This is a genomic window from Bacillus sp. PAMC28571 (assembly GCF_014250435.1).
GTDB lineage: Bacteria > Bacillota > Bacilli > Bacillales > Bacillaceae > Bacillus > Bacillus safensis.
Map to the genome: position 1 here is coordinate 2,873,447 of NZ_CP060191.1, position 57,671 is coordinate 2,931,117.

The 57,671-nt window shown below is 41.8% G+C and carries 56 protein-coding genes and 1 tRNA gene (2 of these 57 running past the window's edge); 18 read left to right on the top strand and 39 right to left on the bottom strand.

All coding sequences use genetic code 11. The features are described 5' to 3' along the window. Positions 1–938, bottom strand: partial view of a macrolide family glycosyltransferase gene (locus H7F25_RS14620; RefSeq protein WP_185853862.1) — the 5' portion only. It extends 232 nt beyond the left edge of the window; the window shows 938 of its 1,170 coding nt (coding positions 1–938); it begins with the start codon at positions 936–938; its stop codon lies beyond the left edge, outside the window. A 228-nt stretch (positions 939–1,166) separates the two neighbouring features. On the opposite strand from H7F25_RS14620, the gene H7F25_RS14625 reads away from it, so the two are divergent. Beyond that, entirely contained in the window at positions 1,167–1,349 is a 183-nt protein-coding gene (locus H7F25_RS14625; protein ID WP_185853863.1) for a hypothetical protein, read from the top strand. 206 nt (positions 1,350–1,555) lie between these two features. Here H7F25_RS14625 and H7F25_RS14630 read toward each other — a convergent pair. After that, positions 1,556–1,631 (bottom strand) — tRNA-Arg (locus tag H7F25_RS14630). 253 nt (positions 1,632–1,884) lie between these two features. Here H7F25_RS14630 and clpP point away from each other — a divergent pair. Next, positions 1,885–2,481 (top strand): ATP-dependent Clp endopeptidase proteolytic subunit ClpP, encoded by a 597-nt coding sequence (gene clpP / locus H7F25_RS14635; protein WP_024427684.1) that lies wholly within the window; start codon positions 1,885–1,887, stop codon positions 2,479–2,481. 60 nt (positions 2,482–2,541) lie between these two features. On the opposite strand, the gene H7F25_RS14640 is transcribed toward clpP, so the two are convergent. Next, positions 2,542–3,120 carry an LOG family protein gene (locus H7F25_RS14640; RefSeq protein ID WP_041107909.1) on the bottom strand — a complete coding sequence of 193 codons (579 nt, stop codon included), beginning with the start codon at positions 3,118–3,120 and terminating at the stop codon, positions 2,542–2,544. 137 nt (positions 3,121–3,257) lie between these two features. Between H7F25_RS14640 and H7F25_RS14645 the strand changes: the two genes are divergently transcribed. Continuing rightward, complete coding sequence (locus tag H7F25_RS14645; RefSeq protein ID WP_044333970.1) at positions 3,258–3,599, top strand: MazG nucleotide pyrophosphohydrolase domain-containing protein; 342 nt, start codon at positions 3,258–3,260, stop codon at positions 3,597–3,599. Positions 3,600–3,626: 27 nt separating this feature from the next. Here H7F25_RS14645 and H7F25_RS14650 read toward each other — a convergent pair whose 3' ends face one another. Both H7F25_RS14650 and H7F25_RS14655 read right to left on the bottom strand, forming a co-directional pair. Further along, on the bottom strand, positions 3,627–5,249 hold the full coding sequence (locus H7F25_RS14650; RefSeq protein ID WP_185853864.1) for a SulP family inorganic anion transporter: 1,623 nt from the start codon (positions 5,247–5,249) through the stop codon (positions 3,627–3,629). Between the two features lie 37 nt (positions 5,250–5,286). Further along, entirely contained in the window at positions 5,287–5,868 is a 582-nt protein-coding gene (locus H7F25_RS14655; RefSeq protein ID WP_185853865.1) for a beta-class carbonic anhydrase, read from the bottom strand. 553 nt (positions 5,869–6,421) lie between these two features. On the opposite strand from H7F25_RS14655, the gene H7F25_RS14660 reads away from it, so the two are divergent. Together H7F25_RS14660 and H7F25_RS14665 are read left to right on the top strand one after the other, a co-directional pair. Further along, the gene (locus tag H7F25_RS14660; protein WP_073207521.1) at positions 6,422–7,399 is read left to right on the top strand and encodes a 2-hydroxyacid dehydrogenase; all 978 of its coding nucleotides are present in this window, start codon (positions 6,422–6,424) and stop codon (positions 7,397–7,399) included. 177 nt (positions 7,400–7,576) lie between these two features. Further along, entirely contained in the window at positions 7,577–8,065 is a 489-nt protein-coding gene (locus H7F25_RS14665; protein WP_044334262.1) for a ribonuclease, read from the top strand. Positions 8,066–8,118: 53 nt separating this feature from the next. On the opposite strand, the gene H7F25_RS14670 is transcribed toward H7F25_RS14665, so the two are convergent. The 17 genes from H7F25_RS14670 to H7F25_RS14750 all read right to left on the bottom strand — a co-directional run bounded on the left by H7F25_RS14670 (position 8,119) and on the right by H7F25_RS14750 (position 23,820). Continuing rightward, positions 8,119–8,862 carry an arylamine N-acetyltransferase family protein gene (locus H7F25_RS14670; protein ID WP_185853866.1) on the bottom strand — a complete coding sequence of 248 codons (744 nt, stop codon included), beginning with the start codon at positions 8,860–8,862 and terminating at the stop codon, positions 8,119–8,121. A 38-nt stretch (positions 8,863–8,900) separates the two neighbouring features. Continuing rightward, complete coding sequence (locus H7F25_RS14675; RefSeq protein ID WP_024423549.1) at positions 8,901–9,158, bottom strand: HPr family phosphocarrier protein; 258 nt, start codon at positions 9,156–9,158, stop codon at positions 8,901–8,903. Between the two features lie 26 nt (positions 9,159–9,184). Continuing rightward, positions 9,185–10,135 carry a DNA-binding protein WhiA gene (whiA, locus tag H7F25_RS14680; RefSeq protein ID WP_003213321.1) on the bottom strand — a complete coding sequence of 317 codons (951 nt, stop codon included), beginning with the start codon at positions 10,133–10,135 and terminating at the stop codon, positions 9,185–9,187. Between the two features lie 17 nt (positions 10,136–10,152). Continuing rightward, entirely contained in the window at positions 10,153–11,112 is a 960-nt protein-coding gene (gene yvcK, locus H7F25_RS14685; protein WP_024423551.1) for a gluconeogenesis factor YvcK family protein, read from the bottom strand. After that, a complete protein-coding gene (rapZ, locus tag H7F25_RS14690) occupies positions 11,113–12,000 on the bottom strand; it encodes an RNase adapter RapZ (RefSeq protein ID WP_024423552.1) in 888 nt (295 codons plus the stop codon). It abuts the gene before it with no gap. Positions 12,001–12,039: 39 nt separating this feature from the next. After that, positions 12,040–12,504 carry an 8-oxo-dGTP diphosphatase gene (locus tag H7F25_RS14695; RefSeq protein ID WP_024423553.1) on the bottom strand — a complete coding sequence of 155 codons (465 nt, stop codon included), beginning with the start codon at positions 12,502–12,504 and terminating at the stop codon, positions 12,040–12,042. Between the two features lie 356 nt (positions 12,505–12,860). Further along, positions 12,861–13,811, bottom strand: coding sequence for a thioredoxin-disulfide reductase (gene trxB, locus H7F25_RS14700; RefSeq protein WP_145925736.1), 951 nt, complete (start codon positions 13,809–13,811; stop codon positions 12,861–12,863). A gap of 234 nt (positions 13,812–14,045) precedes the next feature. Next, positions 14,046–15,434, bottom strand: a complete 1,389-nt coding sequence (locus H7F25_RS14705; protein ID WP_172880215.1) for a C40 family peptidase — start codon at positions 15,432–15,434, stop codon at positions 14,046–14,048. Between the two features lie 364 nt (positions 15,435–15,798). After that, positions 15,799–17,256 (bottom strand): tetratricopeptide repeat protein, encoded by a 1,458-nt coding sequence (locus H7F25_RS14710; RefSeq protein WP_151039865.1) that lies wholly within the window; start codon positions 17,254–17,256, stop codon positions 15,799–15,801. A gap of 131 nt (positions 17,257–17,387) precedes the next feature. Next, positions 17,388–18,017: a bifunctional phosphoribosyl-AMP cyclohydrolase/phosphoribosyl-ATP diphosphatase HisIE gene (gene hisIE, locus H7F25_RS14715; protein ID WP_024423556.1), complete on the bottom strand. Its 630-nt coding sequence runs from the start codon at positions 18,015–18,017 to the stop codon at positions 17,388–17,390. After that, positions 18,014–18,772, bottom strand: a complete 759-nt coding sequence (hisF, locus tag H7F25_RS14720; RefSeq protein ID WP_034281034.1) for an imidazole glycerol phosphate synthase subunit HisF — start codon at positions 18,770–18,772, stop codon at positions 18,014–18,016. Before hisF ends, hisIE begins: the two co-directional genes overlap by 4 nt. Beyond that, complete coding sequence (hisA, locus tag H7F25_RS14725; protein ID WP_044334255.1) at positions 18,769–19,506, bottom strand: 1-(5-phosphoribosyl)-5-[(5-phosphoribosylamino)methylideneamino]imidazole-4-carboxamide isomerase; 738 nt, start codon at positions 19,504–19,506, stop codon at positions 18,769–18,771. The genes hisF and hisA overlap by 4 nt, the downstream gene beginning before the upstream one ends. Next, entirely contained in the window at positions 19,503–20,141 is a 639-nt protein-coding gene (hisH, locus tag H7F25_RS14730; protein WP_185853867.1) for an imidazole glycerol phosphate synthase subunit HisH, read from the bottom strand. The genes hisA and hisH overlap by 4 nt, the downstream gene beginning before the upstream one ends. Next, the gene (gene hisB, locus H7F25_RS14735) at positions 20,141–20,725 is read right to left on the bottom strand and encodes an imidazoleglycerol-phosphate dehydratase HisB (RefSeq protein WP_088001131.1); all 585 of its coding nucleotides are present in this window, start codon (positions 20,723–20,725) and stop codon (positions 20,141–20,143) included. Before hisB ends, hisH begins: the two co-directional genes overlap by 1 nt. After that, complete coding sequence (gene hisD, locus H7F25_RS14740; protein ID WP_185853868.1) at positions 20,725–22,011, bottom strand: histidinol dehydrogenase; 1,287 nt, start codon at positions 22,009–22,011, stop codon at positions 20,725–20,727. The genes hisB and hisD overlap by 1 nt, the downstream gene beginning before the upstream one ends. Next, complete coding sequence (hisG, locus tag H7F25_RS14745; protein ID WP_095409635.1) at positions 22,008–22,652, bottom strand: ATP phosphoribosyltransferase; 645 nt, start codon at positions 22,650–22,652, stop codon at positions 22,008–22,010. Before hisG ends, hisD begins: the two co-directional genes overlap by 4 nt. Continuing rightward, positions 22,645–23,820 (bottom strand): ATP phosphoribosyltransferase regulatory subunit, encoded by a 1,176-nt coding sequence (locus H7F25_RS14750; protein WP_103131657.1) that lies wholly within the window; start codon positions 23,818–23,820, stop codon positions 22,645–22,647. Before H7F25_RS14750 ends, hisG begins: the two co-directional genes overlap by 8 nt. 234 nt (positions 23,821–24,054) lie before the next feature. Between H7F25_RS14750 and H7F25_RS14755 the strand changes: the two genes are divergently transcribed. After that, the gene (locus tag H7F25_RS14755; protein ID WP_185853869.1) at positions 24,055–24,843 is read left to right on the top strand and encodes a C39 family peptidase; all 789 of its coding nucleotides are present in this window, start codon (positions 24,055–24,057) and stop codon (positions 24,841–24,843) included. 40 nt (positions 24,844–24,883) lie between these two features. Here H7F25_RS14755 and H7F25_RS14760 read toward each other — a convergent pair whose 3' ends face one another. The 8 genes from H7F25_RS14760 to hprK all read right to left on the bottom strand — a co-directional run bounded on the left by H7F25_RS14760 (position 24,884) and on the right by hprK (position 30,686). Further along, positions 24,884–25,513 carry a DsbA family protein gene (locus H7F25_RS14760; protein WP_185853870.1) on the bottom strand — a complete coding sequence of 210 codons (630 nt, stop codon included), beginning with the start codon at positions 25,511–25,513 and terminating at the stop codon, positions 24,884–24,886. A gap of 45 nt (positions 25,514–25,558) precedes the next feature. Then, entirely contained in the window at positions 25,559–26,200 is a 642-nt protein-coding gene (locus H7F25_RS14765; RefSeq protein ID WP_061110127.1) for an NAD(P)-dependent oxidoreductase, read from the bottom strand. 87 nt (positions 26,201–26,287) lie between these two features. Beyond that, the gene (locus H7F25_RS14770) at positions 26,288–26,716 is read right to left on the bottom strand and encodes an Rrf2 family transcriptional regulator (protein WP_024423567.1); all 429 of its coding nucleotides are present in this window, start codon (positions 26,714–26,716) and stop codon (positions 26,288–26,290) included. A 69-nt stretch (positions 26,717–26,785) separates the two neighbouring features. Next, positions 26,786–27,304, bottom strand: coding sequence for an acyltransferase (locus tag H7F25_RS14775; RefSeq protein WP_185853871.1), 519 nt, complete (start codon positions 27,302–27,304; stop codon positions 26,786–26,788). A 1-nt stretch (position 27,305) separates the two neighbouring features. Further along, positions 27,306–27,956, bottom strand: a complete 651-nt coding sequence (ppaX, locus tag H7F25_RS14780; protein ID WP_024423569.1) for a pyrophosphatase PpaX — start codon at positions 27,954–27,956, stop codon at positions 27,306–27,308. After that, entirely contained in the window at positions 27,953–28,897 is a 945-nt protein-coding gene (locus H7F25_RS14785) for a nucleoside recognition domain-containing protein (RefSeq protein WP_056765706.1), read from the bottom strand. The genes ppaX and H7F25_RS14785 overlap by 4 nt, the downstream gene beginning before the upstream one ends. Before the next feature lie 20 nt (positions 28,898–28,917). Further along, entirely contained in the window at positions 28,918–29,742 is an 825-nt protein-coding gene (gene lgt / locus H7F25_RS14790; protein WP_103131662.1) for a prolipoprotein diacylglyceryl transferase, read from the bottom strand. Positions 29,743–29,753: 11 nt separating this feature from the next. Further along, positions 29,754–30,686, bottom strand: a complete 933-nt coding sequence (gene hprK, locus H7F25_RS14795) for an HPr(Ser) kinase/phosphatase (RefSeq protein ID WP_024423572.1) — start codon at positions 30,684–30,686, stop codon at positions 29,754–29,756. A gap of 177 nt (positions 30,687–30,863) precedes the next feature. Between hprK and nagA the strand changes: the two genes are divergently transcribed. The 3 genes from nagA to H7F25_RS14810 are packed head-to-tail and all read left to right on the top strand — an operon-like array spanning position 30,864 to position 33,522. Then, positions 30,864–32,072, top strand: a complete 1,209-nt coding sequence (gene nagA, locus H7F25_RS14800) for an N-acetylglucosamine-6-phosphate deacetylase (protein WP_185853872.1) — start codon at positions 30,864–30,866, stop codon at positions 32,070–32,072. Further along, positions 32,053–32,778, top strand: a complete 726-nt coding sequence (gene nagB, locus H7F25_RS14805) for a glucosamine-6-phosphate deaminase (RefSeq protein ID WP_024423574.1) — start codon at positions 32,053–32,055, stop codon at positions 32,776–32,778. The genes nagA and nagB overlap by 20 nt, the downstream gene beginning before the upstream one ends. An 18-nt stretch (positions 32,779–32,796) precedes the next feature. Then, a complete protein-coding gene (locus tag H7F25_RS14810) occupies positions 32,797–33,522 on the top strand; it encodes a GntR family transcriptional regulator (protein WP_044334239.1) in 726 nt (241 codons plus the stop codon). Between the two features lie 30 nt (positions 33,523–33,552). On the opposite strand, the gene H7F25_RS14815 is transcribed toward H7F25_RS14810, so the two are convergent. The 5 genes from H7F25_RS14815 to H7F25_RS14835 form a co-directional block, all read right to left on the bottom strand. Next, a complete protein-coding gene (locus H7F25_RS14815; RefSeq protein ID WP_185853873.1) occupies positions 33,553–37,407 on the bottom strand; it encodes a metallophosphoesterase in 3,855 nt (1,284 codons plus the stop codon). Positions 37,408–37,501: 94 nt separating this feature from the next. Further along, a complete protein-coding gene (locus tag H7F25_RS14820) occupies positions 37,502–37,888 on the bottom strand; it encodes a phage holin family protein (RefSeq protein WP_024423577.1) in 387 nt (128 codons plus the stop codon). Beyond that, a complete protein-coding gene (locus H7F25_RS14825) occupies positions 37,889–38,083 on the bottom strand; it encodes a PspC domain-containing protein (RefSeq protein ID WP_024423578.1) in 195 nt (64 codons plus the stop codon). Between the two features lie 6 nt (positions 38,084–38,089). Further along, positions 38,090–39,181, bottom strand: coding sequence for a DUF4097 family beta strand repeat-containing protein (locus H7F25_RS14830; RefSeq protein WP_024423579.1), 1,092 nt, complete (start codon positions 39,179–39,181; stop codon positions 38,090–38,092). Between the two features lie 11 nt (positions 39,182–39,192). Then, positions 39,193–39,528, bottom strand: a complete 336-nt coding sequence (locus H7F25_RS14835) for a hypothetical protein (RefSeq protein WP_024423580.1) — start codon at positions 39,526–39,528, stop codon at positions 39,193–39,195. Between the two features lie 197 nt (positions 39,529–39,725). On the opposite strand from H7F25_RS14835, the gene H7F25_RS14840 reads away from it, so the two are divergent. Beyond that, positions 39,726–39,956: a hypothetical protein gene (locus H7F25_RS14840; RefSeq protein WP_024423581.1), complete on the top strand. Its 231-nt coding sequence runs from the start codon at positions 39,726–39,728 to the stop codon at positions 39,954–39,956. A 231-nt stretch (positions 39,957–40,187) separates the two neighbouring features. On the opposite strand, the gene uvrA is transcribed toward H7F25_RS14840, so the two are convergent. The 3 genes from uvrA to H7F25_RS14855 form a co-directional block, all read right to left on the bottom strand. Beyond that, on the bottom strand, positions 40,188–43,064 hold the full coding sequence (uvrA, locus tag H7F25_RS14845) for an excinuclease ABC subunit UvrA (RefSeq protein ID WP_025093988.1): 2,877 nt from the start codon (positions 43,062–43,064) through the stop codon (positions 40,188–40,190). A 7-nt stretch (positions 43,065–43,071) separates the two neighbouring features. Continuing rightward, positions 43,072–45,057 (bottom strand): excinuclease ABC subunit UvrB, encoded by a 1,986-nt coding sequence (gene uvrB, locus H7F25_RS14850; RefSeq protein WP_185853874.1) that lies wholly within the window; start codon positions 45,055–45,057, stop codon positions 43,072–43,074. 293 nt (positions 45,058–45,350) lie between these two features. Next, positions 45,351–45,596: a CsbA family protein gene (locus H7F25_RS14855; RefSeq protein ID WP_024426229.1), complete on the bottom strand. Its 246-nt coding sequence runs from the start codon at positions 45,594–45,596 to the stop codon at positions 45,351–45,353. A 281-nt stretch (positions 45,597–45,877) separates the two neighbouring features. Here H7F25_RS14855 and H7F25_RS14860 point away from each other — a divergent pair, with 281 nt between their 5' ends. The 8 genes from H7F25_RS14860 (at position 45,878) to H7F25_RS14895 (ending at position 57,134) form a co-directional block, all read left to right on the top strand. Beyond that, a complete protein-coding gene (locus H7F25_RS14860; RefSeq protein WP_185853875.1) occupies positions 45,878–48,409 on the top strand; it encodes a PEP/pyruvate-binding domain-containing protein in 2,532 nt (843 codons plus the stop codon). A gap of 90 nt (positions 48,410–48,499) precedes the next feature. Beyond that, positions 48,500–49,072, top strand: coding sequence for a TetR/AcrR family transcriptional regulator (locus H7F25_RS14865; protein ID WP_151039854.1), 573 nt, complete (start codon positions 48,500–48,502; stop codon positions 49,070–49,072). A 40-nt stretch (positions 49,073–49,112) separates the two neighbouring features. Further along, positions 49,113–50,447 (top strand): MFS transporter, encoded by a 1,335-nt coding sequence (locus H7F25_RS14870; RefSeq protein ID WP_151039853.1) that lies wholly within the window; start codon positions 49,113–49,115, stop codon positions 50,445–50,447. Positions 50,448–50,719: 272 nt separating this feature from the next. Then, on the top strand, positions 50,720–51,703 hold the full coding sequence (locus H7F25_RS14875; protein WP_185853876.1) for a YncE family protein: 984 nt from the start codon (positions 50,720–50,722) through the stop codon (positions 51,701–51,703). Next, on the top strand, positions 51,700–52,386 hold the full coding sequence (locus H7F25_RS14880; protein WP_024423590.1) for a response regulator transcription factor: 687 nt from the start codon (positions 51,700–51,702) through the stop codon (positions 52,384–52,386). Before H7F25_RS14875 ends, H7F25_RS14880 begins: the two co-directional genes overlap by 4 nt. Continuing rightward, positions 52,383–53,798, top strand: coding sequence for a sensor histidine kinase (locus H7F25_RS14885; protein WP_185853877.1), 1,416 nt, complete (start codon positions 52,383–52,385; stop codon positions 53,796–53,798). The genes H7F25_RS14880 and H7F25_RS14885 overlap by 4 nt, the downstream gene beginning before the upstream one ends. A 206-nt stretch (positions 53,799–54,004) precedes the next feature. Continuing rightward, positions 54,005–56,119 carry an ArnT family glycosyltransferase gene (locus H7F25_RS14890; protein ID WP_185853878.1) on the top strand — a complete coding sequence of 705 codons (2,115 nt, stop codon included), beginning with the start codon at positions 54,005–54,007 and terminating at the stop codon, positions 56,117–56,119. Between the two features lie 31 nt (positions 56,120–56,150). After that, on the top strand, positions 56,151–57,134 hold the full coding sequence (locus tag H7F25_RS14895; protein ID WP_185853879.1) for a glycosyltransferase family 2 protein: 984 nt from the start codon (positions 56,151–56,153) through the stop codon (positions 57,132–57,134). 54 nt (positions 57,135–57,188) lie between these two features. Here H7F25_RS14895 and H7F25_RS14900 read toward each other — a convergent pair whose 3' ends face one another. Then, positions 57,189–57,671, bottom strand: partial view of an amino acid permease gene (locus H7F25_RS14900; RefSeq protein WP_024423593.1) — the final stretch only. The gene runs 867 nt beyond the window's last position; the window shows 483 of its 1,350 coding nt (coding positions 868–1,350); its start codon lies off the right edge, out of view; the stop codon is at positions 57,189–57,191.

The following is a 57,671-nucleotide window of genomic DNA, read 5'->3' on the forward strand; positions in this document are numbered from 1 at the left end:
TTGTCGACTGGAATGACGACCATCGGAACGTGATAATGAATCCCTTCATTGACACTATTCATGCCGCCGTGCGTTATAAACACATCTGTCAGTTCGAGCACTTCAAGCTGCGGTACATAAGGCTCGATGAGAAAATGAGCAGGTGCCTTTTTTAAGAGAGATCGATCCACTTTTTCACCTGTTGCGATAATCACTTTTCCGTCAAAGTCTTCGAAAGCATCTATACACATATTAAAAAATGCTTCTGTATCCCCAAGAACGGTGCCCATGGAAATAAAAACGACTTTTTCTTGCTCAAGTGCTTCCAGCGGGAAATCATGCTGGTCGGCTCTTTTTAGAAAGCTCGGTCCAATGAAAACAAACGAATCGTTTAATGAATCAACAGAAGGCTGGAAATATTCACTTGTATAGACGATATTCAGTTCTCCACGGTTTTTCATAAATTGCATCAAACGTGTTGGCTGAACGCCAAAACGCTCTTGTATTTTTTCTAACAGATGATCGGCTTTCTCATCCTTTCTGTATAGCGGTGTATCAAAATGCGCCTCTTGCAGCACAAAAGATGGGTTGGACCCAATGCTCGGAATGTGCAAGTAATCTCGAACAAGCTCCCCTGCCCCAAACATATCAAAGTAAACCAAATCAAATGAATGCTTCTCGGAAAGTGTTTCCACCACCTCTAAAATATCATATGATGTTTGCAGCATGGCATGAAAGAACGGCTGCATAGAATCTAAATCTCCTTCTTCCACATGTAATGTCCGAATATAGTCTGGATGTATATGTACGTGAGCGCCTAAGCGTTTAATTCGTTCCTCATAATGTACAGTTGTGACCGCATGCACTTCATCGCCTCGATCCGCCCATGCTTTAATCATTCCTAACATAGGGTTCACATGTCCTTCAGCTGGAAACGTAATCAATAAAATCTTCGCCACAAGAAATCCCTCCTCATTGTCAATTCTCTTCCATGTTAATCATATACAGCGAACTGGCTCAACAAATACGCCTGAAAAGGGAAGAAATGAGTCTTACGTCCAGTATTTCATGGAGGGACATGAACATAACGCCTTCTCACGAGCAAACATCCAATATAACCCTTTATTATTTATTCTTGTATAATTAGTCATAATATTATTTTCAGCTTCATATTGGAGGGATATTTTATGAAAGTCTTGGAGAAATACAGTTATTTAATTATCATTCTTTGTCTAGCGGCAATGATCGTGACAAACTTCACTGTGAATGACAATACATTAAAAAATACTGTATCCGTGATTGGATTTGTCATTGTTCTTCTTACAATTATACCTGCGGCTATTTACAGGAAAGGCCAGAAAGGCAGGTAACTCCTTTATAGCAATAACCCCCACTCTTATGTTAAGAGTGGGGGTTATTTTATTATATTCGGATAGATGTTGCTGTGTTGCAACCAGATCATTTTTTCACTTCCCTCACCCTAATGAACGATAAACCCGAATGAACACAAAAAAACCTCTCTCCATATGAAGAGGGGTTCATGAAAGACCTTTATCATCGTAAGCAAGGTCAAGTACGCGCTCGGAGGGATTCGAACCCCCGGCAGACGTGGTACCGGAAACCACCGCTCTATCCAACTGAGCTACGAGCGCACGATATGTTTTTTGAACGTCAGCATATCAAATTATAAGGGAAATGCTGCAAGAAAGCAATGATTAATCATTCGTCATGATGATGTATTTTCTTACTTTGTATTCATACACTAATATGATGGTTTGAAGTGAAATGATTTTGGGGAAAATGGATAGGGGTATTTGAATTTAGGTCAGCGTTTTGTTTGACCTTTATTGACCAAAAATGTATCATTGAATTACATACTTACCTAAAAGGTGAAGGAGGAACATTATGAATTTAATACCTACAGTCATTGAGCAAACAAATCGTGGGGAAAGAGCTTACGACATTTATTCTCGTCTTTTAAAAGACCGTATTATCATGCTTGGTTCTGCGATCGATGACAATGTTGCCAACTCCATCGTGTCACAGCTGCTTTTCTTAGAAGCTGAAGATCCAGAAAAAGATATTTCTATCTACATTAACAGCCCTGGCGGTTCAATCACAGCTGGTATGGCCATTTATGATACGATGCAATTTATTAAACCAAAGGTATCAACTATTTGTATTGGTATGGCTGCATCTATGGGTGCGTTCCTGCTTGCTGCTGGTGAAAAAGGTAAGCGTTATGCTCTTCCAAACAGTGAAGTCATGATTCACCAACCACTCGGCGGTGCCCAAGGTCAAGCAACAGAAATTGAAATTGCGGCAAAACGAATCCTTTCTTTACGCGATAAACTGAACCAAGTACTTGCTGAACGTACTGGTCAGCCAATTGAAGTCATTGAGCGCGATACAGATCGTGACAACTTCAAAACAGCGGAAGAAGCACTTCAATACGGACTCATTGACAAAGTCTTGACCCGTAATACAGAAGACCAAAAATAATGATCACAACACAAACCGTCTGTTCCTTGAACAGACGGTTTTTTGTGATTGACATATACTTTAAGACAGCTCCGTCCATTTCTGCTGAAGAGACGGTGTTTGATAAGAAGCCATCTGCGTGATTAATTCCTCCGGTTCACTCGAAGCATGTAACAATTGAAGGTGTGATTCATTCGAAAAACCTTCCTGTACACTGAATTTCACCATGTCTATGAGTGGATTGAAGTAGTCATTTACTTGATACAATCCAATTGGCTTTTGATGGATGCCGATTTGTGCCCAGCACAGCACCTCAAATAATTCTTCATATGTACCAAAGCCGCCTGGCATCGCAATAAACCCATCGGCCAGCTCGCTCATTTTTGCTTTTCGTTCATGCATGCCTGTTACCTCAATTAGCTCTGTCAGCTCTTGATGCACGACTTCTCCTCTAAAAAGCCCCTTAGGCATGACCCCGATCACTTGCCCGCCATGTCTCATGACCTCATCGGCAATCGCGCCCATTAACCCAATACGCGATCCGCCGTAAACAAGACGAATGCCCTGCTTCGCCATATAAGCACCCAGCTCTACAGCCTTTTGTTTATAGACATCATTTACACCTGGATTCGAACCAGCAAACACACAAATCGTTTTCATCAAAACAGCCCCATCTCTCTCTATGATTTCTTCACCCACTCATTCTACTATAATGATTTGTAAAGAAACAGCCGTTTCTTCTATATATAGTGTAAAATCAAAAGAGTGAACACCATATAAGGAGCTGTATAGAGAGAATGCAAACAACTGAGATGGAGAAGTGGATCAAGTATTTTTATCAAACGAGAAATTGGACAGAATACGGACCGTTTATCCGGTTAGGCTTCTTAATGGAAGAAACGGGAGAACTCGCTCGCGCTGTTAGAGCAATAGAAATCGGACGAGACCGGCCTGATGAGCAGAGACAGGAATCATCTGAGCTGAAGAAAGAACTCATTGAAGAAATGGGAGATGTTTTAGCAAATCTCCTCATTTTAGCGGATCAATATGATGTCACAGTAGAAGAGATCTTCAGCGCTCATCAACAAAAACTCACAAAGCGTTTTTCTGGAGAAAAAGAGCCAGTAAAAAACACGTGACCAAGCTGTCACGTGTTTTTTTACGCCTTAAAGATGCTGTGGTGAGATGTCATCCGTTCGTTCAAAGAAATGCTGTTTTCCAATATGATGGAATAGACCTGTTCGATGCAAAAGCTCCTTAGGCTGTGATTGAAGTCCAACGATCATCAGCTTTCCATTATGATGCTTTAACCGATTGGAGATATTCATTAGAACCGCTTCTGCCGATGTGTCCATATAATTGACTTTATTCATAAGCAGAATGAGCGTTTTCGGTTTTGTTTGAACATGATCCAATATCGAATTTTCTAATGAATCTGTTGTTCCGAAAAAGAGCGGCCCTTCAATGGAATACATACTGATCCCTTTCTCCTCTGTCTGTTTTTCTAAAGCAGCTGCTGTTTCCATTTGAGGAACGGCGACATTTGTATGAATATTGGTCGTCTGGCTCATTTTTTTGATAAAGGCGATAAACGCTAAAATGAGACCAGCAGTGACGCCAATAATCAAATCACCGATCACTGTGAGCAGGAAGGTCACGACCAGTACAAGCGAATCAGCATTTTTCACTTTCAAAATATTGACAAACTCTTTTCTCTCACTCATATTCCAAGCAACAAACATTAAAATCGGTGCCATTGCAGCAAGTGGAATCATCGACGCATACGGCGCAAATACCATTAAGATCAGCAAGACGACAACGCCATGCACCACACCAGAAATCGGACTTGCCCCGCCATTTTTTATGTTCGTTGCCGTTCGGGCAATAGCTCCCGTCGCTGGAATTCCTCCGAAAAGCGGTCCCGCCATATTGGCAATTCCTTGCCCCACAAGCTCTTTATTGCTGTCATGCTTAGAGCCTTTCATATTATCAGCGACCATTGCGGATAAAATCGATTCCACGCCGCCTAAAAGCGCAATGACAATTGCTGGAGGCAGGAGGTATATCATTTTTTCAATCGTCAATTCAGGAAAAGCGAAGGTTGGCAGCTGACGAGGGATTTCACCATATGCAGAGCCAATCGTTTCAACTTGTCCTTGAAAAAAGAGAACGGCTAGAAACGTAGAAGCCAATAAACCTAATAGAGCACCAGGTATTTTGGGAATGTATTTTTGTGCCGCCAAAATCACGATGAGCCCGATGACGGCTGTGACAATGGCGAGACTGTTTGTGGTACCAAGATGGACCACGATTTCTCTCATATTGAGGAAAAAGCTTTCATGTTTTTCAACACCCTTTAATCCGAGGAAGTTGGCAATCTGTCCTGAAAAAATAATGACAGCAATGCCAGCAGTAAAACCGATGATAACCGGACGAGGAATAAATTTCATGAGCTTTCCTAGTTTGAATATTCCGAATAATACAAGCATACAGCCTGCCATAAAACCGGCAATGAGCAAGTTTTCAATACCGTACTGGCTGACGATCCCGAATAAAATTGGAACAAACGCCCCGGTCGGCCCGCCGATCTGATACTTTGAACCACCAAACAATGAAATCAAAATGCCGGCAACGATGACTGTGTATAATCCATATTCTGGTCCGACACCAGATGCAATGGCAAATGCCATGCCTAAAGGAATTGCCACAACGCCCACGACAAGCCCAGCGATTAAATCGCGTCTAAACTTTGATGAATTGTACCCTTCAAATCTTCCATAAAAACGCATGGTATGTGTTGGCCTCCTTCAAGTATGTGTAGATGATTTAGGTATACTGTGGGTCAATTTGTTTGTCTTTTACTACGATATCCAGCTTTCCTGTCGCTGGGTGAATCACCAGTCCATGAATTGCCACATCACTTGGCATCAGTGGATGCTCTTTCACTAATTTCACACTTTGGGCCACGCTTTCTTCAACTGAATCAAAGCCTGTCAGCCAGCCCTTTAAATCAACTCCTGAGTTTTTCACAATGCTTAAGCATTTCTCTTCGATTCCGCGTGCTTTCGCCTTTTCAAGTAAAGGGTCCGCCGCAAGACCTGCCATTCCGCATTCATGATGCCCTACAATGCATACTTCCTCTGCCTTTAGCTCATAGATAGCTAGCAGGATACTCCGCATCACACTGCCGAACGGATGTGTCACGATGGCGCCTGCATTCTTAATGATTTTTGCATCCCCATTGCGCAGACCCATAGATTGCGGCAATAATTCCAAAAGACGGGTATCCATGCACGTTAAAATAACCAGTTTTTTCTCAGGAAATTTACCCGCTTTGTAAGGCTCATAATGTCTCTCATTCACAAACTCTGAATTGTGCTGAAGAATCTGTTCTAATTTTGACTCCATTTTGCCATCTCCCATCTTTTTTTAAGTAACGTAAGCTCGTGTCTGTCCTCCTTTTCTTTCTTGTGTTCTCAAGAATAGAGAAGAAAAATGATAGAAAAAAAAGAAAAAAATGAGAAAACGATGAGAAGAAATATCATCATTTTCTCTATTTTACGCTGCATCCCAACGGCTTCGCGGGTTTGTTTTCAATCTATTGTTCTCATCACACCAAAAGACAATAAAATGGTTTAGTAGAAAATGATCATCCCGTTTAATACATTTCAAATATAATAAATTTTCTATCAAAAAGTCTCGATCTATTTTCCAGTTTGTCAGATAATCTCTCGTAAATTTTTGCAATTTCACATGTCTCATCTACTATCAGTTTATTTTTATATAGATGAAAAATGCATCAGATGGCATAAGAATCTACTTTTTCACTAAGAAAATGTCTTTCTTTACCGTTATTTCAGTATATTAAATATTGAGCTGCTAACATTCAAACGTGTTCTGCCGAAATCGTTGCTTTATAATAAAAGGAGTAAGATGACCATGTGAAAGGAGCGAATTGACTGTGACACCACACATTTTTGTCGCCAAACCCTTACCTGCCTCTTTTGAGGAAATGCTAAAGGAACATTGTACATACGAGGTTTGGCAATCCAAAGACCCTATTCCAAGAGACATGTTGTTTGAGAAGCTGCAGCACGCTGATGGTCTTTTAACGTCTGGAACGAAAATCGATCAAGAGCTGTTAGATCACGCACCAAAACTCAAGGTGGTGAGCAATAACTCTGTCGGCTATGACAATTTTGATATAGAAGCGATGAGGCAAAGAGGCGTGATTGGTACGCATACTCCTTATACGCTCGATCATACCGTGGCTGACCTTGCCTTTTCGCTCATTCTCTCCTCTGCGCGAAGAATCGCCGAGCTTGACCGTTTTATCCGTGAAGGAAAATGGACAAAATTCGTACAGGAAGAAGAGATCTTTGGCATCGACGTACATCACCAAACGCTCGGTATTATTGGTATGGGACGTATCGGAGAACAAGTGGCCAAACGGGCAGCACATGGTTTTGATATGAACGTTCTTTATCATAACCGAAGCCGGAATGAAAAGGCTGAATCGGCGTATGGCGCTGTCTATTGTGCACTTGATGATCTTTTAAAACAAGCTGATATCATCGTGTTGATTACACCGCTGACCGAGGAAACATATCATATGATTGGGGAACGAGAATTGAAGTTAATGAAGCAAACGGCTTTATTTGTAAACATTTCCCGCGGGAAAACAGTGGATGAAAAAAGCCTCATTCAAGCACTTCAGAAAGGATGGATCAAAGGTGCTGGTCTTGATGTGTATGAGCAGGAACCGCTTCAAGAGGATCATCCTTTCAAAGAGATGAACAATGTCACCCTAGCTCCTCACATCGGTTCCGCTACTGAAACAACAAGGGATCTCATGCTGAAACGAGCCATTCATAATGTGATTCATGGAATAGATGGGAAGGCGCCTGTTGATGTTGTGAAGGAGCTTGCTTCATCTTGAACAGCAAAGACGCAGAAACTGCGTCTTTTTATTTATTTCTTTAGGAGACATCAGGAGAAAAGACTCATTTTAGCAAAGATCCTGATTCTTTACATTTCCTTCATGTTCGGGTGCTATAATATGAGCTAGACAAGCATCAAGAGGACGGCATCCGATTTCCTTAATAGGAGGATGAAGATGAAAAGATTGAGTTCGGTTTTTACTATGTTCGCTCTGATCGCTACTATTCTGTTTTCTGGATTTGTCCCGCAGCAAGCTCATGCAGAAACACCTCTTACACCAACAGCCACAACTGAAACTGCTTCTATTCAGCTCACGCCAGATGTGCGCACCCTTGCCGTCATTAATACGTTTGATGGTGTAGCAGATTATTTAATTCGCTACAAACGACTGCCTGATAACTACATTACGAAATCACAAGCAAGTGCTCTCGGATGGGTGGCATCTAAGGGAAATCTAGCCGAGGTGGCGCCAGGTAAAAGCATTGGTGGAGATATTTTCTCAAACCGGGAGGGACGTCTTCCTTCAGCAAGCGGCCGAACATGGCGTGAGGCAGACATCAACTACGTTTCAGGCTTCCGCAATGCAGACCGTCTTGTGTATTCAAGCGACTGGCTCATTTACAAAACAACAGACCATTATGCGACTTTCACACGTATTCGATAATCAATAAAAAAGACAGCCCTATTTGATCTGGGGCTGTCTTTTCATATGGTGGTTTACGGTATAAGCTTTTTTACGTAATCCTCAAAAGGAATCGGAAGCGGCTTTTTCGACACTTCTTCGTGTTCATGTGTGGTGACATGATCCTCAGTAACGATCACACGTCCTGTTGGCGTGAGCTTTGACGCAAGCGGTCTTTTGTTAAATGGAGAGAATTCATTTTCATAAATCTCGTGTCTCATTTGGGCTAATACAGACTCGTCCACCTCGTTCAATGTGAAAGCATAGCCTGTTTCAGCGCCATCTCCCTTATCTAATTGGAGCAGATGTGTCCCTTTTTCGGTTTCCTCAGCTTTGACGCGAAACCGCATTGACGCTCCTTTCACCCAATCTCCTGTAAAAGGCACAGGCTGAAGAGGTAAATTCACACCAAATCCCGCATCAATGAGGAAGCGTTCACTGTGATGCTTCAACATGATGGCTACGTGCGTGCCATCAATTGCCCACGTATCCGCTTCTTTGTTATACACTGTGCCTTGAAGAAGCTGTACAGAGAGCCCTGCCTCTTTTAACACATAGTATAAGAGAGGATTGAGATCGTAACAAAGACCTCCTCGGTTTTCTTCAAGTAGATGCTGCTTCAACCCTTCTTGATTTAAAGCGTAGGATTGTTTGTTCAAAACAGATCTATTTTCGAATGGAAAGGTATAGGCCATTTTTTTTAATAATACAGGCAAGTCTTTAAAGGTGATGGACTGGCCTTCATATCCGATCTTCTGTAAAAAAGCTGATTGAATCATGACATTCCCTCCTAAAAAAACTGAGCCTTTGAAGAGACTCAGTTTTCTTGATTGATAAAATCTGTTAACGCCTCAATGGCTTCTTGTTCATCCGCACCATCTGCAATCAGTGTGACAGTAACCCCAGAGCTGATCGCAAGACTCATGAGACCCATAATGCTTTTCGCATTGACTTTTTTCCCATCTTTCTCTAGAAAAATATCAGCACCAAAGCGATTGGCTTCTTGTACGAACAAAGCAGCTGGACGTGCCTGCAAGCCTGTTTTCAGCTGGATGGTGACCGTTTTTTCCACCATATGATCTGCCTCCCTTTTTCATTCTCCTATTTGAGTGTTACAGCTTGTCCGTTTCGTAATTGTTCTGCGATTTGATCTAGCTTTCTTAAGCGATGGTTAATCCCTGACTTGCTGATCTTGCCGCTTTCCACCATTTCTCCAAGTTCCTTCAGCGTGACCTCTTGATAGTCGACTCGCAGTTTGGCAATTTCACGAAGCTTATCCGGCAGGGCATCAAGTCCAATTTTTTCATCAATGAATTGGATGTTCTCGACCTGACGCAGTGATGCACCAATCGTTTTATTCAAGTTTGCTGTTTCACAATTGACGAGCCGGTTGACGGAGTTCCTCATATCTCGGACGATTCTCACATCTTCAAACCGGAGCAGTGAGTTATGAGCGCCCACAACACTTAGGAATTCCGTGATTTTTTCTGCTTCCTTCATGTACGTAATGTACCCTTTTTTGCGCTCAAGTGTTTTACTATTGAGATGAAATTGATTCATCAGCTCACAAAGAGCATCATTATGTTCTTTATATAGTGAAAAAATCTCAAGGTGATAGGAGGACGTTTCTGGGTTATTCACAGAACCGCCTGCTAAAAAAGCACCTCTCATATAGGAGCGCTTGCAGCATCTTTTCTTCACAAGCTCTTCTGAAATATTGCGCTCAAATACAAATTGCTCACCTAATATTTTCAAATCCTCTAAAATGGTTTTCGCTCGTTCTACCAGTCTGACAATATACACGTTATTCTTTTTCAATCTCATTTTTTTACGGACGAGCAGTTCGACTGTCACATCGTATTTCTTTTTGAGCAGCGTATAAATCCGTCTTGCAATGGCTGCGTTCTCTGTCTGTATATCTAAAATCAATTTTCGATTAGAGAAAGATAATGAACCGTTCATACGGATGAGGGCAGAAAGCTCTGCTTTTGTGCAGCAGTCCTTCACGTCCAGATTAGTCAGCTCTTTTTTTGTTTCGGATGCAAATGACATCCTTGCCACCCCCATTCCTATTTTTTCTGCTGCAGCAGATCGACAAGCAGCGAGGCTACTTTCAGCGTGTCATGACGAATGACATGCTGGTCATATGTAATGATTTCTCCTGGAATCACTTCTAGTCCCATTGCTTTCAGTGCATCTGTGTCGAATTGGACAGGCTGTGCCTGTTCTTCTGCATATTTTGCTTTGATTTCTTCTGGAATTTCTTTATTGTTCACAAAAATCGTATCGATAAATGGACGATCCATATGATCATTTAATGCCTGCACATGATCAGCTGCACTGTAGGAAAGCGTTTCCCCCGGCTGCGTCATGACATTGCATATATACACTTTTTTCGCCTTAGAGCGAATCACTTCTTCTCCAATATGCGGGACAAGCAAGTTTGGCAAAATACTCGTATACAGGCTGCCAGGCCCAATGACGATTAAATCCGCCTCACGAATGACTTGAATGGATTCTGGCAGTGGTTCAATCGTATCGGGTGTGAGGAAAACTCGTTTAATTCGCTCACCATAGGTGGGAATTTTCGATTCTCCTGTCACCATTTGCCCATTTTCTAATTCCGCATGAAGAACAACACTTGAATTTGCTGCTGGCAATACTTTTCCTCTCACATTTAAAACCTTGCTCATTTCAGTGACGGCATGAAAAAAATCACCGGTTATATTTGTCATGGCCGCAAGAATGAGGTTGCCGAGTGAGTGGCCTGTTAAGTCATTCCCTTTGTTAAAACGGTGCTGAAATAAATCTTCTACAAGCGGTTCAACATCAGAGAGAGCCGCAAGGACATTTCGAATATCACCTGGAGGGGGAATATTCAAATCATGCCGCAGTCTGCCTGAGCTGCCTCCGTCATCAGCAACCGTTACTATAGCGGTAATGTCCACCGGCTTCGTTTTAAGCCCTCTGAGCAAAACAGATAAGCCAGTGCCGCCGCCAAGAATGACCACCTTTGGTAGTGTCGTCATCTATTTTCTGCTTCTCTTTTCAATGTCCCGGTGAGTGACATGTGTATAGTAATCGTTTTTAAAATACTCCGATAAATAGTTGGCCAGTGTCACAGATCGATGCTGTCCGCCTGTACAGCCGATGGCAATCACAAGCTGGCTTTTTCCTTCTCGTTTATAGGACGGAAGCATAAAGCTGAGGAGATCGATTAATTTCTCTGTGAATTTTTGTGTTTCAGTCCATTTCATCACATAGGAGCGCACTTCTTCATCGTTTCCAGTCTGTGGACGCATGCTCTCAATATAGTAAGGATTCGGCAGGAATCTCACGTCAAAGACAAGATCAGCATCAATCGGCAGACCGTATTTAAAGCCAAAGGACATCACGTTTACTGTAAACACCTGCCCCTGATTCGTGGCAAAGTGCGTGACAATTTTTTCTCGCAGCTGTTTTGGTTTTAAATCCGATGTATCAAAAATCATTTGAGACCGGCCTTTTAACTCCTCTAACAGCTCGCGCTCCATTGCAATTCCTTCAAGCGGCAAACCTGTTGTCGCAAGGGGATGCGAACGTCTCGTTTCTTTGTATCTTGAGACAAGTACCTTATCATTTGCATCTAAAAATAGAATCCTTGGCGTGATCCAGTCAAGATCACTCATTTCATCTAACGCGGCAATTAAGCTGTCAAAAAATTCGCGTCCGCGCAAATCCATCACAAGAGCGACCTTGCTCATCTTGGAATTCGATTCCTTCATGAGCTCTAAGAACTTCGGTAAAAGTGATGGCGGCAGGTTATCAACACAAAAGTAGCCTAAATCTTCAAAGCTTTGAATGGCGACGGTTTTCCCCGCACCTGACATTCCTGTAATAATCACAAGCTGAATATCTTCTTGTTTGTGTGTATTCATGCCTGCTTCCTCTCCTTCTTTATGAAAACGGTTCATGTATTATTCTCCCTGAGGATCTAACCGATAAGCAATCAGCTCAAAATCGGGTGTATACGTAAAAGTGCCGTGCAGAAGTCCTTTTCCTTTAAGCATGAAATCAAGAATATGGGAATCTCCTGGGGCCATCGGCAAATGAGGCACATCCTTTACGTCATGCCACTTTAAAATGCCTTCCTCTGACTCTGTTACGTTTTTTCCGGTAAATGAATCTGCCATAAAGGTGAACATCATCCACTCTTGAACGATTTGATCGCCTTCTTTTATGATAAAGGTAAAAACACCTTTTAGCTGCGGATTTAAAATATAAATACCTGTTTCTTCTCTATATTCTCGAACGACTGAATCCTTGACCGATTCTCCGCTTTCCATCTTGCCGCCCGGCGCTACCCACCAGCCCCGTCTTGGCTTTTGCAGCAAGAGAACTTGATCTTCGTGATGCAGCACACAATTGGTTACTCGTTGCATCAGCTGTCACCTACTCTTTTATGTCTTTAACTTATTATACAGGTTCAACCTGACTCCCACAATGAACATGCCCGTTCTTCCCCGAAAACAGACCGGTTTTCGTTTGAATCGTGTAACGGGCCATTTCTCTACTCTTTATTTTACAGCATCTAACGGTTCTCCATGCGTCATTTGTGAACATCTCGTGAATTTCTGATTTTAGGCAAAAAAAAGACACGGATTCACATCCGTGCCAAACATGTATTCCTTATAAAAGGGGGTCAATTACTAGCTTTATCATAACGGAAAATTATTTCACCCGTGTTACATTCCAGTTAAAAGCCCATGACGCTATATTAAGGATTTACGACAGCCTTTTATTTCGTTGCTTTGAGTTTTTCAGCAAGCTCTTCTACATAATGCTGTGCGCTTTGTGCTGCAATACTTCCGTCACCTGTTGCTGTCACAATTTGACGAAGTGTTTTTTCTCGAATGTCACCAGCGGCGAAAATACCTTCCACTCTCGTTTCCATTCTTTCGTTTGTCTCGATGTAGCCTTCTTTATTTGTAATGCCGAGATTTTCAAATGGTTTAGACAGTGGCAGCATGCCGATATAGATAAAGGCGCCGTCTGTTTTAAAGACTTCTTCTTCACCAGTCACCGTATCAACCAATGTCACACTGCCGACTTTCCCGTTTTCTTCATTGATCTGTTTGACGGTTTTGTTCCACTTGAAGTCAATTTTTTCATTATCAAAGGCGCGCGCTTGTAAAATGCTTTGTGCACGAAGTTTATCGCGTCTATGGATAATCGTTACTTTAGAAGCGAAGCGTGTGAGATACACACCCTCTTCTACCGCAGAATCACCGCCGCCGATGACGACAAGCTCTTTGTTTTTAAAGAAAGCCCCGTCACATACTGCACAATATGATACGCCGCGGCCGCCAAGTTCTTTTTCACCTGGTGCACCGATTTTTTTGTATTCAGCCCCTGCCGCGATAATGACAGAGCGTCCTTTGTATTCTTTTGAGCCGGCTTTGACGATTTTATATTCTTCACCGTTCACGATTTCTTTAATATCGCCATATGCATACTCTGCACCGAATTTCTTCGCATGCTCAAACATTTTATTTGAAAGTTCCGGCCCTAAAATACTTTCAAAGCCAGGATAGTTCTCGACATCTTCCGTATTCGCCATTTGTCCGCCTGGAATTCCTCTTTCAATCATTAATGTTGAAAGATTTCCCCGTGATGTATAAACAGCGGCTGTCATTCCGGCAGGACCCGCTCCAATGATGATCGTATCGTAGATTTTTTCTTCTGACACAACTGTCACTCCCTCTTCAATTGCTGCTCGCATTTCTTATTAGAATGCCCTTGGGTGATGCTTCCATTCATGACAGATAGCATCATTTCCACTCTTAGCTTTTATTCCTTACCCATATCCTATTAAATCTGCGGGGAATAAGCGAATCATTTGCTCATATCTTCAAAAAAAGAAAAAGCTTCCTTAAACTGCTGTTTAAGGAAGCCTGTTTACGGTTATATAAAAAGTAATGATTTATTCAACGACTCTTCTTACAACGCCATTGAAAGCTTTTTTCCAGTATACGTTGTTCATTGAGTCAACTGAAACACCGCGAGAGCTGTTATCGTTCAAGAATGAACCGTTTCCTAAGTAAATACCAACGTGTCCATTTACTTTATACGTATCAAAGAACACAAGGTCTCCGCGTTTCATGTCAGATGCACTTACAGCTCTTCCTTTACCCACAAGTGTATCTGTTGTTGTACCGCCAACTGGTCCAAGGTTGATGCCTGCTGATGCAAATGCCCAGCGAACGAATGAAGAACAGTCAAAACGACGTGCGTCAATATCGGCTTGTGATCTGCCGCCGCCCCATTTATATGGAGATTGTCCAACAATCGTAGAACCTGTGCTGATCGCACCTTCAATTCCGCCTACGTTACTGCTGACAGGTGATCCACCGCCAGAAGATGGCTTCTTGCTTGGTGCACTGCTGTTGCTGTTATTGTTGTCATTAGAAGATGATCCACTGTTACTTGAAGACGGGCTGCTATCGTTATTTGAGCTGTTGTCTTCCACTTGGACACTAGCTTGACGCTGCTGCTGTTGTCTTTGCGCTTTTTCTTCTTTTGCTTTTTGAGCTGCTTCTCTTGCTTCTTTTTCAGCTTGTTTTTGTGCAGCGATTGTTGCGTCTTTTTCAGATGCAATGCTGTTAGCCTCACTGTTTAACTCGCTGATTTCAGAAAAAGCACTTCCTTTTTGCTTTTTCACTTGCTTGAATAGCTTGTCTTTTTCATCAAGCTGCTTATTCAAGTCTGATTGAAGCGTTTCAAGCTTTGCAAGTGTGTTTTGCACATTTTCAAGCTTTGTGTTTAATTCGTTTTCAGACTTTTGAAGTTCTGCTTTGTCTTTTTCCTGCTCTTTAATGATTTCACTGTCTGCGTTGATCAGTGTCGATACTGCACCTGCACGGCTGATGAAATCGCTAAAGCTTTTTGCTCCTAGTAATACATCTATGTATTTCGTAGAACCGCCGCTCTCTTGAAGGGCACGTACACGCTTTTTCAAGAACTCGTTTCTTTCTTCAATACGTTTTTCTGTATCAGCAATTTCTTTTTTCAGTGCTTTGATTTCTTTTTTTGTTTTTTCATTTTCTTTTTGTTTTTCTTCGATTTGATCACTTGTTTTTAAAGCTTTCTCATCAATATCTTTAAGCTTTTGTGCAAGTGCCTCTTGTTTTGCTTCAAGCTTTGAAAGCTCTTCTTTTTTCTTTTGAAGGTTCTTGTTTACCTCAGATTGCTTGCTGTCTAGTTCTTGTTTCTTTTGTTCAAAGTTCTGTGCGTTTGCTTCATGCGTAAATGGAATAAATAAACCGCTCGCTCCGATCACCGAAGCTAAACCAAAAGTAATAAACTTTTTCACGAATAGTTCCTCCTTTGACAATTTCCCAAGCGACATTAGAAAGCAGCAAATTCTCTGCGATCAATCTGTGCTCTCTATGTCTTTTTTCCTGATTGTTCAGTCAGATGTTGACCAGATTGTTTCTATCACTAGGTGTTTCATTATGTATAGTAAAATATTTAAATATCTATCTTTGTTTTAATCCACGAGTTTCATTATACATGAGACATCGACAAAATGAGCTAATATTTTTATTACATTTATGTTTCAAAAACATGTCGTGATTGTCATACTTCGCCAATTCCTTGCAAATCCCACCTTTTTATCCAAGAAAAAAGCATGACCTTTTCGGCCATGCTGGGATGTTCTGAATCTATTTACCTATTTAATCGATTAACGTACAGATCTCTCGTTCGTATTTAGACAGTGTTTGAACACTGATCTGAAAAGCGGACGCAACATCTTTTTTGCTGACAGCTGCTTCTTGTTCATTCATCCATAGATAATAAGATGCTGCTGCCCAGGCAGGTGCATTTTTCTTATCAATACCAGAAGCACGTGCCTGCTGAATAATATGGAATAACCAAAAATAAGGCATATGGCTGTCAGGCTGAACGGCTTCCTCCAGACTGGATGCCGCCTGTTTTGCAAAAACTGCATCTTCTGAAAAAGACTTTTCTTTCATTTCATCTTCATATAAAAGCAGTTCTATGAATTGCTGTTCAAAGGCCGTTTTCGCTGCGCGTGCATCAAGGACAGACTGCAGAACGTCACGTTCCCCTTTTTGTTTACTGACATAGTACGCAGTCAGCCGTTCCTCAATCGAGACCATTGGCTCAGTCACCTCAGGTTTATCCTGCCACGGCTTGATTTCATCTGCATCGATATCTTCTTCGACCATCTTATCCCAAACCGTTTGGGCGAGCGTCTTGTGGCCTGTATGATAGGCTGCGCTTGCAAGCCAGTATAAAAATGTACTATCTCCTTGAAAACCTGTTTTGTACAAAGAATAAAGCCATTTAAAGGCCCATTCAAATTCTCCCACAAGGGCAAATGTTGCACCAAGCTTATAACGCTGTTCACTTAGTATTGGATACACGTGCGTTAATTGCTTTGCTAACACATTGACCTTTTCTTCTTCTTTTTCATAATGGTAGAAGACTAGCTGATTGCAAAGGGCATGCAGATTACCGGGATTTTCATGAAGGACCCGGTTCAACATTTCTTTCGCCTGATGGATTCGGCCAGAATAAAAATAGGCCAAAGCGAGATTATTATACGCCGACCAAAATTCTGGATACTCAACAATCATCTGTTCCAGCATCTCAATGGCTTCATCGAGTCTGCCGCTTTCTAGCAAATGGTTTGCTTGATCCTGCTTCACAATCAGGTCATCCTGATCATAAGGAAAATCTTCGTCCTCTTCGTCGCTCATATCGAGCAGGTCAAGAAGGTCGTCATTTTCATCCGCAAATTCCCCGTTCTCTTCCAGCGCGGCATAAGCAGTAGCTGCTTTATATGCCTCTTGAAACAGTCCGAGATTCGCATAATTATTGGCTTTAAAATAGTGGCACTCAGACATGTTTTCATCGATGTGTTCAAGGATAAAATCAAGCAGTTCGTTTGATTGCTGGTAATGACCCATTTCAGTATAAATAATGGCAAGCTGTGACAGCATTTCTACATTTTCAGGCTCAAGTACGATGGCCCGCTGTATCAGCTTACTTGCCCTAGACAGATTTCTTTCTCTATATGCTTTAAGACCTTTATGAAAAAAGTAATGCCCATCTTGAAATAGCTGGACGACTTGTGTGTGATTATTTTGAGAAGTGTATTTACTCACCGATACCCTCCATTTCGAACAGTGTACCGTGTGTAGTATAACATACTTCACTAGTCGTCACATAGAACAAAAGGAAAGGAAGGATTTGTTTTTCATTTAAAAGTAAAAAGCCTGGGATATCCCCCGGCTTTTCATTCACCTTGATGACGTTTTTTTAATACCTTTAATACATCATCAAGCGGCAATTGCTGTTCACGTAATAATACAAGAAGATGATAGAGGAGGTCAGCAGTTTCCCATTTCAATTCTTCTTGATCCCGGTTTTTCGCTGCAATGATCACCTCAGACGCCTCTTCCCCTACCTTTTTCAGGATTTTATCGACCCCTTTTTCAAATAGATAGGTTGTATAAGCCCCTTCTGGCATTTCCGCCTGACGCTTTGCAATGACCTGTTCAAGTTCATTTAATATCGCAAAACGTTCCTGCTCTTCGCTAAGGCGTTTCACGCCTTCTTCCGAGAAACAGCTATAGCTGCCAGTATGGCAGGCTGGGCCGCTTGGCGCGACAAGGACAAGCAGAGCGTCCTTGTCACAGTCATATCGAATAGAAATCACTTGCTGGGTATGTCCAGAGGTGGCGCCTTTATGCCAAAGCTCGTTTCTCGACCGGCTATAAAACCATGTTTCACCTGTCTCCAGCGTTTTTTCATAGGATTCTTGATTCATATATGCAAGCGTCAATACTTCCTTACTTTGAGCATCCTGTACAATCGCAGGAATCAGGCCTGCTTCATTAAAGGTTAATTCATTTGCCTGTTTCATCTGACCTTCACCCCGTGTTCTCTCAAATATGTCTTCACCTCATGAATGGAGGTTTCTTTATAATGGAAAATGGAGGCTGCTAATGCTGCATCAGCTTCTCCTTTTGTAAAGGCCTCGAGCATATGCTGAGCATTGCCAGCGCCGCCAGAAGCGATCACTGGCACATTGACCGCCTCTGATACAAGCTTTGTCAATCGATGATCAAAGCCTGTCTTTTCACCATCAGCATCCATACTTGTCAGCAAAATCTCTCCTGCCCCTCTCTGCACAGCTTCCTTCGCCCAGTCGCTGACCTCTAAATCAGTTTGACGGCGTCCTCCGTGTGTATAGACCATATATGCTTTTTTCTCTTCATCGTATTTTGCATCAATTGCGACAACGATACACTGGGAGCCAAAAAAGTCAGCACCTTCTGAAATCAGTTCCGGTCTTAACACAGCTGCTGTGTTGACAGATACTTTGTCTGCACCCGCTCTTAATATACGCTTCATGTCATCAAGGTGGTTAATCCCGCCACCCACCGTAAATGGTATCGCAAGCGTAGACGCGACTTGTTTGACCACATCCACCATCGTTTTCCGGCCTTCATGAGAAGCAGAAATATCAAGAAAGACGAGTTCATCCGCCCCTTCCTCATCATAGATCTGCGCCAACTCAACCGGATCACCAGCATCTTTTAAGCCAAGGAATTGCACCCCTTTGACAACACGCCCTTCCTTCACATCAAGACATGGAATGATTCGTTTTGTCATCATATGCGGTCAAGCCCTTCAAATGCTTCTGCTAAAGTAAACTGCTTTGTGTAAAGTGCCTTTCCAACGATCGCACCAGACACACCAGACTGTTTTTGCGCTGACAGCTTTTGAAGATCAGCTACTGCGCTGACACCACCTGAAGCAATCACTTGTTTGCCGGTTGCTTCTGCTAAGCGAACCGTGCTTTCTACATTGGGACCAGAAAGCATGCCATCCATTTGAATATCGGTGAAAATAAAGACCTCTGCGCCTTCCTTTGCCAATTCCCTGCCGAGTTCCTCTGCCTTCACTTTAGACGTTTCAAGCCATCCTTCAGTCGATACAAAGCCATTTCGCGCATCAATCCCAATTGCGATTTTCTCTCCATATTGCGCCAGCATTTTTTTCACAAAGGCTGGGTTCGAAACAGCTGAGCTGCCGAGAATCACTCTATCTACGCCGTTCTTTAAATAAAAGGCAACGTCTTCTTCTGTCCGAATACCGCCGCCGATTTGTACCTTCACATCTAAGGAAGAAGCAATCGCCAGCACATGCTCATGATTGACACGTTTCCCTGCTTTTGCACCATCTAGATCCACAAGATGAATCCATGCTGCTCCATCCTTCGCAAATTGCGCGGCCATGTCGAGCGGTGAATCTCCATAAATGGTTTCTTGATCATAATCTCCTTGCACAAGACGTACACATTTGCCATTTCTCATATCAATCGCCGGATATAATGTAAACTCACTCATTTGCTCACCCTCTGTTCGTTTGCTAATTGAATAAATTGTTTGAGCAGCGCCATTCCCGTTGTACTGCTTTTTTCAGGGTGAAACTGTGCTCCAAGCACATTTCCCTTGCCAACAACAGCTGGTACTTGAACACCATAGTCCGCGCTTGCTAATTGCTCATCTGGATTCATATCGCTCACATAATAAGAGTGAACAAAGTACGCAAATCCTTCTGGTACACCGTCAAACAATGGGGAGGGCTGATGAAATGTGAGCTCATTCCAGCCCATATGAGGTACCTTCAGCCTTTGCCCGTCCTGATCACGATCCTTTAAAAGAACAACACGCCCTTTTAACAGCCCCAATCCTTTTGTGCGGCCTGCCTCTTCACTTTCTTCAAATAACAGCTGCATGCCAAGGCAAATGCCGAATAACAGCTTTCCTTCCTGCACAACTTGGTGAATAAACGCCTCAAGTCCTGTCTGTTTTAACAGCTGCATTGCATCACGAAACGAACCGACCCCGGGCAAAATATAAGCATCTGCTTTTTTCAGCTCCTCCACATCAGAGGAGACGATATAGCGGGCACCTGCTCGTTCCAGTGCTTTTGATACGCTGAACAAATTTCCCATTCCGTAATCAATGACTCCGATCATTAGAGCATCCCCTTTGTTGAAGGAATTCCTTTCACACGTGGATCAATGGTTGTTGCTTCATCTAAGGCACGTGCCATCGCTTTAAAAATGGCTTCAATCATATGGTGTGTATTGGTTCCGTAGTGAACAATGACATGAAGGTTGATCCGGGCTTCAAGTGCAAATTTCCACAGAAACTCATGTACTAGCTCTGTATCAAAGGTACCAACCTTTTGACTCGGAAAAGCCGCTCTCATTTCCAAATGAGGACGGTTGCTTAAGTCGACCACGACCTGGGCAAGTGTTTCATCCATCGGAACAAAGCTGGAGCCATACCGCTTAATCCCTTTTTTATCGCCTAACGCTTCCTTAAACATTTGCCCAAGTACAATGCCGATATCTTCTGTTGTGTGGTGATCATCAACATCCGTATCTCCTTTCGCATCGACGGTCAAATTAAAGTGTCCATGCTTCGTAAATAAATCAAGCATGTGCGTCATGAAAGGGACATCTGTTTGAATATCCGCTTTTCCTTCTCCATCAATTTCTAGCGCTAATGAAATGTTCGTTTCATTTGTTTTTCTCGCTGTTTCCGCCTGTCTCATTACGATTCCTCCCGCTTTCTCGCTTCAATTGACCTTGCATGTGCTTCAAGCCCTTCTAATCTGGCAAAAGCTGCAATGCTTTCCCGGTGTGTTTCAAAGGCCTCTTGACTATATGAAATAATGCTCGTTTTCTTTTGAAAATCAGTCACACCAAGCGGGCTGGAGAATCGAGCTGTTCCGTTTGTTGGCAGCACATGATTCGGCCCTGCAAAATAATCGCCCACCGGCTCTGGACTATAGCGTCCCAAGAAAATTGCGCCAGCATGCTTGATTTGACCAAGAAGTGATTCTGGGTATGCTGTCAGCACCTCTAAGTGCTCTGGTGCTAATTGATTGATGACGTCTACTGCACGATCGATGGATTCTGTCACGTAAATACGGCCATGATCTTGTATGGATTGTACTGCGATTGATTTTCTCGGCAAAGTATCCAGCTGCTTTCTGACTTCAGCCTGCACGCTTTCAGCAAGTGTCTTAGACGGTGTTACCAAAATACTAGATGCCAGCGCATCATGCTCTGCCTGCGAAAGTAAATCCGCCGCTACCTCATGTGCGACTGCTGTTTCGTCTGCTAGCACTGCAATTTCACTTGGACCTGCAATCATATCAATGTCTACCTGACCAAATACTTCCCGCTTTGCCAGCGCGACATAAATGTTGCCTGGACCTGTGATTTTATCAACGGGCTTGATGCTTTCCGTTCCATAGGCAAGTGCCGCAACCGCCTGGGCTCCGCCCATTTTATACATCTCAGAAATACCAAGCTCCTTCGCAGCAACCAGTACAGCGTCTGAAAGACGGCCATCTTTCCCAGGGGGTGTCACAAGTACGATTCGTTCAACGCCAGCGACTAGCGCAGGGATCACATTCATTAATACAGATGATGGATAGGCAGCTGTTCCACCAGGGACATACACACCTACTGCATCAAGCGGTGTTACTTTTTGTCCAAGCATTGAGCCGTCCTTTTGGTGATAAAACCAAGAGGACGTCAGCTGGCGCTCGTGGTATGTGCGAATATGCTTGATAGCCGTTTGAATAATTTGAACCATCTCTTTGTCCAAGCGGTCGCAGGCTTTTGCCATTTCATCTTCTGTGACAAGCGGATCTTCAATCAACACACCGTCAAATTGCTTTGTAAAAGACCGTACAGCATCATCACCATTTGTTCTTACTTCTTGTATAATGCGCTGAACAGCCTGACGCTGCTCTTCTGTTCCTGTATCTAAAGACCGTTTGAGTGAGAGAGTATCTGTCTCACCTTCTTGTAGATAGGTGATGTTCATGATGATTCCTCCCCTTCTCCAATGATTTTTGCAAGACGCTGCGCCATTTCATCGATCACCGTATCCTTCATCCTATAGCTCACAGGATTAACAATAAAGCGTGACGTGATATCACAAATATGCTCCGTTTCCACAAGTCCATTTTCTTTTAATGTTTGACCTGTAGAGACAATATCTACAATGCGATCGGCAAGCCCAATGAGCGGTGCTAATTCTATGGAACCATTCAGCTTAATGATCTCCACCTGCTCCCCTTGCTCTCTAAAATAGGATGATGCGACATTTGGGTACTTTGTTGCCACACGCGGTGCGACACCACCCCAGCTCGCTCCTGGTAAGCCAGCAACAGCTAAATGACATTTACTGATGTTTAAATCGAGCACTTCGTACACATCACGAGCTTCTTCGAGCATGACATCCTTCCCTGCAATGCCAACATCCGCCACGCCGTGCTCTACGTAGGTGGTCACATCCATTGGCTTGGCTAAAATAAAGCGGAGGTTTTCTTCTGGTACATCAATGATTAATTTTCTTGAATCCTCGAATTCCTCTGGCAGCTGGTACCCCGCCTGTCTTAACAGCCCTGCTGCTTCTTCAAATATCCGGCCCTTTGGCATCGCCATCGTCAACACTTTACCCATTCCGCTCTTCCTTTCTAGCGCCGATAAAATAAGTCACCTGTTCAAATGCCTTGGTCATCGCGTCAATATTTTCAATCCCCGCTAAGTCTTGCAGGACGATCTTTTTCCCTTTTGACCGCTCCTTTTCTGCAAAAGCAAAGGCTTCAAGTCTTTGTTCTTTACTAAAAATCACAGCCTCCTGCGACTCAATGATTTCTTTTGCATCGAGCGCTTCAAGAAGACGGTCTAGTCGAAGTCCGAACCCTGTAGCTGGCGCGGGTGCATCAAAATGAGCAAGCAATTGATCATATCTCCCGCCGCTTCCGATGACCGACCCAACATGATCTGCAAATACTTCAAACAAAATACCCGTATAATAGCTCATATGACTCACCATGCTTAAATCTAAACGGATATATTCTGTACAGCCGTAATCTTCAAGTGTCTCCCAAAGCGACTTTAACTGTGCGAGCACCTCTTTTCCTTCTTGTGAAACGACGATTTCCTCTGCCCGCTCTATAACCTCTTGGCCGCCTCTTAACTCTAAAAGCTGTAACAGCCTCGTTTTATCGATGGAGGAAAGCGGTAATTGTTTCACATGCTGACGGTATCCCACATAATTCTTTTCATATAAGAAGCGGCGAAGGACGTTTGCACGCTCTGTATTTCCGAGTACATCGACAAACAACGTTTCTGCTAAAGCGACATGCCCGATCGCGATTTTGAAGGACCTTAGCCCGGCATTTTTTAATGCAAATACGGCAAGCGCGATGACTTCAGCATCTGCACTAATTGAACCATCACCAATCAATTCAATTCCGACCTGCTCAAACTCTGACGGCCTTCCGCCTTCTCTCTCCTGAGCACGGAACACATTGGCTGCATACCCAACACGAAGCGGATACGCCTGTTCATGAAGCTTAGAAGCCGCCACCCTTGCAATCGGACCTGTCATATCAGGTCTCAGCACTAGAGTTTGCCCGTTTTGATCAAGAAGCTTAAAAAGCTGTGTATCAGTAATCGCCGATTGAACACCGACTGTATCGTAAAATTCAAGTGTTGGTGTCTCCATCAAACGGAAACCCCAACCAGTCATGACCTCTGTTAAGGAATGCCTCACTTTTTTCTTCGTCTCATACAATCCAGGTAATGAATCCCGCATACCATATGGTTTCTCAAACATAAACATGTTTCTTCCGCACCTCCAACACATTAAAACAAAAAATTCCGAATCCTTTAGTTCGCTAATATGATAATATGCTAACAAAATAAAGTGATTAAATCAATCATTTTTATTTCTCCCTATTTTCATCAACATATTCTGGAATTATTACATTCAAGTGACACCTGTGCCTTTTCTGTATGTTCGATGAAGGAACGTGCTATAATACTTAAAAATATTGAATAACACAGGAGATTAACAGTGAAGTTCATCCAGACATTCATCTTAACTTTGTTGTGCGCATGTCTTGTTTATTTCGGCTTTATATACGTTTCACAAATCGATCAAGTCAAGAAAACAGCTGCGCCGCAAAAAGCAGCAAAAGAAAACGATACAGCACTTGCGGCTGAAGAAACTCGTTCAACGAAAAAAGCAGAAACCACACATCATTCATTAAAAGGAAGCAAAAAAGCCATGGACGTCATTCTCTACAATCAAATGGATGCGCCAAGGCTTTATAACGGATGTGAAGTCACGAGCTTAGCGATGCTGCTTCATTACAGCGGCTATGAGCAAGTAACGAAGAACACATTGGCAAATGAAATCAAACGCGTTCCGCTCAATTATGAAAATGGCTTAAAAGGAGACCCTCATGACGGGTTTGTAGGCGATATGGAGAATGGACCGGGTCTTGGGGTTTACCACGAACCGATTTATCAGCTTGCGAAAAAATACGCGGGCGATCAAGTAGTCGACTTAACTGGAAAGCCTGTTAAAAAGGCCATCTATCAATCCCTTGAAAAAGGCTATCCTGTCTGGGTGATTACGACATCCACCTTTGACAAAACAGATAACATCGAAACATGGAATACACCAAATGGCAAAATAGATGTAAGCTTTAATGTGCATAGCGTGGTCATCACAGGCTATGACAAGGAGCATGTCTACTTGAATAACCCCTATGGAGAAAAGAATCAAAAAGTCGACCGTGATCAATTTGAAGATTCTTGGGAACAGATGGGCAGTCAGGCGATTATCATTAAAGCGTAAAAAAACAACCTCTATTCACGTAGAGGTTGTTTTTATTGCTTCATTTTCCTAGTAATTCCTTCAGGCGGTCTTCAAGCTTTTCAGCTGTCATCGCACCTCCGCCCAGGCTGAAGTATTCCCCTCTTTTTAATAAAAGTGTAGGATAGCCGTTCACATGAAGTTGATGAACCTTGGCAAAGTCGGCATACGCATCATTCATCGCTTCTTTTGTTTTCATGCGTTCTATGACTGCGTCAGGATCAAGATGATGCGCCAAAGCGATCTCCCGATACGTTTCTTCATCACTCAGGCTTTTTCCGTCTTGATAAAAAGCCTTTTGCATCGATGAAGCCAAGGACAATGCGTGCTCAGGTGCGATGGATCTTAATGCAGAAAAACCAATGGCCGCAGCCTCAGAGTCTAAAAGAAACGTTCCGTTTGCTAACAGCTTCTGATAACGTTCACCAAACTCGACACCAGTCAGCTGACTAATACGCTGATTTGCTTCTGGAATGTGTGGATAATCCTTTATTGGAAGACTTCTTTCTCCTACAAATAAACCACCCGACACAAGTGTTAATGATATCTCCGGATGATTTTCATGCAAAGTGCGGATACTGTTTGAAAATCCATAACACCAGCCACAATACGCATCCCATACATAGATGAAAGACAATTCTTGTTCATTCATACGTTAGACTCCCTATTTATCATTTTTAGGCGGCCGTGAAACTGCTTATTCAGCTTCAGATACAACGGTAAAACGTTCTCCAACATGGGCTGCCTGCTCCACCTCATCAACCAGCGCAATGGCGTAGTCAGCATAGCTCACATAGCTGTCACCTTTAGAATTGACAATCAGATGGTCTTTCCCTTTCACATAAGAACCTGTACGTTTGCCAGCTGGATTAAAGAATGCAGCTGGGCTGAGGAAGGTCCATTTTAATCCCTCTGTCTGTTGAAGATCTTTTAGGTTTTCTCCTTGCTGTGAAGCCGTAGCAGCATATTCTTTAGGAAACTCTGGTGTGTCCACTAGTCTTGTTGTTTTCGCCTCATCTACAAATAGACTTCCTGCTCCGCCCACAACGATCAAACGAGTCTCAGGAGCCTCTTTTAAAATATCGATCAGCTTTTTCCCAGCTTCTACGTGAAGATGCTCTTTTCCAGCAGGTGCGCCAAATGCATTTACAATCACATCAAAGCCTTTGATGTCTTCTGCTTGCAAGTGAAACACATCCTTCTCAAGAACAGCTAGAGATGAATCTGTCACCTTTTGTGCATCACGGACGATTGCCGTTACTTCATGTCCTCTTGATTGAGCCTCTTTCACAATTTCTTGTCCTGCTTTACCTGTTGCGCCAATAATTCCAATTTTCATGTTAACTCCTCCTGCAATATGATTTTATGTTGATAAAGAAAGGTGTAACTAATACGGTTACAACAGAGGTAAAAAAAATTGAATTGATCATCCAATTTTTTTGATTAGCACATGCGTTAGTTCACTTAATTTGATCTCAGCAAGTACTTGCTCCATCGCACTTTGAGCGCGGCATAAAATTAATTCAAGCACCGCTTGAATATTTGCACCGATCGGACAGTCAGGATTTGGGCTTTCATGAATTTGAAACAATTCTCCCTCATCCACGACTTCAACCGCTTTATACACATCGAGCAGTGTGATGTCGTCTTCACTGCGGTTCAGCTGAGAACCACCTTTGCCAAGACTCGTTGAGATTAGACCTGCTTTTTTTAATTTACTCATAATGCGGCGGATGACCACTGGGTTTGTATTCACACTTCCCGCGATATCCTCCGATGTCTGTAATGATCCTTTTTCAAGTGATAGCAAGGCCAGAATATGGACAGCGACAGTAAATCTGCTGCTGATTTTCATGTTTTCTCACCTCTGTTGTAATCATTATAGTTACACCATGTCACATTGTCAACAAAAAAGTCTGCCGAGCTACTCAGCAGACGTAGATTGACGTGCTTCCATTTCTTCTTTCGTATAAATCATGCGCATTGGATTACCCCCAACAAATGAGCCTGCTGGGACATCCTTATGAACAAGTGTACCAGCCGATACGATCGCTCCATCCCCAATGGTCACACCAGGTAAAATAGTTGAATTAGCTCCAATTAAGACTTCATCACCAATATAGACTTCCCCAAGTCGGTACTCTTTAATCAAATACTCATGGGACAAGATGGTTGTGTTATAGCCGATCACACTATTTCGACCGACAGTGATTTTCTCAGGAAACATCAGATCAACCATCACCATTAAGGCGAACGCCGTATCCTCGCCGACCTTCATACGAAGAAAGGTTCGGTAAATCCAATTTTTCATGCCCATAAAAGGCGTGTACCTTGCCATTTGAATAAAAATGAAGTTTTTCACCACTTTGAAAAAGGAAACTGTCCGATAGACTTGCCGCAGCGAATTGACCCCTTTTACAGGATAACGATCTGTTTTTCTCAACTTAATCAGCTCCAACAATCGCCAGGAGATCACTCATTTTCTTCAGCATGAAATCAGGGCGATGCTTTAAAAGGGCCTCTTCTCCCTTAATCGACCAAGCAACACCTGCCGTCTTTGTCCCTGCAGCTTGACCAGACAAAATGTCGTGATAATTATCACCGACCATCACCGCTTCATGCGGATCACTGCCGAGCTTTGATAATGCCAGCTGAACAGGCTCCGGATGCGGCTTCTCATTTTGGACATCATCGAGTGTCACAATGACCTCAAAGAACGGCTCTAAACCGGTCAGCTTCAATCCCATTAAAACCGTATCGCGTATCTTCGTTGTGACAATACCGAGCTTAAATCCTCGATCCTGCAGGACTTTCAATGTGTCGATAACGGTCTCATATTCAGTCACAAGCAGATCATGCTGCTTATGATTAAACGTGCGGTACATCTGAATCATGTCATCTGTCAAATCAGGATCCATCGCAGAAAATGTATCAAACAAGGACGGACCAATGAAATGAAGAATATCCTCACGGCTGTACTGACCAGGGTAATAATGATCCAGCGTATGCTGAAATGAAGCAATAATTAATTCATTTGTATTGATTAATGTGCCATCTAAATCAAATAGCACTGTGTTGATCGTTGATTCGTTCATATGGCTTCCTTTCTAACAGCTGCAAGCTCCCGCTTCCGCCAAATATAGCTAATGGCAGCTGTCAATAAAATTGCAGAAATCAGGCGGATCACAAGAAGCGGCCATACCGGAATACCAAGTGGAATAAAAACCAGCGTATCTTCGACCACCGCATGGCAGGCAACAAGGAAAATAAAAGCAAGGGTTAAGTCCTTTTTACTCACACCGTCCTCTTCCACTGCCTTCATCATCACACCGGCTCCATAAGCGAGACCAATCGTTAATCCAGCCACCATCGTCATAGACGTATTTTCTTTCATTCCAAGCATTCTAGTAAAAGGTGACAGCCACTTAGACAGTGTATGGAGCCACCCTAAATCTCTCATGAATTGAATGATGATCATGAGCGGGATAACGATACAGGCAAGCTGCAGCACACCGAGTACTGCTTTTTGTAAAGCAAGAAGGACGATCATGTACCAGCTGGAAGGCACATCAGCCGCCTGAGCTGCACTAAGCAGTCCATATTGCGCCGGCTCCTCGCCTCCCTGCCAAACGAGATGAATGACAATAGCAGAAATAACAGCAAGACTGATTCTAACCAGCAAAATCACAGATACTCTCAGTCCAACCTTTGCTGCCACTGTTGATTCGATGATCAAGTTATGGCAAAAGGACAGCATCACTGCCAAAATAAACACTTCCTTCACAGGAAGCTCTAATGTCAAAATGGCAGCAATCCCCGCATACAAATTCAGCATATTTCCTAATACAAGCGGAATAGCCGCTTCCCCCGAAAGACCAAACAGCCCCATAAATGGCTGAATGAATCGGATGATCCAATCCATGACAGGCGTATGCTGCAAGATACTGACGAGAATGGTCACTGGAAAGATGACTTTACCAAGTGTCCAAGTTGTCGACAGCCCTGCTTTCAAGCCGTTTTTCCATGTCTCTCCCATCTTCTTCTGATCCCCCCTACTTAATTCGATGAGTTGTTCTCTTTATACGGAATGGATGCGTATCCTTTCATTCTTCTAAAGAAAATCAGTAGAACAGCCACTGCGAATATCGCAATCGAAATCATCTGTGCGATTCGAAGATGCTCTGTCAGCATTAAGCTGTCTGTTCTCATCCCTTCAATGAAGAAACGGCCGATTGAATACCAAATTAAATAAGACAAGAAGATTTCGCCTCTGCGCAGCGAGGTTCTGCGTAATAAAATCAAGATGACAACACCAACAAGATTCCATAATGATTCGTATAAGAACGTCGGGTGATAATAGGTACCATCAATATACATTTGATTAATGATAAACTCAGGCAGATGCAAATTTTCTAAAAAGGTTCTTGAAACCGCCTCACCATGCGCTTCTTGGTTAATAAAGTTCCCCCAGCGTCCAATTGCCTGCCCTAGTAAAATACTAGGTGCTGCGACGTCAGCTATTTTCCAAAAGGATACCTTTCTCACTTTTGTAAAAATGATGGCTGTCAGCACGGCACCGATCAGCCCGCCGTGAATCGCAATTCCACCATTCCAAATCTTAATGATTTCGTTTGGGTGCTGCTGATAGTAATCCCATTCGAAGGATACATAATAAATTCGGGCACAAATAATCGCTATTGGAATGGCAAATAAGATTAAGTCAATAAACAGATCTTTATTGATTCCTCTTTTTTCACATTCTCTCAAGGCGAGCCAAAGTCCAAGCAAGGCCCCGACCCCAATAATCACACCATACCAATGAACCGAAATAGGTCCGAGGTGAAAAGCAATCGGATCAATTGGCTGAATTGCTTCGTTCATATAGTCAACTCCTATTCATCCTGGCCATTGTCTTCAATGACATCAGCAAGTTTACTTGTAAATTGTTCCGCTGCATTATGTCCCATACGCTTCAGCCTGAAGTTCATCGCAGCCACCTCAATGATGACCGCTAAGTTTCGACCTGGCCGCACAGGGATCGTTAGCTTCGGCACATCTGTATCGATGATGCGCATTTTCTCTTCTTCAAGTCCTAAACGATCATACTGTTTGCCTTGTTCCCAAAGCTCAAGGTTCATTACAATCGTAATTCTCTTATAGCTTCTGACAGCGCCTGCTCCAAATAAGGTCATCACATTAATAATGCCTAACCCGCGGATTTCTAAAAGATGTTCAATCAGCTCAGGTGCGCTCCCGACTAACGTATCCTGATCCTCTTGACGGATTTCCACGCAATCGTCTGCGACCAGCCGATGTCCCCTCTTCACTAATTCTAAGGCTGTTTCACTTTTTCCTACTCCGCTTTTCCCAATTAACAACACACCTACACCATATACATCTACGAGCACACCATGAATAGCAGTCGTTGGTGCAAGCTTACTTTCTAAAAAGTTGGTCAATCGACTCGAAAGTCTTGTCGTTTTTAGGCTAGATCGTAAAACGGGCACGCCATTTTCATTTGATGCTTCGATTAATTCCTTCGGCACATCACGATCTCGAGACAAAATAATGGCAGGGGTAATATCTGTACAAAGAGACATCATTCTCTGCTTTCGTTCGCGTTCTGGGAGCTGTTCAAAAAAAGAAAGCTCTGTTTTCCCTAAAAGTTGAACTCTTTCTTTTGGGTAATATGTAAAATAACCAGCCATTTCAATACCTGGTCTGGAAAGATCACTGATTGTAATGGGACGATTAATCCCTTCTTCCCCACTTACCAGTTCAAGATGAAATTGTTCCATTATGTCCTTCGTACGAACTTTCGGCACGTTTCTTCCTCCTTTTATCACAGGCGATTCAGAAATACAGCTCTATTTTATCACTTTCAATGATGAACCCAAAACAGTATTTTATCCTGTTCCTGTTTCACCGCCCTAACTGGTATAGACAACTATACTTAAAAAGAGTAAACTTAAATGAAAGATAACGAATAAGGGGGCTTAAACATGAGCGGTTCTTTATTGCTCTCCAACATTCATATTGTGACAAAGACAAAGGTCATTGAAAACGGTTTTGTCGGTTTACGCGATGGCAAGATTGACTATATTTCAACATCACCACCGACAGGAAATTATGAAAAAGTATATATTTCCCGGGAAAACTTTTATTTACTCCCTGGAATGATTGATATTCACATCCATGGCGGATATGGTGCAGACATGATGGATGCGACAGCAGAAGCAATGAATACGCTCGCTGACAACCTTCCGTCAGAAGGAACGACAAGTTTTTTAGCGACAACCATCACACAAAACCATCATGAGATTGAGCATGCACTTAAAAATGTCGCTCAGTGGAAACAAAGTAATGAAGCACAAGCAGGAAATCAGGCACAATGTATAGGAATCCACCTCGAAGGTCCATTTATTTCTAAAGATAAGGCAGGGGCACAGCCTGTTCAATGGATTAAACAGCCTGATATTCCGCTTTTTAAAAAATGGCTGGATGCTTCTGATCAGCTCATTCGAATTGTCACGTTTGCACCTGAGGAAGACACAGATTTTGCATTTCTTTCTCTATTACAGGAAAAGAACATTATCCCTTCTATTGGACATACGAATGCCCATCATGACATGATCAATTTAGCAGCTAAGCATGGTGCACGCCATGTAACGCACCTTTATAACGCAATAAGTTCGTTTCAGCACCGTGAACCGAACGCTGTAGGTGCTGCTCTTACGAACGAGAATCTTCATACTGAGCTGATCACAGATGGAATTCACTCCCATCCTCTTTCCATCAAGCTTGCGTATTTGGCAAAAGGAAGTGATCGTTTAATCATGATCACAGACTCGATGCGTGCAAAAGGGCTTGGGAATGGAACGTATGAATTTGGCGGTCAGACGGTCACAGTCAGCGGCGAAAAAGCATTGCTGAACGATGGTACACTTGCAGGATCGATTTTGCGAATGAAAGACGGCGTCAAAAGGATAAAACAGCTCACAAATTGTGATTGGACAGAGATTGCGAAGATGACCTCAACCAATGCGGCTGCTCAGCTGGGACTTGATCAACTGCTCGGTTCCATCGAAGTTGGAAAACTAGCAGATCTGGTGATTTGGGATGAATCTGGTGAACTGATGATGACGATCTGCCGTGGACAAATCGTCTTTGAAAAAAGGAGGCCGACCACTAATGAACATCATCGAATTTGAAAGCAAAGATCAATTAGGAAAAGAAGCAGCTGCCATTATTGCAAGGACAATAGCTGCTAAACCCGATGCCGTACTCGGCCTAGCAACAGGCGGTACACCTATTGAAACTTACAAAGAGTTAATTCAACTTCATCAAGCGCGTCAATTGTCTTTCAAGCAAACAAAAACAATCAATTTAGATGAATATGCAGGACTCAATCCAGAACACGAAAATAGTTATATGACCTACATGAAACGTCATTTATTTGACCATATTGATCTCCCTCAGGATCAGTATTTTCTTCCAAATGGCAATGCAGCTCATTTAGAAAAGGAATGCTTAAGATATGACCAGCTCATTGAGGCTGTAGGCGGCATCGATCTTCAGCTCCTTGGAATCGGTCAAAATGGGCATATCGGTTTTAATGAACCAGGTACCCCTTTCAACTCAAAAACTCATGTTGTGCAGTTAGATGAAAACACGAGACAGGCTAACGCAAGATACTTTTCTTCTATTGATGAGGTACCTACACATGCCATCACAATGGGAATTGCGAGCATTCTTTCAAGTAAAAAGATTCTCCTTCTTGCTTCGGGAAAATCAAAAGCGAAAGTGATACAATATTTAGAACAGGCAGAGATTCATCCGGACTTCCCAGCGTCTGCACTGAAACTTCATGAAGATGTAACGGTCTTGATTGATCGAGATGCTGGATCACTACGCTAAAAACGAGAGGATTTTCACATGTTTATTGATAAGCAGTCACCTATTCCGATGTACCATCAGATTATGGAGAACCTGAAAAAACAGATTGAGGATGGAACATTAGCACCTGATACACTCATTCCTTCTGAAAGAGAATATGCCGAACGCTTTGGTATTAGTCGAATGACTGTCAGACAAGCCTTATCGAATCTTGTGAACGAAGGATATTTGTATCGACAAAAAGGAAAAGGCACCTTTGTTAGCCGGAAAAAATTTGAACAGCCGCTTCAAGGCTTAACAAGCTTTTCAGAGGATATGCGCCAGCGTGGACTCAAAGCATCAAGCCAGCTGATTGACTTCAAAAAAACTGCATGTCCAGAGCACTTGCTGCCAGTCTTACAGCTGTCTAATAGTGATGCTGTATTTGAGCTCAAACGGATACGCCTTGCAAATGATGAACCGATGGCGATTGAAACGAGCTATATACCTGAAAGATTCGCCGGAGATTTAACAAAGAAACATTTAACTGGCTCTTTATATGAATATATAGAAACTCACACTGGACATGTCATTGCTCATGCCAAACAGGAGCTTGAAGCCAATGTTGCCTCAAAGGAAGAAGCACACTTGCTGTCTATTTCAGCAGGAGACCCTGTGCTGTCCATAACAAGAACGACTTTTTTTCAACAAGACATTCCATTTGAGTATGTTGTTTCCGTTTATAGAGGGGATCGTTATAAGCTCATTCATACAATGGAAAGATAAACAGTGCCCCTGACACGGAGCACTGTTTTTTTATTTCCTAAGAAATTTTGTTTCGTCATCATCTTTTGTATGAATTTTCCATATTGGTGAAATGGCTTTTCCTTGAAAACGATCTTTTGCTACAGTGTACCAATAATAATCTTCATTTGGCTTTAAGCCCTTCCACTCAAAGCTTGCTTTTTTGCCGCTTTTTACGCCGCGCGCTTCTCCTAGAAGAACATTCGTATACACATTGAGTTCAAAATAATTGGTTTTGACAGATTTCATTTTCGGTGTCAAATCTACATCGATTGAAAATTCATCCTGATCTCCATACGTTTTAGGATCATAAAAATGCTCTTGATTCAAGTAAGGAGAGTATGTCGTAAAATGAAGTTGATTTTTTTCTTGATCGGCTGTTATGACCCTCATAAACCCTTGACCACCTTCAGGTCCTGACTGATAATCGGCGAGTATTTGATATACTTTCCTGTCGACTTTTCCATCATGGTCATCATCAAGCTCATCTACTTTCCTGCTTGCTCCATGGTAATGGCCGCTAAATACGGCCACAATATTAGGATGGCGTTTCACCACTTGATGGAAGATGAGGTCGCCAATCGGGCTTCGGTTGCCGCTCACTAACAAATACTCATGGAAATTTAAAATGACGATACGATCTGGATGCTCAGAAATTACACGGTTTAACCAATCAATTTCATCTTGCTTAATCCCCCAGCCCATGTACACCATCATATAATCATTGCCACCGGCAGAGATGAGATCATAATGACCTTTATTGTTACGATAGGATTCACCATAGTAAGGCTTATCAGCAAAGCGTTTTTCCCCGAAATATTTCCCGTATTCCGCATATAAACCGTCCTTGTGTCTAACATCATGATTTCCTGCTAAAACCCCATAAGGAATGTGATTCTGATCCAATACACGCATAAATGTATCAGCACGGTGCCATTGCTTATCCTTTGAATCATCTACAATATCGCCTGTATGGAACACATATTGAATGTTTAATTTTTCTCTTTGATCTCTGATCCATTCAACCATTTGTTTAAAGATATGAGGATAGCTCTTTGCATAATATTGAGTGTCAGACATCCATACCATCTTATATGGCTTTTGCGATTTGCTGATTTCATCCTGTACTAGCAAATCAAACGTTTGATTCTTCATGTACTGTCTCACTGACAGCAGCCCTTTCAGGTAAAATTCCTTTTGATCCTTGGCAAAGTGATGAGTGATTTTATCCCACTTTTCCTGCTGGTGATTCCACGCGTACATTGTCACCTTTCTCCCTGACAATGAACTCCCTTTCCATACAGCTTCGACGACATCCTTTTCACGTACACCATGATGAACCTTAATTTGAAAACGATGATAAGGAAAACGCTGTAAATCCTTCGTTTCAACAGACTTCCCATCAACAAATGCAATGCGGTTCCTTTCTTGATCAGAAAAAATCATTTCTCCTTTTTGGAGATAACTCTTAGGCGGTTCTGTCTCTGCTGCATACTTAAAAATCTTCATTGAAGGATGCAGCGATGTATATTGATAGGCACGATAAAAAGAGTAATCTAACTTATCATTCGTTGGATCCTTGGTTAGCACAGTTTGTTTTGATGATTTCATTTTTGTCTTATCTGCCACCCGCTCTGGTGTTTCAGGATGCTCATGTACCGTCTTGAACTCTTTTTTTAACGTCGACATGTTGCCAGCTGCGTCTTTTGCTTTGATCGTAAACGTGTGCTTCCCAGGCTTTAATTCACTAGAGGACGTCTGATATGGCAAAGAAACTGGTTTGCCATCTACATATGCCTTCAACTCCTCTATGTCACTCCAGCGATCCGTTACTTTTGCTTTTAATGTAAAGGCGCCTTTATATTGATCCTTTGCTTGTACGTTCGTCTTTATTCTCGGCCCAGTGTTATCAACTTTCACACGTACTGAAGCGTGCTCGTCTGAGGTTTTGGCCTCAATCAGGTGCGGCCCTTCTTTCAGCCTTTTTGTGTCCCACTTTATATAGGTTGAGACATACGCCTCTTTTGGAATTTCAAATTGAAACGTTCTCACCTTTTTTGCGTTCCCGCTGTCTCCCATTCTCCATTCTTTTAGCGGCTTTGCATTGATTGGCGGAATTTGTGTTCCATTTGATAAGATCATCCTGACGTTTTTCAATTCAAAATCATCATGATTCTCTCCAGGCAGCCGGTCCACCGGAGAAGACTTTGTGCCAGCGTGAAAAGAGATCGTTTGGAGACCTGCCTTTTTTATCTCTTCTTCGGGTATTGGCATTGTATAGGTACGGTACACTTTTGTCGAATCATCAAAAATAGAAAGTAAACGCCTACCTATAGATACACCATTTTTAAAATATAAATTTGTTCCTTTGACATCAAATGCGATATATGGATCTGCTTCAAGGGCAGAGGATACTTGCTGATTCCGTTTTCCATCTATCCGCAATTCGATGCTTTTTTTCTGATCAGACGTTGCCTTTAATGAAAATAAACCTGATACCGTATCTCCCTCTTCTACATTGAATCGTAGACCGTGGGCTTTGCTGACCTGCTCCACATCAATCGTTTTTTTCAACGTCTTGGCTTCATTTTCGCCGTCTGACGCTTCAAGCTGATATTCCAATTGTTCTTTCCCAATCAACTCAGGTGAATAAATAATATGATGAAATAACCGGTCATTATGGTCTTTTTGCAGCAGGATTTCCTTGAACGGATCTTTTCGATTCGTTCGATAGCGCAGCTTGACGGTTTTTACAGCCTGATCATCTTGGACATCTGCCTTAATCTCTACACTTTCAGTTGGTTTCACCGGCTTCCTTACCGTCATATCTTCAATCACAGGTTTATGGATATCTTGAGAAATTTCCTTTTTCTCAGATGGAATTTGTGCTTTTAGTACTTTACCTGGAGTGGGTTCTTCCTCAATTTTCGAAATCAGCTTCGTCTGCGTCGTACCATCCATTGGATACTTAAACAGCAAGGATTTATGCTCGCTAAACCATGATGGCTTCAAACGAAAAGCGGCAGAAGAAATTTCTTCACCTATATTTGTTGTGATCGAAACAAGACGAGATTTAGAGTTGGACAGCCCTTTGCTCTCGATAATAGATAGATGCTCGCCCTCTTTTAATTGGCTTTTGTACATGGCATTAAAGTCCGCTGTCGTTAAATGCTCCTGCCCTTTTTTTCTCAGCCATAATACATAAGGTTTTCCAGGTGAAATGGTGACTGGATTTGTGTGAAAGGAATATACATCATCCATTTCAATGCCCTGTGCAGGATTGCGGTAGCGGAGCTGATAATGTTTAAGAGAGATAGGCGCATGTGTCGTGTTATACACTTCGATAAACTCAAAAGCATCTTTGCCTTTTCGGTTTTTTGAATTGACGACAATTTCTGTGATGAATAAATCCGGAATATGTGAAAGATCTTCTTCAAATCCATTTAAATGAACCGATTTCTCTGCCGTTTTGATTACTGATTTTTGCGTAAGGAACTCTGTATAGTAACGAACGGTTGGATTCCATAATTGATCTGGCGGAATTTTCGCTGTGAATTCTGGCTTCATCCCTGGCAGCCGTTCCATTGGAATCAAGCGGTACCCCAGTTCATCACTTTGTTTATAATACAAGTTCGCAGACAAAATCTGTTCTTGGTCACTAATGGACGCACGAAACTGTAGATCATGGCTTTTTCCTAGAACCGGGCGGACGTCCACATGAAATTGGTCAAAGATAAAAGGCGAAAAAGGCTTGTCCGGTACATTCACTTCTGTTTGAAGAAAAGGGCCTGCTGAAGCAGGCTGACTGAAACAAAAAAGAATGATAAAAAAACATAAAAGCATGATTTGTCTGCTCACGTTCACCATCTTGCACCGCCTCCCTTCGGATATTGTGTCTCCTGAAGGTCGTTTTTATGTCAGATGGAACGGAGAAACGATGCAAATTTGCACAAAAAAACCGTTAGCTTTTTTTCGCTAACGGCTCTACAATTCCTTTTTGTATCAACAGATGGAAAATGGATAAAATGACAGCCATCCAAATGGCCGTTCCGAATCCATCAATGTTAAAGCTATCTCCCATAAAGCTCGATGTCATCATGAGTGTAATCGCATTGATGACAAATAAGAACAATCCTAGTGAAAGAACGGTCACTGGAAGCGTTAAAATGATCAAAAACGGCTTCACTAAAATATTGAGCAAGGACAAAATGATACTTGCCACAATGGCTGCGCCAAAACCTTCAATATACACGCTCCCGAGCCCAGGCAGAATGCCCGAATCAAAATATCCAGCAATGACGATTAAAAGTAATGCATTTACTAAAATACTGACGATCCATCTAAGCATTTATTTAGTGCCTTCTTCCGGAACAACAAAATACCAGATGAAGTAGATCAGGAAGATCGGCATAAATGCTGTCAAAAATCCGATGATGACGGTTAAAATGCGAAGCAGGGATGCATCCACACTTAAATATTCCGCAAGTCCACCAACAACACCCGCTATTTTTTTATCCGTTGCTGAACGATAAAGCTTCTTCATGTAGAATCACTCCTTGTCTGATTGGTGCTTTACTTGTATTGAGCCTGTTTTTGTTTCTGCAAAAATGGATATACTGTGCACCGCTTGTTGATTTGCTTTGATCATTTTCTCTTTTTGTAATGTTTCATTTTTTTCTTTAATCATCTCTGCATCAAGTAAATCGTGAGAGATAGACCCAAGATTGCTTTTCAGCTCAGCGGTCACTGCACATGCACGCGGAATCTGAACGTCCACACTGCCTGTTGTCGTTTTCGCATAGATGGAACGGCACTTTTCATCTGACAGCTGAACAGCAATATTTCCATTAAAGCTTTGAGCATCAATTGATTCACTTTTCCCGCGCAGGTCTATGAGCCCATTGATGGTTTCTACTTCAATCATACCACACTCGTGATCTGCCAGTTTGATTTGTCCGTTTGCTGTTTCTATTCCGACTTTTTCTGCTTGTAACGAAGCAAACGAGACAACACCATTTGTCGTTTTCGCGGCAAGTTCTTTTGTCTTTAGCTTTTCCCCGCGAATCGGTCCATTAAACAGCTTGACCTTGATCTTATCGTATTGGATACGCGGTACGTATAATGTAACATTGACTTTCATCGTCTTCTTTTCGGTTCGAATAAAAAATTTATCTCCTTCAAGCCCGCAGTCCAATTGATTGAGAAATTGCTGTCTTGCCTGCTCTCCATCCTCTGCACGGTAAATTTTTGCATGACACTCTGCTCGAATATCTCGATCGTCCCAAGGCATCACGTTGAGGCTGCCGTTCGCCAATTGAATATCTAAATGGGAAAGCGATGCGTCCTTGAACTGAAAAATGTGCTCAACATCAACGGACTGTCCAAAGTTCAAATCAAGATCCACGTCTTTTACCTTTTTCACCGCAGAGTCTAACCAGCCAAACAGCTTTGCCCCAAGATTTTCGGTGCCGTTTCCTTTGCTCTCTGCTCCAGCTTTTTCTTCATGAAAGGTGTGATCAGCCGTAGACTTTTCTAATGAGACTGACTGACCTTCTTCTAGTTTTTCCAGCAGCGTAATTGCTTCTTTTGCTGATAATACTCCGTCTTCTACTAATTTTAAAATTCGTTCTTTTTCATTCATACAAAGCCCTCCTAAGATTTGATGGATTGAAGTACTTTAATACCTTGAATGATATTCCAAATGACAGAGATCAAAAAGCCAATGACTACTAAAAAAGACAAGATGAACACCATCATGACTGGAATGAGCGAGTCACCTGCCTGTGTCGTCAATAAAAATGGGATAGACCCAAAAATCAACAGAATGCACGCTGCGACCGGCAAAAGATGTGACCATAATGCCCGCAATGCGTGCCGCTTCGTTTCCTTTTGATCTACTACAAAAAACGCCACGATCGGTACGATAAACGGCATAAATAATACACTAAAATAACAAATAGAAGCAATAATCGACTGATCTCTATTCATATATATTCGCTCCTTCATAACGAAAATTCCTTTCTAACTCATACGTTTATTGCGTATAAAAAGTTTCAAAATCATTCGATTTACATATGACCTTAGACACAAATTATTTCTTTTTGCACCTAAGAGTAGATTCTTCACAGATTACCCTTTAAAATATGTTGAAAAGATGGTGATTATCAATATAGGGGGTAATTATTTTGACAGATCATCATAATACAAAACAAACGGCTCAAACGCTTTTAGACCTTATACAAAAACAGAAAAGCATGAACAGCGATATGATCAAGGAGCTTGAGACCATTCATCCGTCTCATCCAAAGTATGGTGATATCCGTTATTTAAAGGTACTGCTCGACAGCAGCAGCACCCATATTTTAAAGGATTTAACGCACCTCAGTAATTTAATGCCGAAGGAAGATGTGCAATAAAAGAAAAACCCCTCTTATTGAGGGGTTTCAGACTGTTGACAAAGGGCTAAAATGATCTTGATTTTAGCCCTTTGTCTTCTTTTCAGCGTGATAGAAAACCTTTGCAGCCCTAGGAAGGACGAGTACCAGGAGCGGAGCGAATTGAAACATTCGTGAGCACCGGAGCGCAGAACTGACAAAGAATGCGAGGGTTTGTCTACACGCTGACCCCCTCTTATCGAGGGGTTTTCTTTATGAAGAAGTCACACTTTCCGTTTCTTTAACCAACTGTTTCATGCGTTTACGGTCACGCTCTAAAATAGGCTTCAAGTATTTTCCTGTGTAAGATGCTTCTTCTTTTGCAATGTGCTCAGGAGTGCCAGAGGCAATGATCGTTCCGCCGCCTGCACCACCTTCTGGTCCGAGATCAACGAGATAATCAGCAGCCTTGATAATATCAAGGTTGTGCTCAATGACCAACACCGTATCTCCGTTTTCAACCAAACGCTGAAGCACTTTTAATAAACGGGCAATATCATCCACATGCAGTCCTGTTGTCGGCTCGTCCAAAATATAAAGGGACCTTCCGTTTGAACGGCGGTGAAGCTCAGATGCCAATTTCACGCGCTGTGCCTCTCCTCCGGACAATGTCGTTGCAGGCTGTCCAAGTGTAATGTATCCAAGCCCCACATCATAAATCGTTTGAAGCTTCCGCTTAATCTTTGGGATATTCTCGAAAAATTGGAGTGCGTCCTCCACAGTCATTTCAAGCACATCAGCAATGTTTTTTCCTTTATATGTGACCTCGAGTGTTTCGCGGTTATAACGTTTCCCGTGGCACACTTCACAAGGCACATACACATCTGGCAAAAAGTGCATTTCAATTTTAATGATGCCATCCCCGCGGCACGCCTCACAGCGGCCGCCTTTGACGTTAAAGCTGAATCTGCCTTTTTTATAGCCTCGTACCTTTGCTTCGTTGGTTTGTGCAAACACATCCCGCACATCATCAAAGACACCTGTATACGTGGCAGGGTTGGATCTTGGTGTACGGCCAATTGGAGATTGATCAATATCAATGACCTTATCCAAATGATCCATTCCTTTGATTTCTTTGTGCTGCCCTGGCTTCGCCTTCGCTCTGTGCAATTTTTGTGAAAGTGATTTTAATAGAATTTCATTCACAAGCGTACTTTTTCCTGAGCCGGATACTCCGGTCACAGCTGTAAAGACACCCAGAGGGAACTTCGCATTCACGTTTTTCAGGTTGTTTTCTTTTGCACCTTTTATCTCAATATAGCGGCCGTCAGGCTTTCTTCTCTCAATTGGCAGCGGAATAAATTTCTCGCCAGATAAATATTGTCCTGTTAAGGATTTCGGGTCCTTCATGACTTCTTCTGGCGTTCCAGCTGAAATCACTTCTCCTCCATGAACTCCTGCTCCAGGTCCAATATCTATTAAATAATCAGCGGCTAGCATGGTATCTTCATCATGCTCCACGACAATCAGTGTGTTCCCAATGTCACGCATATTTTTCAACGTCCCGATCAACCGGTCATTATCGCGCTGATGCAGACCAATGGATGGTTCATCTAATATATAAAGAACACCTGTCAGCCTTGAGCCGATTTGAGTTGCCAGGCGAATCCGCTGCGCCTCTCCGCCTGATAGTGTGCCAGCGGAACGGCTCAAATTCAGATAATCTAATCCCACATTATTTAAGAAGGACAAACGCTCTTTGATTTCACGTAAAATGAGCTGGGCAATCTGCAAATCTTTCTCAGATAACTCAATTTTTTCATAGAAATCAAGGGCATCAGAGACAGACAAATCGGTGATTTCTCCGATATGCTTGCCATTGATGAGAACCGCCAGCGTTTCTTTTTTCAGACGATATCCTTTACATGTCGGACATGGCTGATTGGCCATATATTTTTCCATTTGTTCACGAATATAATCAGAGCTGGTTTCCTTATAACGCCGTTCAATATTACGAAGAACGCCTTCAAACTCAATTTCATTTTCACGTACCTGACCAAAATCATTTTCATATTTAAAATAAATCCGTTCAGATCCGCTTCCATATAAAATTTTATCGAATAAATGCGATGGGATATCTTTCACAGGAATGTCCATGTCGATGCCATAATGTGTACAAACAGCCTCAAGAAGCTGCGGATAGTATTGCGAGCTTTGCGGCTCCCATGGTGCAATGGCATGCTGCCGTAAAGTCAGATCCTTATTAGGAATGACAAGCTCAGGATCCACTTCCAGTTTTGAACCGAGCCCATCACAGCTCGGGCAGGCACCAAAAGGACTATTAAACGAAAACATTCTCGGCTCAAGTTCACCAATAGAAAACCCGCAATGCGGACAAGCATGATGTTCGCTGAATAACAGCTCTTCTTGTCCAATCACATCAATCATCACTCGGCCTTCGCCCAGCCGCAGCGCCGTTTCAAGGGAGTCAGACAGCCGAGCAGCAACGCCTTCCTTCACGACAATTCGATCAATGACTACTTCAATGGAATGCTTCTTGTTCTTTTCAAGCTCGATATCTTCTGAAAGATCCTCCATCTCTCCATCGACTCTCACTCGTACATAGCCCTGCTTCCGAATTTGATCAAGCACTTTCACATGTGTTCCTTTGCGGCCGGATACAACTGGCGCAAGCACTTGTAATTTCGTTCTTTCAGGATATTCTAAAATACGATCTGTCATCTGCTCAATCGTTTGTGACGTAATTTCAATTCCATGTATAGGACAAATAGGTTTTCCGACTCGAGCATACAAGAGACGCAAGTAATCATAAATTTCAGTGACAGTACCAACTGTTGATCTAGGGTTTCGGCTCGTCGTTTTCTGGTCAATACTAATCGCCGGAGAAAGACCTTCAATGGCATCTACATCCGGTTTATCCATCTGCCCAAGAAATTGGCGTGCATACGCTGAAAGAGATTCAACGTACCTGCGCTGACCTTCTGCATAAATCGTATCAAAGGCAAGCGACGACTTTCCTGAACCAGATAACCCCGTAATGACCACTAGCTGGTCACGCGGGATATTCACATCAATATTTTTAAGGTTGTGGGCTCTAGCACCTTTCACCTCTATTCGTTCCATAGCCATCAGGCAATCATCCTTCCGCTTTTAGCTCTAGCAATAGATCTCTTAATTCTGCTGCTTTTTCAAAATCAAGCGCTTTTGCTGCATCTTTCATTTCCATCTCGACTTTTTCGATCACTTTTTCTCGTTCTTTTTTGCTCATTTTTGAAAGTTTTGGTGCTGCTTTTGTTTCGTATTCTTCTGAATCCTCATGTATCTTTGTTGCCTTAATGACATCTCGAATTTTCTTATGGATCGTTTGCGGTGTAATCCCGAATTTCTCGTTATATGCTTCTTGCTGCTTTCGTCTTCGCTTCGTTTCTTGAATCGCAATGTCCATCGATTTCGTCATATTGTCTGCATACATAATGACCCGGCCTTCTGCATTTCTCGCTGCACGGCCAATCGTCTGGATGAGGGATCTTTCAGAGCGTAAAAAGCCTTCTTTATCCGCATCTAAAATGGCCACAAGCGACACTTCTGGAATATCCAGTCCTTCACGAAGAAGGTTGATTCCAACAAGCACATCATATTTACCGAGACGCAGATCACGGATAATCTCAATCCGCTCAAGGGTCTTAATCTCTGAATGCAGGTAATTCACCTTGATTCCGATTTCTTTTAAGTAATCTGTGAGATCCTCAGACATTTTCTTCGTCAGTGTGGTCACGAGCACACGCTCATTTTTCTCAACTCGTGCATGAATTTCTCCAATTAAGTCATCAATTTGTCCTTCAATCGGACGGACTTCAATGATTGGATCAAGTAATCCCGTTGGACGGATAATTTGTTCCACAACCTCAGGCGTTTTCTCAAGCTCGTATGGACCAGGCGTTGCTGATACATGCACAATATGATTGATATGCTTTTCAAACTCATCAAAGGTGAGCGGTCTGTTATCAAGTGCTGATGGCAGGCGGAATCCGTGATCAACCAACACTTGCTTTCTAGCTTGGTCCCCGTTGTACATGGCGCGGATTTGCGGAATCGTCACATGTGACTCATCGACCACAATCATAAAATCATCTGGGAAATAATCAAGCAGTGTGTAAGGTGTTGAACCAGGCGGACGCAAAGTCAGATGTCTTGAATAGTTCTCAATTCCTGAACAAAAGCCCATCTCTCTCATCATCTCAAGGTCATATCTTGTCCGCTGCTCAAGGCGCTGCGCTTCAAGTAATTTTCCATTTTCACGAAGCTTTTCAAGCTGTTCTTCTAGCTCTTGTTCAATATTGATAATGGCTTTTTCCATTTTTTCTTCTCTTGTGACGAAGTGAGATGCTGGGAAAATCGCCACATGATCACGATCACCAAGTATTTCTCCAGTCAACGCATCCACTTCACGAATACGTTCAATTTCATCACCGAAAAACTCCACTCTGATACAATGCTCATCTCGTGAAGCGGGAAAAATCTCAACAACGTCTCCTCTGACTCGGAAGGTTCCGCGCTGAAAATCTATATCATTACGAGAATACTGAATATCCACCAGCTTACGAAGAAGCTGATTGCGTTCAATCTCCATTTCAGTACGCAAAGACAGCACAAGCTCTCTATATTCCTCTGGCGAACCTAAGCCATAAATACAGGACACACTGGCAATGATGATGACATCTCTTCTCTCAAATAACGAGGACGTAGCCGAGTGTCTCAGCTTATCAATCTCATCATTGATGCTGGCATCCTTCTCAATAAATGTATCGGTCTGAGGTACATATGCCTCTGGCTGATAATAATCATAGTAACTCACAAAATATTCAACAGCGTTATTCGGAAAAAATTCCTTGAATTCGCTGTATAACTGACCGGCAAGTGTCTTATTATGCGCAATGACAAGTGTCGGTTTGTTCACTTCTTTGATCAGGTTGGAGACAGTAAAGGTCTTTCCCGTACCTGTAGCACCTAACAGCGTTTGATGCTGTTTCCCCTGATGGATCCCCTCAACAAGCTTTTCAATCGCCTTTGGCTGATCTCCTTGGGGCTGATAGTTAGAAACTAATTCAAAGCGGTCACTCACATCAAAGCCTCCGTTTCGTTTACGAAATCTATCTAATGAATATATTATCATAAAAGAACACAAAAATACGAACTAAAGTTCGGCTCTTACTTGATTTTTATTTCCAATACAGTCATACCCTCTCTCCCATGGCAAATAACCCTCTTAAGAAAACCTTCCTTTCAGTATGGAACATTTTGGAGTGAGATATTCGATGAGCAGAAAAAGAAAGCTGTGCTTACTAGAAATCGTAAGCACAGCTCTTGTTTAAAACATGTCAGTTTTCAGCCATCATGCTCTTGATGGCGATGACATCATTGATTTTCTTCAGCTTTTTCTCTTTTTTCGATTTCTTTCTTAGCCATAAACAAAGCCCCAGCTACTAAAGAAATAATATCTAATCCTACAATAAAGTAGGTTTCTGTATAGCCTTTCATGTACGAAGCAAATAAAAGCGCTGCTGTTAACGCAATGCCCACGTAATGATTGTAAGTAACCTTTGAAAATAAAATAACGAGCAAGAAAGGAAAAACTAGTGCAAATATGGCTTTTGTAATCACAAAAACCCTCCCTCTTCATGGTCTACTTCCTTGATTATAGTAAAGATTGGCATATTGAACAATTCACAGTTTTCAATTTCGCCTTTTTTCTTCATGTTCGGAGACTTTTGTTTTAGAAATAGAAGGAAATTAGTGAGATTGTCCCCTTTGTAAAGATAGGTCTTTCCGTCTTTGACAATAACATCCAATCAATCCTATGATTAAAATGATAGTGCGCACTATCATTTTAAAAAATAGAGAGACATACAAACCATTGGCTATTTGGATAAGGGGGCATTCCCATGTATTCAGTTTTATTTCATGCGGCTGAAGAATCCGCATCACTCGCAGGGGCAAAAGGCCTGAATTTAATCAAATTAAACAATCACGGCCTGCCAGTCCCAGATGGATTTATTATCAAAACCAACAGCTTTGCAAGCTTTCTTTCATATCACAATCTGCAGCCAGCAGAACAAAACCTTTCTCAAAAAATCAAAGAAGCATCGTTTCCTTTACAAATGGAAGCAGAGCTGCTTTCGTCCTTTCAATCCTTGCGGAAGACTTACCCCTCAGTTGCAGTCAGGTCCTCTTCTGTTGCTGAAGATCTCGAAGGCGCCTCATTTGCAGGACAGTACGAGACTTATTTAAATATCAAAACAAATGAAGAGTTTTTACAGGCAGTCAAAGAATGCTGGTCTTCTTATTTTGCAGCGAGAGTCACAGAATATAAGGAAGAGATGAATGAAAATGAGGAAGAGATGCCGCTCATGGCCGTTGTCGTTCAAGGATTGATCCATTCTGACGTCTCCGGTGTCATCTTTAGTGAGAATCCCGTATCGGGGAAAACAAATGAAATGATGCTGACCGCAAGCTACGGATTGGGAGAAGCAATTGTCTCCGGCCTTGTGACACCAGACACGTTTATTGTAGATAAAGAGAACTTTTCGATTGAAAAAACACTTGGGGCGAAAGAGCTACAAATTGTTCCTTTCCAAGAGGGTGTCATCGAGGAGCCAGTATCGGAGGAAATGGCTGGCCAGTTTTGCCTGAACGATGATCAATTGAAGGAAATCACACAAATCACGAAACAAGTAGAAGAACTTTACGGACATGGAGTCGATATCGAATTTGGAATTGCAGATGGATCGTTTTATTTACTTCAAGCAAGGCCGATTACTACAGCTCTTCCAAAAGCAGTAAATGAAACAGCAGGTGCTTCTTTTCAAATGAAGCCAGAAGAGCTGCAGGATTTCTGGATTTCAATGGATGATCATATGCCTGGTCCAACGAGCCCTCTTTTCTCAAGCCTAATCATACCAGCCTTAAAAAGCGGGATGAAGAAAAATGGAGAAAAGTATCAAGTACCTGATATGAACATCAAAGATATTAAGCTTTACAGAGGCCACCTATACTCAGCACCGGATCTGCCAGAAGCGCAAGAAGGAGCTGCACCCGTTTTTGATGAAAGCATATTTGAGTTATTTCCTCATTTAAGTGAACGGATGTATGAGATTCTAGAGAAAAATTTCTTTCCATTTTACGAAAAACTCGATCGCCAAATGAATGAACCTATAACCATTGAAAAAGCCATCATTGGTTTTGAAGAATTAAAGAATTTTTATATCCAAGCATATGATGATCATTTTGATATCGTCATACCACAAGTCATTCTATCAGCCATCATTGAAGACATGCTTGTAACGTATACTGGTGATCAAACCCAAGTCGTCTTGCTGCACGAAATGATGATAGGCGTGATGAACAAATCTCTTGAAACAGACAAGGTGCTATCTGATATCGCAAAGGATGTCCTTCAAGATCCAGAACTTCATCAAGCATTTATTCAACATGAAAAGAACTCGGAGCTGTTACATGCACTCAATCACTCGGAAAAAGGAAGGCATTTCATTTCGAAATTGGAGGATTTTCTCCAAGTTTACGGCTGGCGATCTGTTAAAAGTCATGACCTTACAGATGAGACTTGGGCAGAAAACCCGGAGTTTATATTAGATATCATCAGAAATAACATCCATTGCCATTGTGATTTTGATGAAGAATTTGCAAAAGCAGTGATCAAAAGACAAGAGACATATAAACATTTTATGAGTCAAGTGAAGGATGAATCGTTTAAAACAAAATTTGAGACGCTGTATCAATTTGCCCTTCGAGCAGCGAATATCCGAGATGACCACCACTTCTATATTGATGCCATGTTAGATGCAAAAGCCCGGGTATATCTATTAAAAATTGGTGAACTTCTAGTACAAAAAGGATCTATTCCTCATCAGGAAGATCTTTGGTATCTCTACGATGATGAGGTACAAAAAGCGCTCACAACGTCTATCTCATTTGATTCGGTTATCCAGCAAAGAAAGATAGAAATGAAGGAAAATGAAGATATTCAACCACCGGCTTACATTGGTACACCAACTGAAGCGGAACTGCAGCAAGTAGAAAGAATGCTTGGTTCATTAAGAGAAAATGAAAACAACACACACGATGTGATCCATGGAATTGGCGCATCCAGCGGTATTGTTTCTGGAAGAGTAAAAGTCATTACATGTGCTGACGAATTCTCACAATTTCAAAAGGATGATATTTTAGTTTGTAAAACGACCACACCTTTATGGACGTGCTTATTTAGAGATGCGAAAGCAGTCATCACCGATGCTGGAGGCATTTTATCTCATTCAGCTATTATCGCAAGAGAGTATATGATGCCAGCTGTCTTAGGTACTAGAATAGCAACTGAAACACTTCAATCCGGTGACCTTGTGACAGTAGATGGCAGCAATGGACGCATTCAGATATTAAAACAGCATTCGCGTGCATAAACTTATCATTTTGGATGATATTGGCGGTCATAGGTTTTATCGGTATACTTACTTTGTTGCAAACACATTCATAACCTGAGGTGAGTATGCTTGTTAAAATCTACAAATCAACGAATCATTCGCGCAACAATGGATTTATTAACTGAAAAAGGCTATCAAAAAACAACAACCAAAGAAATAGCGACAAAAGCGAATGTGAGTGAAGCAACTATTTTTCGCAACTTTAAAAACAAACGCGGCGTGATTGCTGCCATTATGAAAATGAAATCAACACCGACAAAAACCCTAGAAGCAGAATTCAAAGGCGATTTATACACCGATTTGAAGTTTCTCGGTACCTATTTCCTTGAAGATTTGACTTCCAAAAAAGAATTTATTTATATCAGTATGCGAGAACCGGCTATGTATAAGGATTTAACCAGTCACGAAAAGATTTATCCTCAAGAATTGAGAGAAATGCTCATACAATATTTCAAAAAGATGGGTGCCCAGCATCATGTATTAAAAGGAAATGAAGACATTTATGCAGACATTTTCATTAGTACGTATTTCGGATTTTTCATTCAGCAGCTAGAGCAAGATTTTCAACTCGTTCTCACACAAAAAGAAGATTTTATTGAAACATGCACACACATTTTCATGAGAGGAATTTCTCCCGCTTAAAGGGTGGAATTCTTCTTTTTTACAAAAGGTGGTATACACATTGAGGTTAAAAAAAGAGAGTTTCGTCATCTATTCTTTGTTACTTGGAGCTATACTAGTTCCAGTCAATTCAACGATGATCGCTGTCGCTCTATCATCCATATCAATTTATTATGATCAATCCCTTGCAAACATCACTTGGGTTGTCACAATTTATCTTATTGTCATGGCAGTCACTCAGCCTATCGCTGGTAAGTTAGGAGATATATACGGACACAGGCGAATGTATTTAATTGGGGTCATGCTCTTTTTAATTGGCTCAATTGGATGTGCTTTAGCTCCTAATCTAGCTTTTCTCATCACTTTTCGTTCCATTCAAGCAGCTGGCGGTGCTATTTTAACACCGAATAGCATTGCATTAATTCGTGCAACAGTATCCCCCGAAAAACTGTCTAAAACAATGGGGTATTTTGGGTTTGGAGCCGGTATTGGTGCCGCACTTGGACCTTTTATTGGTTCGATTCTTATTCAGAGTTTTGATTGGCATTCTATATTCTTTGTCAATATCCCATTCTTGTTCCTTACACTTGTTACCGGCGTATTACTCATTCCAAAAACAAAGCATACACGCTTACAAGCAAATGTAGACATCACTGGTTCACTATACTTAACCATCGGGATTGCCACACTCATTCTATGCACTAAAAGCCAATTGCTAAATGAATACTTGATCTATGGAATTCTAGCATTGATCGTCATTCCTTTATTCTTTAAACATGTACGAAAAGTAAAGAATCCGATTATCGATTTGTCGCTTTTTAAAAACAGTTCATTTACAAACGCAAACCTGTCGATCATGCTAAGTAATTTTGTGATGTATGCCATTCTTCTAATTATGCCGCTGTTTATGGAACAACAACTTGCACTTTCTCATACACAAAGCGGTATTATTCTATCAGTATTTTCTCTTTGCATGTCTATTAGCGGCTTGTTAGGGGCAAGACTCCATCCGAAAAAAGGCGCGAAAAAAATGATTGGCTTTTCATTTCTCTGTCTCACTTTATCAGGCATCATGTTAATCACACTCAGTCAGTTCCCTACCTTACCACTGCTTATCGTGACACTTGTCGCAGGCGGAATTTCATCAGGTATTGGAATGACCAGTATGCAGATGGCTTCTTTAACGTCTGTTGATCAAAGCTTATCTGGTTCAGCATCTGGTATTTTCTCTACCTTTCGATATTTTGGCAGTATCATTTCGTCTACATTGATTGGGATCATGAGTGGTTTTCAATCTTTATTTATTGTATTAATGGGTGCAGGCATTCTTGGTTTCCTTTTATCTCAACGTGTAAAAACCAAATCAACCTCCCCATCATCTGAACATTCCGCCTAATGACTCCCTTGCTCTATGTTTAGTTAGAGCGGGGAGTTTTCATCATTTGTATCACTGTAAACTATAGCGAGTGCATCCATCAAATCCTGAAAATCATCTTTTAAAGAAGAAAAAATGGCATATGTCCAGACAAAAAAGGAACTTCAGGTACAAATGGTCTCCCTCACTTACCTAAAAGCTTCTTTCCATCTTTTCAGCATGGATAACTTCAATTTTTTTTCACAATTTTTGTGGTATGATTTTGAAAATAGAGAACGCAAAGGAGCGGAAGAATGGAACGTGTGAAATATGTTTTGATCTGTTTATCAGCTCTACTTTTATTCCTGACAGGCTGTGGAAAAGAACAGCAATTTACGCCGCCAGGCAGCTCTCAATCCATCGCTGTCATCTCTCAATTAAAAAAAGCCTCCTTTTCAATAGTTGATATACAAAAAAATAAAATGCTCTCTTCTGTGGATTTAAAACACCCACTCACTGATCTTATTCAAATCAATAAAGACGTCATCATCGCTACAAGTAAAGAGGGAGAATCCCTTATCGAAATTAATCTAAAACAAGGTACAGCGACAGATTATATGAATGTGGATAAAGGACTGACTTCCCTTACATATGATGCAGCTTCTCATACATTAATCGCTGCCAACTCACAGAAAAATGTCGTTTATTTTATTGATACGGAGCGCAAAAAAATAAAATCGACTGTGAAAACTGGAACATTACCTTCTTCTATGACTCTTTCTTCATCAGGTATTTTATTTGTTTTAAATGCAGAAAGTCATACTGTCTCCGTCATAGATATTGAAAAGGAAAAAAATATACGTACGTTTTCTGTACTTGAACGGCCTTCTGGGATTCATTTTGATGGACAGTCTATTTGGATCGGCGGCCACGGTAAACCAGGCACCTTAAATAAGAGTATTTTTGCTTATGACCCTAAAACTGGAAAAAAACAGCGAGAAATAAAGCTAGGCGTTATGCCTGTTGCATTTTTTCCAGAGAAAAATTCTTCTACTTTATATGTACTATGTCATGGAGATCATACGCTATACAAAGTAGATACCAAAACAAATAAACAGCTTGCTTCTGTTGAAACTGGTCAAAATCCGAATTATATCACTGCTGATAAGACATCAATTTATGTGAGTAACTTGGATGACAACTCAGTATCCATCATCGATAAACACTCACTTATCATGAAAAATCAACTGAATGTCCCATCAGGACCTTATGCTATCGTGTTGGAGGAAAAGAAATGAAGGAACAAATGCGTATTTTAATCGTAGATGATGAGCTTGATATGCTTGAGTTAATCGGGTCTTTTTTAAAGAGACATGGCTTTCACATTATCTCTGCGAATAATGGAAAAGATGCCTTGCATCAGCTTGAAAAGGAATCTGTTGACCTTGTTGTATTAGATATCATGATGCCTGACATGGATGGATTTGAAGTCTGTCAGCGTATTCGACAAACATCTCAAATACCGATTTTATTTTTAACAGCGAGGAGTTATGAGGAGGACCGAATTAGAGGACTTGAAATTGGAGCGGATGACTATATCATGAAGCCTTTCAGTCTGCGTGAGCTTGCAGCAAGAATCGAAACCACTCTGAGACGAATTAGAGGTCTTTCGCTAAAGCGCAGCCGAATACAGATTGGTGACATGGAGATTGATCAAGATGGCAGACAAGTTTACCTCCATCAACAGCCCGTTAATTTAACAAGAAGAGAATTTGATTTACTCATGTTTCTTTTGCTCAACCAAGGACAAGTGTTTTCACGAGAACACCTTTATCAAAAATTGTGGGAATCACATTCAACGAGCGGCTCTTTAAGAACTGTCGATACACATATCAAAACGCTGCGACTGAAATTAAAGGAAGCAGAACGATATATTAAAACCGTTTGGGGTGTCGGCTATAAGTTTGAGGAGGCAGAATGAAGCCATTATCGATTAAAAAGAAAGTACTCTTCTTAATCCTTGCAGTGATCGGAATCGTTGCAGCCTCAGCGCTTGCCCTTACCTTTTACTTATACCAGCATTTATATATTGATAAACAGATCGATTCCTTAAGTTTGCAAGGTAAGAAGCTGGCAGAAATCTATCACACACATGGGAAAGACAAGTATTTTACCGACAGAATGAAATGGGCAAATGACTCAAGTCAGGCAAGCATTATTTTTACAGATGATCCAATGGAGCTTTCAAGTGGACTTCCTTTTGATACGGACACAAATGATAATCTCATTACGTTCAAAGAACGCCAAAAGCTCCTTCAAGGTGAAACCGTCGTGTTAATTAGAGAACACCCAAAGTTTCACCAAGATATTCTTGGCATCGCCATCCCTGTTTTCTCAAGCAATGATGATCTATCGGGAACTATTTTCCTCTCCATGCCCTTATCAGATGTATATGAACCCTTTGTCCAAATTAGATTGACGCTTGGCATATCCACCTTAATGATTCTGCTCCTGATATTCGTGATTGGATATAAGAGCTCCAATAAAGTAGTGCAGACAATTAATAAAATGAAAGAAATTGCAATGGAAATGGAATCTGGTGATTTCTCAAAACGAATGGCCGTAACCAAAAAAGGAGATGAGTTAAACCAGCTCAGCCGCTCCTTTAATAAACTGTCTTCAACCCTCGAAAAAGTTGAACAGCACCGCAGGGAATTTCTTGCGAATGTCTCTCACGAACTTAGAACGCCTTTAAGTTATATGAAAGGCTATGCAGAAGGAATTGAAGAAGGGATTATTGATCAAAAAAAAGGAATGCAAATCATCCAAGATGAGGCCACACGTTTAAGCCGGCTTGTGCACGATCTTTTAGATCTTGCACAGTTAGAAGGTGACTCCTATCCACTTACGATGGAGCCAATCGTTTTTGCACAGCTCATTCACGATGTTCTTGATCAAATGGCATTCATCGCTGACAAAAAAAGCATTACTTTCAAACAAACGCTTGAAGAGGATTGTATTGTTTATGGTGATAGCGACCGTCTCCAACAAGTGATACGTAATTTACTGGACAATGCCATTCATTACACACCATCTGGAAAATCAATATCGATTGAATTACAAGTTCACCAAGGTGTTGCTGAATTGAAAGTGACCGACGAAGGCAGCGGTATTCCAAAAGAAGATCTCCCACATGTTTCTGAGCGATTTTATCGTGTAAATAAAGCACGAACAAGAAAGGATGGCGGCTCTGGCCTTGGACTAGCCATTGTCTATCAAATCATTAAAAAACATCATGGAACATTCGACATTCAATCTGAACCTGGCTTTGGTACGACAGCCATCATTCAACTTCCCAATGCTCCATTCAATGAGAGCTCACCTACACTATAGCTACTCACATATTTTAAAATATCATTTGGAATTACTATTTTATCAATAAATTCAGCAACCATATGATTTTCTACAACTTGAACAGCTCTTTTCACCAAGAGCTGTTTTTATTTCTAAAAAATAAAAAAATGGTCTTTTTTTATTAACATTTTATTCATATTTGCTTGTTACACTTTTTTCAAGTGAAAAAAAGGAGTGACTTGCTTTTGATCAGACGTTTTCAGAAATTTGATATTTATTTATTTTTCATATTGATCTTATCTGCCATCTTAAACATTTATAACATTTGGGAAGATGATACGGTGAATGCGTATTATACTGCGGCTGTCACTAGTATGATGCAAAGCTGGCATCATTTCTTCTTTGCTTCATTTGATCCAGCAGGGTATGTCACGGTGGATAAACCCCCGCTCACCTTCTGGCTGCAAACGATCAGTGCCAAAATTTTTGGTCTGCATGGATGGAGCGTCATCTTGCCTCAAGCTTTAGCAGGCATTGGATCTGTTTATCTAATCTATCGTCTTGTCAAACCAACTTTTGGTCAAGCAGCGGCAAGATTAGCGGCACTTATCATGGCGTGTACACCTATTGCGGTGGCTGTATCCCGCACAAATAATATTGACAGCTTACTTGTCTTTATACTTTTACTAGCAACAGGAATGATGTTCAAGGCTGTAAAACAGCAAAAGGTTCTTTGGGCGATTGCTTCGTTTGCAATGATTGGCGTCGGCTTTAATACAAAAATGCTACAAGCCTATATGATCGTACCAGCACTCATTCTTTTTTACATCATTGCCTACCGAACGACATGGAAGAAAAAGTTGTTATCACTAATGATTTCAATGATTGTTCTTTTAGGTGTATCTGCTTCTTGGTCTATAGCGGTTGATCTCACTTCCAAAGACAATCGTCCTTATATGGGATCTAGTCAATCGAACTCAGCACTAGAATTAGCCTTTGGTTACAACGGTCTTCAGCGGCTGACTGGTCAACAGTCTGGCGGAGGAGGCGGCACAAATCAGGGTAAGGGACAGCCGCCTTCACAGCAGGGTGATCAGCAAAATGACAATGATTCATCCACCATGCCTCAGCCGCCATCTCATGGAAATCAAAACAACTCAGACAATTCAAACCAATCATCCAGTCAGGAACAGCCTTCAATGCAAGGACCCCCAAACAGTGTAAACGGCACAACACCACCTGATATGCCATTTGGCGGTAATGGTGATGGACCGCCAAATGGCATGGGCGGAAAAATGGGAAATGGCTCCGGCATGTTTGGTACAGGAACCAAGGGACCGTTACGTCTGTTCCAATCTGAACTGTCCGATCAAATCAGCTGGCTGCTTCCATTTGCAATCTTCGGTGCGATTGGTATCTTCTTCTCGACTGCCTTTGAAAGAAGACGTCTCAATACAAAACAAAAAGAAACACTATTTTGGTTAGCATGGCTTATTCCTGTTGCTGCATTTTTCAGTGTAGCAGGATTTTTCCATCATTATTATTTGATCATGCTGGCACCGCCAATTGCTGTATTAACAGGAGCCGGTTGGGTTTCTATGACACAATTGTTCCAAACAGGAACTGGGTTTAAAAAATGGCTGCTTCCAATTGCGATATTCGTCACAACAGCATTTGAAATCTTTATCCTATCTACTTTTACAAGCACGATCGGTCTTGGACTAAGCATTGCAGTCGGTATCCTTGGTGTTGGAACAATCCTTTCTCTGCTTTTGATAAAAGGAAAAGAAAAACTAAAACAATTCGTGTCTCTCATCGCCATCCTTGGCATGCTGATTGCACCACTATACTGGGCAAGCACACCTCTTCTTTATGGGGGAAACAGTATGCTTCCAGAGGCTGGTCCTCAGCTTGCAACTTCAAGTGGCAGCATGAGTTCACAAGTCAATGAAAAGCTGATCAGCTATCTTAAGAAAAACAATACGGGAGAAGAATTCCTATTCGGAACAACAGATGCAACCACTGCTTCACCTTACATTATTAAAACAGGAAAAGCTGTTATGGCATTAGGTGGATTTAGTGGATCTGATAACATTCTCACGCTTAGTGAATTCAAACAGCTCGTCAAAGACGGCAAAATCAAGTACTTCTATCTTTCTGGTATGAGAGGCGGCAGCTCTGACATTCTCACTTGGATTCAAAAAAATGGCAAAGAAGTATCTGCTTCTAAATGGCAGAACAGCTCTACATCCAAAACGAACCAGCAAACAGACAGCCAACAATCAGAACAAAATGATCGGTCAAATGGAAGAATGGGCGGAATGGAGAGCGGCACTCTTTATGAACTATCCGTTGATTAATTCATCTATTAAAAGGGAGGAAGGATGACTGATGGAAAACAACATACGATATTCTATTGTAGTCCCAGTCTATAATGAAGAACTTGTGATCCATGAATCCTATCAGCGACTGAAAACAGTCATGGATTCGACGGGAGAAGCATACGAGCTTCTCTTCGTCAATGACGGTAGTATGGATCGAACAGCTGAACTAATTAAAGGGTATTCCCAAAACGATCCGAATGTAAGACTCATTGATTTCTCACGTAACTTCGGACACCAAATTGCCATTACAGCTGGGATGGATTATGCAAAGGGAGAAGCGGTCATCGTGATAGATGCAGACCTACAAGATCCGCCTGAATTGATATTAGAGATGATCGCAAAATGGAAAGAAGGCTATGAAGTCGTATACGCCGTGCGCACCAAACGAAAAGGCGAAACTTTTTTCAAAAAGCAAACCGCTTCCCTTTTCTATCGCGTTTTACGTCAAATCACCGAAGTAGATATCCCAATCGACACCGGTGACTTCAGGTTAATGGATCGTAGAGTGTGCCATGAAATGAGAAAAATACGAGAAAAAAATCCATTTGTTCGCGGCCTAGTCAGCTGGGTAGGTTTCAAACAAATTGCAGTAGAGTACGTTCGAGATGAACGTCTAGCAGGAGAAACAAAATACCCGCTCAAAAAGATGCTCAAGCTCTCGATGGATGGAATCACTTCCTTTTCCTATAAACCTTTGAAGCTAGCGAGTATAGCAGGAATTGCCCTTTCCGCTATCGGATTCATTTCAATGTTTCTTGTACTTTACTTAAAGCTTTTTACAAACAGCACCATTACAGGATGGAGTTCATTAATTGTCATACAGCTGTTCTTTAGCGGCATCATCCTCTTTATGCTGGGAATGATTGGAGAATACATCGGCCGAATTTACGACGAGGCAAAAGATCGACCACTTTACATCGTAAGAGACAGCTACGGGCTTCAGTCAAAGCCCCAGCCTGTTCAACCCCCTGTTCATTTCAAGCAATACTAACAGCATTAAAAAAAGCGTGTGAGACCTCTTTAAAGGTCCCGCACGCTTTTTGTATTAAGCGGCTGTGTCAAACCGCTTTTTGTTGATGAAGAAAGAAAGAGTAATTATCAAATAAATGCCCATCGTGACCATCGTTTGGACAATTGGAGTTGTTGACACAACGCCGATGAAAATGGCAATGATCGCAATCACAGAAAACCATGTTGTGAAAGGATACAGCTTCACGCGATATCCTCCTGGTTCTGTTACACTTCGAGATTTTAAATGCCCGACAGCAATAATAAACCAGATGAATAAGACCGTATAGCTTAAAGATCCCATTAAATAATTAAAGGTTTGACTTCCTACAAAAAGAGAAATCAATACAGCGGCATACAATGTAGATGTACACACTAGGATCGCTCTAACAGGCACCTGCTGTTTTGATAGCTTTGAGAAGCCCTTCCATACACGCCCATCCATCGCTTGCGTATAAAGTACCCTTGAGGATGCGTACAGCCCAGAGTTCATAGAAGACAAGATCGCTAGTAAAATGAT

Coding starts and splice junctions, on each gene's coding strand:
- H7F25_RS14625 (WP_185853863.1), top strand. CDS start 1,167: ATGAAAGTCTTGGAGAAATACAGTTATTTAATTATCATTCTTTGTCTA.
- clpP (WP_024427684.1), top strand. CDS start 1,885: ATGAATTTAATACCTACAGTCATTGAGCAAACAAATCGTGGGGAAAGA.
- H7F25_RS14640 (WP_041107909.1), bottom strand. CDS start 3,120: ATGAAAACGATTTGTGTGTTTGCTGGTTCGAATCCAGGTGTAAATGAT.
- H7F25_RS14645 (WP_044333970.1), top strand. CDS start 3,258: ATGCAAACAACTGAGATGGAGAAGTGGATCAAGTATTTTTATCAAACG.
- H7F25_RS14650 (WP_185853864.1), bottom strand. CDS start 5,249: ATGCGTTTTTATGGAAGATTTGAAGGGTACAATTCATCAAAGTTTAGA.
- H7F25_RS14655 (WP_185853865.1), bottom strand. CDS start 5,868: ATGGAGTCAAAATTAGAACAGATTCTTCAGCACAATTCAGAGTTTGTG.
- H7F25_RS14665 (WP_044334262.1), top strand. CDS start 7,577: ATGAAAAGATTGAGTTCGGTTTTTACTATGTTCGCTCTGATCGCTACT.
- H7F25_RS14670 (WP_185853866.1), bottom strand. CDS start 8,862: ATGATTCAATCAGCTTTTTTACAGAAGATCGGATATGAAGGCCAGTCC.
- H7F25_RS14675 (WP_024423549.1), bottom strand. CDS start 9,158: ATGGTGGAAAAAACGGTCACCATCCAGCTGAAAACAGGCTTGCAGGCA.
- whiA (WP_003213321.1), bottom strand. CDS start 10,135: ATGTCATTTGCATCCGAAACAAAAAAAGAGCTGACTAATCTGGACGTG.
- yvcK (WP_024423551.1), bottom strand. CDS start 11,112: ATGACGACACTACCAAAGGTGGTCATTCTTGGCGGCGGCACTGGCTTA.
- rapZ (WP_024423552.1), bottom strand. CDS start 12,000: ATGAATACACACAAACAAGAAGATATTCAGCTTGTGATTATTACAGGA.
- H7F25_RS14695 (WP_024423553.1), bottom strand. CDS start 12,504: ATGCAACGAGTAACCAATTGTGTGCTGCATCACGAAGATCAAGTTCTC.
- hisIE (WP_024423556.1), bottom strand. CDS start 18,017: ATGAAACAGGCAAATGAATTAACCTTTAATGAAGCAGGCCTGATTCCT.
- hisF (WP_034281034.1), bottom strand. CDS start 18,772: ATGATGACAAAACGAATCATTCCATGTCTTGATGTGAAGGAAGGGCGT.
- hisA (WP_044334255.1), bottom strand. CDS start 19,506: ATGAGTGAGTTTACATTATATCCGGCGATTGATATGAGAAATGGCAAA.
- hisH (WP_185853867.1), bottom strand. CDS start 20,141: ATGATCGGAGTCATTGATTACGGAATGGGAAATTTGTTCAGCGTATCA.
- hisB (WP_088001131.1), bottom strand. CDS start 20,725: ATGAGACAGGCGGAAACAGCGAGAAAAACAAATGAAACGAACATTTCA.
- hisD (WP_185853868.1), bottom strand. CDS start 22,011: ATGAACATCACCTATCTACAAGAAGGTGAGACAGATACTCTCTCACTC.
- hisG (WP_095409635.1), bottom strand. CDS start 22,652: ATGGGTAAAGTGTTGACGATGGCGATGCCAAAGGGCCGGATATTTGAA.
- H7F25_RS14750 (WP_103131657.1), bottom strand. CDS start 23,820: ATGTTTATGTTTGAGAAACCATATGGTATGCGGGATTCATTACCTGGA.
- H7F25_RS14760 (WP_185853870.1), bottom strand. CDS start 25,513: ATGAATGAACAAGAATTGTCTTTCATCTATGTATGGGATGCGTATTGT.
- H7F25_RS14765 (WP_061110127.1), bottom strand. CDS start 26,200: ATGAAAATTGGAATTATTGGCGCAACAGGTAAAGCAGGACAAGAAATT.
- H7F25_RS14770 (WP_024423567.1), bottom strand. CDS start 26,716: ATGAAAATCAGCAGCAGATTTACTGTCGCTGTCCATATTCTGGCCTTG.
- ppaX (WP_024423569.1), bottom strand. CDS start 27,956: ATGAACGAATCAACGATCAACACAGTGCTATTTGATTTAGATGGCACA.
- H7F25_RS14785 (WP_056765706.1), bottom strand. CDS start 28,897: ATGGGAGAGACATGGAAAAACGGCTTGAAAGCAGGGCTGTCGACAACT.
- lgt (WP_103131662.1), bottom strand. CDS start 29,742: ATGAACGAAGCAATTCAGCCAATTGATCCGATTGCTTTTCACCTCGGA.
- nagA (WP_185853872.1), top strand. CDS start 30,864: ATGAGCGGTTCTTTATTGCTCTCCAACATTCATATTGTGACAAAGACA.
- nagB (WP_024423574.1), top strand. CDS start 32,053: ATGAACATCATCGAATTTGAAAGCAAAGATCAATTAGGAAAAGAAGCA.
- H7F25_RS14810 (WP_044334239.1), top strand. CDS start 32,797: ATGTTTATTGATAAGCAGTCACCTATTCCGATGTACCATCAGATTATG.
- H7F25_RS14815 (WP_185853873.1), bottom strand. CDS start 37,407: ATGGTGAACGTGAGCAGACAAATCATGCTTTTATGTTTTTTTATCATT.
- H7F25_RS14820 (WP_024423577.1), bottom strand. CDS start 37,888: ATGCTTAGATGGATCGTCAGTATTTTAGTAAATGCATTACTTTTAATC.
- H7F25_RS14825 (WP_024423578.1), bottom strand. CDS start 38,083: ATGAAGAAGCTTTATCGTTCAGCAACGGATAAAAAAATAGCGGGTGTT.
- H7F25_RS14830 (WP_024423579.1), bottom strand. CDS start 39,181: ATGAATGAAAAAGAACGAATTTTAAAATTAGTAGAAGACGGAGTATTA.
- H7F25_RS14835 (WP_024423580.1), bottom strand. CDS start 39,528: ATGAATAGAGATCAGTCGATTATTGCTTCTATTTGTTATTTTAGTGTA.
- uvrA (WP_025093988.1), bottom strand. CDS start 43,064: ATGGCTATGGAACGAATAGAGGTGAAAGGTGCTAGAGCCCACAACCTT.
- H7F25_RS14860 (WP_185853875.1), top strand. CDS start 45,878: ATGTATTCAGTTTTATTTCATGCGGCTGAAGAATCCGCATCACTCGCA.
- H7F25_RS14875 (WP_185853876.1), top strand. CDS start 50,720: ATGGAACGTGTGAAATATGTTTTGATCTGTTTATCAGCTCTACTTTTA.
- H7F25_RS14880 (WP_024423590.1), top strand. CDS start 51,700: ATGAAGGAACAAATGCGTATTTTAATCGTAGATGATGAGCTTGATATG.
- H7F25_RS14885 (WP_185853877.1), top strand. CDS start 52,383: ATGAAGCCATTATCGATTAAAAAGAAAGTACTCTTCTTAATCCTTGCA.
- H7F25_RS14895 (WP_185853879.1), top strand. CDS start 56,151: ATGGAAAACAACATACGATATTCTATTGTAGTCCCAGTCTATAATGAA.